Below are 56,934 nucleotides of genomic sequence, written 5' to 3' on the forward strand. Positions count from 1 at the left end.
CTTTCGTGGTGCGCAAGGCCGGCAAGACGCACGGGTTGCAGCGCAGGATCGAGGGGCCGGAGGTGAGTGGTCGCCGGGTGTTGGCGGTGGAGGACACCTCCACCACGGGAAGCAGCGTGCTGACCGCAGTGGAGGCGTTACGGGAGGCCGGAGCCGAGGTCGTGGGCGTGGCGGTTATTGTTGATCGTGGGGCGGGCGAGGCCGTACGAGCCGCCGGATTGCCATACCGGGCAGCCTATACGTTGGCTGACCTCGGCCTAGTGGCCTAAAAGTTTGCCGATTCGGATCTGCTGATATGCAGGCGGGTCGATGCTGCTGGTGGAAGGATGGAATACGTGGGAACTGCGTTGGCCGAAATGACTATGCCTCAGATCTCGCCGCTTGCCGGCGAGCCGATCGAGCGCGCCGATGCTGAGCGGCTGGCGGGGGTCCTCAAGGCCCTTGCCGACCCCGCTCGGCTTCGACTGCTCAGCCTGATCCAGTCGGCACCGGAGGGCGAAGCGTGCGTGTGTGACCTCACCGCGCCGCTTGGTCTCTCCCAGCCGACGGTCAGCCACCACCTCCGTATCCTCACCGAAGCCGGCTTGCTGGAGCGGGAGAAGCGGGGCGTGTGGGCTTACTACCGGCTGGTGCCGACGGCGATCGCCACGATCGCCGACCTGCTGACCCCGCCGCGTAAGCGAGCCACGAAGAAGGCTCGCTGAATCAGCGCCTGGTCCGTCTGGTGTCCGTCCTGTCCAGGACGGCGCCAGGCGGCCCGACCGCTGCTGACGTGGTGGGGCGGGGTGGGCTTCCGGCGTGAACTATCTCCGGGGAGACCTGCGGGATCAGCTCGCGTACGTGGGGCAGGACGTCGTCCGGACCGGCCTGGTGGTCGGTTCCGGCGGCAATCTGTCCGCCCGGTCGCCCGACGGCGATTCCTGCTGGGTGACCGCTGGCGGCACCTGGCTGGACCGGCTTGACCGTTCTTCGTTCGTCCGGGTGCGCATACCGGACGGCTCCGTCCCGACGGACCGTCCCGCCGTGCCCACGGTGGCCGGCGAGGTGCGCCCGGACGTCTCGTCGAGGCGGCGGGCCCTGCCGACCAGCGAGGTCGAACTGCACCTCGCCACCTACCGGGCCCGGCCGGACGTGAACGCGATCGTGCACCTGCACCCGCAGACCGTGCTGCTGCTCGACGCGCTCGGCGAGCGGATCCGGCTCGTCACCACCGACCACGGCTTCTATCTGCGCCGGGTCACCCGGGTGCCGTTTCGGCTGCCCGGCACCGCCGAACTTGCCGAGTTGGCGGCCGACGCGACCCGGGACGGCACCAACTGCCTGGTGTTGAGCCGGCACGGCTGCTCGGTGCTGGCCGACAGCGTGGAGCTGGCGCACAGGCGGGCCGCGAACCTTGAGGAGGCGGCCCGGCTGACCTACCGGGCGCTCGTCGCCGGCCGGCTGTCCGAGCTGCCGGAGCTGCCCGCCGAGTTCCTGGCCCGGATCGACGACGGCGCGACCAACGTGTGAGCCCGGTCGTCTCGGCTCGGGCCGATGGCGGCGAGACCAGCGGGCCAACCACGCCGCGTCCGACGCGACCAGCGGGCCAACCACGCCGCGTCCGACGCGACCAGCGGGCCAACCACGCCGCCTCCGACGCGACCAGCGGGCCAACCACGCCGCGGCGCGGGCCAGCCACGCTCCGGCCGCGCCGATCCGGTGGCCGCGCCGTCGCCGACCTAGTAGCCGCGGCGGTGCCGCTGCACCTCCTGGGCCGCGTGCTCCAGCTCGGCCCGCTCGGCCGGGGTGGTGCCACGACGGGCGGCCATCCGGGCCCGGAGCAGCTCGATGATGATCGGGATCACCGAGACGAAGACGATGGCGATCAGGATGAACTCGATGTTCGCCTTGACGAACGGGATCTGGCCGAGGAAGAAGCCGAGCACGGTGACCCCGGTGCCCCAGAGGACGCCACCGACCACGTTGTAGACCACGAAGGTGCGGTAGCGCATCCCGCTGACCCCGGCGACGATCGGGGTGAAAGTACGGACGATCGGCACGAACCGGGCCAGAACCACCGACCGGGCACCGTACTTCTCGAAGAAGTCGTGCGCCTTGAGCAGGTTCTCCTGCTTGAACAGCCGCGAGTTGGGGCGGCGGAACAGCGCGGGACCGACCTTCTTGCCGAACGCGTACCCGACCTGGTCACCGGCGATCGCCGCGATCGTGATCAGCAGGCAGACCAGCCACAACGGGTAGGTGATGTACTGGCCGTCGGCGGTGAGCAGGCCGGCGGTGAACAGCAGCGAGTCGCCGGGCAGGAAGAAGCCGATCAGCAGCCCGGACTCGGCGAAGACGATGGCCAGGATGCCGAGCAGCCCGAAGGTGGAGATCAACCACTCCGGATCCAGCCAATCCGGACCCAGGGCCAGCGTGGTGATGGGCGTCGGCACGAGGCGACCTCCGGAACTCTCGGCATGGCGCGGTGAAGGGTCCGCCAGCATGGTGGCGGGTACCACAGCAGTCTAGGCGGACCTTCCCGTCAGTCGCCGCGCGATGCCACCGCCGCCGGAACCGACACCGTCCGTCCGGCCGCTTCGCCGCCCGACCACCCCGGTCGACGCCGGAATCGACCGGTCGCCGACCAGGGGGCAAGGCGGCTCAGAGTCGGGATCGACCGGACCTCGACCAGGGCGGGGGGCTCAGAGTCGGGGATCGACCGGTTCCGACTCGCAGGCGAGGATCGCGAAGACCAGCTCGTGCCGCCGCCACAGCGGGGCGCCCTCGGCCAGCCGGTCCAGCGCGGCCAGGCCGAGCCCGTGCTCGCGCAGGGCCAGCCCTCGCTTGCGCCCCAGCGACCGGTGCCGGAGTACGGCCAACTGGTCCGGTTCGGCGTACTCCGGGCCGTAGATGATCCGAAGGTACTCCCGGCCACGGCACTTCACACCCGGCTGGAGCAGCCGGCCGTCGGCGTCCCGGGCAGCGAGCCCGGCGTACGGCTTCACCACCATGCCCTCGCCGCCGGCCCCGGTCAGCTCCAGCCACCAGTCCGTCGCCGCCGACACCGCCGCCTCGTCGGCGAGATCCACCACCTGGCGCCGGGTCGGGGTGAACAGCTCCGGATCGGCCTCGTGTAGCCGGTCGGCCATTGCCAGGTGCCAGCCGTGGTCCCGGCCGGCGTGCGAGGCGCCCTCGGTGGCGAGCACCGCGAACGGCGCCAGGGTCACCCCGACCAGCCCGTCGGTCGGCCGTACGTAGCTGCGGTACGCCTCGGTGTAGTGGTGCAGGTCGGCCGCCCGGCGAGCCATCCGGGCCCGCAGGTCGGCGACCGGCAGGTCCCGCCCGGCCGCCCGGTCCAGTACCTCCCGCACGGCCGGCAGCGCGGCCCGGCCCGCCGCACCGACCGGGGCGTACTGCTCCCGGATCAGCGCGCCGGCCTTGGCCGACCAGGGCAGCAGTTCGCAGTCGAGCAGCAGCCAGTCGGTGTCGAGTTCGGCCCACAGCCCGGCACTGCCGACGGCGGTGCGTACCCGGGCCAGCAGCGCCCGGTCCAGCCCGCCGCCGAAGAACGGCCGGCCGGTCCGGGTGTAGACCACCCCGTCACCCGGGCCGAACCGGCCGGTGGCGGCCGGTGCCGCCGGGTCGGCCTCGTCACGGCAGACGAGTACCACCGCCCGGGAGCCCATGTGCTTCTCCTCGCAGACCACCCGCTCGACCCCGGCCCGCCGGTAGTCCTCGAACGCCTGCGCGGGATGCTCCAGGAAGCCCTCGACGGTCGAGGTGGAGCAGGGCGCCATGGTCGGCGGCAGCCAGGGCAGCCAGCGCGGGTCGACGGCGAACCGGCTCATCACCTCCAGCGCCGCGGCGGCGTTCTCGGCCGGTACGGTCACCGTGCCGTAGCCGTAGTCGAGGTGCCGGCGCCCGGTGACGTCCCGCAGGTCCAGCCCGAGGTCGTCCCGTACACCGGCGGCCGGTCGGCCGGCCGCCCCGGTCGGTGCCGACGCGGCCGGGTCGACGGCCAGCGGCCGGGCCGGCGGGTAGTACTCCTTCGCCGCCGGCACCGAGACGAGTTCCCGGCTCGGGTAGCGCAGCGCGGTCAGCGTGCCGCCGAAGACGCAGCCGGTGTCGATGCAGATGGTGTTGTTGACCCACTCCGGAGCCGGGGTGGGGGTGTGGCCGTAGACGACCATCGCCGCGCCGCGGTAGTCCCGGGCCCACGGGTAGCGCACCGGCAGGCCGTACTCGTCGGTCTCGCCGGTGGTCTCGCCGAAGAGCGCGAACGCCCGGACCCGGCCGGACGCCCGACCGTGGTACTCGGCCTTGAGCCCGGCGTGCGCGACCACCAGCCGGCCGCCGTCCAACACGTAGTGGCTGACCAGGCTGTCGACGAACGCCGAGATCTCGGCGACGAAGCCGGGCTCCTCGGCGTCGAGCTGGGCCAGCGTCTCGGCCAGGCCGTGCGACACCCTGACGTTGCGGCCGCGCAGCTTGCGCAGCAGCTTCTGTTCGTGGTTGCCGGGCACGCAGAGCGCGGTGCCGGCGTCGACCATCCCCATCACCAGCCGGAGTACGCCCGGCGAGTCCGGCCCGCGGTCGACCAGGTCGCCCACGAAGATCGCGGTACGTCCCGCCGGGTGGGTGGCGTTCACCGGCCGCCCGTTTCCGTCGCGGTGCAGCGTCCAGCCGAGCCGGCGCAGCAACTCCTCCAGCTCGGCCCGGCAACCGTGCACGTCGCCGATGATGTCGAACGGCCCGGTCAGGTCCTTCCGGTCGTTGAACAGCTTCTCGTAGCGGATCTCGGCGGCCTCGATCTCCTCGACGCCGCGCAGTACGTGCACCTTGCGGAAGCCCTCCCGCTCCAGCCGCCCGACACTGCGCCGCAGGTCCCGCTGCATCCGGCCGAGTACCTGCCGGCCGAACGTCCGGTCCGGCCGGGCCTGCGTACGCTCCCAGCAGAGCGGTTCGGGCACGTCCAACACGATCGCCACCGGGAGTACGTCGTGTTCCCGGGCGACGGTGACCAGTCCGGCCCGGGCGTGCTGCTGGAGGTTGGTGGCGTCCACCACGGTCAGCCGGCCGGCGCGCAGCCGCTTTCCGGCGACGTGGTGCAGCACCTCGAAGGCGTCGGCGGAGGCGGACTGGTCGTTCTCGTCGTCGGCCACCATCGCCCGGAAGGTGTCCGAGGAGAGCACCTGGGTCGGCGCGAAGTGCCGGCGGGCGAAGGTCGACTTGCCCGAACCGGAGACCCCGACCAGGGCCACCAGGGCCAGCTCGGGAATGTCCAGCGTGCTCATCGGGTACCTCCTTCGTCGCCGTCGGCGCCGCTGCCGTCGGTTGTGTCGTCCCGGCGGGCTGCCGTGTCCGCCCCTGGAAGGGTGTGGCCGGCGCCGGTCGGCTGCTGTGTCGTGCCGGGCGCGGTCCGGGTGAAGAGCGCGAGCTGGGTCGGGCTGCCGACCTCGGGGTCGTCCGCGCCGACGCCGCTGATCGTGACCGCGTAGCCGTAGCTCGCGCCGACCGCACCCGCCCAGTCCGCGAACTCGGCCCGGGTCCACTCGAACCGGTGGTCGGAGTGCCGGAGGGCACCGGCGGCCAGCCCCGGATACCGCACGTTGTACTCGACGTTCGGGGTCGTCACGACCACCGTCTCCGGCCGGGCGTGGCCGAAGACGGCCGCCTCCAGTGCCGGCAGCCGCGGCGGGTCGAGGTGCTCGACCACCTCCATCAGCACGGCGGCGTCGTACCCGCGCAGCCGGTCGTCCCGATAGGTCAGCGCGGACTGCCACAGCTTGATCCGCTCGCGCTGCCGGGGCGGCAGACGGTCCAGCCGCAGCCGGCGTTCCGCGATCGCCAGCGTCCGGGACGAGACGTCGGTGCCGACGATCTCGGTGTACCGGCGGTTGCGGACCAGTTCGGTCAGGAGCGCGCCGCCGCCGCAACCGAGGTCGAGCACCCGGGTGGCGCCGGAGCGGTCCAGCGCCTCCAGTACGGCGGCCCGGCGCAGCGCCGCGAGCGGCTGCCGGTCGACGGTGGCCGGCAGCCCGGCCTCCTCGTCGGCCCCGCCGTCGGGCTTCTCCACGACGGTGTCCAGGTCACCGGGCTCGTCGACGAGCCGCTCCTCGGCGAGCCGGGCCAGCGCGGCGCCGGCCAGGGCCCGCCGGTGGGCCAGGTAGCGGCGGATGATCAGCCCTCGTTCCGGATGCTCCGCCAGCCAGCCGGCGCCGGCCCGGAGCAGCTTGTCGATCTCGTCCGGTGCGACCCAGTAGTGCTTGGCGTCGTCCAGCACCGGCAGCAGCACGTACAGGTGGTTGAGCGCGTCGGCGAGCCGGAGCGTGCCGGTGAGGGTGAGGTCCACGTACCGGCTGTCGCCCCAGTCGGGGTGGGTGGGGTCCAGCGGGATCGGGGTGGCGGTCACCGTCCAGCCCAGCGGAGCGAAGAGCCTACCGGCCAGCTCGGCCCCGCCCCGGCAACGCAGCGCCGGGACCCGCAGCTCCAGCGGGATCGGGGTGGCCGCCAGCTCGGGCCGGTCCTTCGAGCTGCCGCGCAGTGCCGAGCGGAAGACCGTGGACAGCGCCGACGAGAGCAGACTGGAGGCGGCGTACGCGCGGTCGTTGACGTACTGGCCGAGGGTGAAGCCGTCCGGCGTCGGGTTGCCGCCGCGCCCGGATCCGCCCTTCCTGGATCCGCCCCGCCGGCCCCGGCCGCCGGCAAGTGCCAGCGGATCGATGTCGAGCAGCAGGGCGGCGGTGCAGCGGTCGGTGCCGGCCTCCGGATACACCACGTACGCCGTACCGGTGGGCATCTCGAAGCTGTGCACCCGGTCGGGATGCTTCACGAGCAGGTAGCCCAGGTCGGTGGCGGGCCGGTGGGTGGTGGTCACGGTGATCAACACGTCGCTCATGGTGACAGTACAGCGACCGTCCCGTCTCGCCCATTTACCGTCGTCGGGACCGTCCGGACCTTCGCCGACCCTCGATCCCGGCGCCCGGGACGGCGCGAGGGCCGCCGCTGGGGTCGGCGGGCGGATCCGACGCACCCCGCCGACCCGTTGCCGGGCCGACGGGGTGCCGTCGATCGTCGATGCCGTCAGGCGAGGAAACGGGTCCGCCGCCGGCGGGCCAGCACGAAGCCGAAGACGCCGGCCACGAGTAGCAGGACGCCGGCCCCAGCGACGATACCGGTCGACGCGCCGGTGACCGGCAGGCCGCCGCCACCGCCGGCACCGTCGGTCGGGTTCACCAGGATCTGCGCCGCGTCGTTCGAGCCGTCGGGGTCCTCCTGCCGGCCATCGCAGGGACAGTCCACGTTGATCTCGATGCGGCCGGTGGCGTCCTCGACGACCTCGTCGATCCGCAGCTTGAACTCGAACAACTCCCGGTCGCCCACCTTGATGAAGGACGACGTCCAGCAGTGGTACGCCGCTGCCCCGGGCTTGCCGGACTCCCTCCAGTCGCTGCGGTCGCCCTTGCGCGGTGCGCAGTTCTCCGGCACGTCGACCGCGGTCGTCCCGGTCGGGATCGTGACGTACGCGTTCGTGAAGGGTCCGCCGCCGCGGTGCACGTCGATGGTTGCCGGGCCCTCGTTGCGCAGTCCGAGCTTCGCGGTCACGACGTCGCCGGCCTCGCCGGTCAGGGTGGCGCCGATCGCGGACAGGTCGGCGGGGTTCTTGCCGGTGATCTTTATATCGACGCTCGACCAGTTGTTGTTCGGATCCACGTCGGCCTGCCGGCCCTGCGCCCTGGCGCCGCCGGTCTGGACGAGCTTCAGCTCGCCGTCGGTGCCCGGCCTGCCCAGGTCGACACCGCCGCTCCGGGACAGTTCCGCCAGGTAGTCCTCGTACTCGGTGATGGTCATCCACCGGATCTCGCCGTACGCGCCGCCGGGCGCCTCGGCGTCCGCGCCGATCCTGTAGGGCAGGGTGGCGCTGTACGTGTTCCCCGGCGCCAACGTCGTGTCGAACCGGCAGGTGAGCAGGTCCTCGTCGGCGTAGGTGCAGTTCTTGAACCGGGTCGTGGCGTGGAAGTCGTAGTCGTTGTAGAAGAGGGCGACGGCGCCCTGGATGGCGGTCTCGCCGTTGTTGGCCACCGTCAGCGGCGTGGTGAACGCGCTGCCCGGTGCGCCGGTCCTGGTGAGGTCCTCACCCGCGGCCAGGTCGACGCCTTCGCCGACCCGGACCTTCGCGGTGTGGCTGGCGGTGCCCAGGCCGGCCGCGCTGATGGAGACCTTCAGGTCGCCCTCGTCGCCGTTCTTGGCCTTCTCGGTCGGAACGATCTCGACCGTGGCGAAACCAGCCACGCCATGCTCGTCGACACTCCATTCGGACCACACGGTGCAACTGAGCGTGTGGACGCTGGGGGCGGTGCACTCGCCGAGGTCTTCCGACTCGGAAATCGTGACGACGTCGGCGAGGTCGCTGAAGTCGTACCGGATGGTCGCCTCGCGCAGGAGCAGCGTCCCGGAGGTGGAGTAGATCACCGGCGAGTCCGCCTTCCCCGCACTGCCGGCCGCGATGGTCGTGTCAGCGAAGTGAATGCCCGGCCTTCCGGCCGGCGCGCCGGCGGCGGGTCCGGCGGCGGTGGCGACGAGCGCGCACGCTATGCCGATCCCGGCCAGCGAGCGCCGGGCCGTCGTGTTTCGCATCGAGGTTTCCTCCCGTGGAATGGTCAGGTGTAGCCAGCGGAGCCTAATGAGTTTTCACCCGCGGGCGTCGTCCGAAGTGGCAGATCCGGCCGCACGGTTGATTACCAAGCCAGGCAATCTTCCTGCCCCACACTTCCGTCTATAGAGAGGAGAGGCCGGAGGTGTCCGTGACGTACGAGGAGTTCGCCGACTCCAGGCTCACCGCGCTGTTGCGCTACGCGGTGATGCTGACCGGCGATCCCCATCTCGCCCAGGATCTCGTGCAGGAGACGATGGTACGGGTCCAGCTCAACTGGCGGCGGGTGGCCCGGGCCGACGCGCCCGAACGGTACGTACGCCGGATGCTGACCAACCAGTACCTCGACTGGCAACGCGGCTCCTGGGTACGGCGGGTGCTGCTGCGCGCGGAGCCCGACGAGGCGGTGGTCGTACGCCCGGACCACGCCGAGACCACTGTGGACCGGGACCAGGTGTGGACCTGGCTGTCCCGGCTGCCCCGCCGGCAGCGGGCCGCACTGGTGCTCCGGTACTACGAGGACCTGCCGGACGCCGAGATCGCCGAGGTGCTCGGCTGCGCGGTCGGAACCGTCCGGTCGGCCATCTCGCGCGCCCTCGCCACCCTACGAGCCGAATTCGTGGAGGTCTGAGCATGAGCGACGACATTCGGGTGTTCGACGACTCGTCCGGGTCGGACGAGTCGGGTACCGGCCCGGACGCACGGCTGGTCGAGGAGGAGTTGCGGGCGGCGTTCGCCCGGTACGAGCCGCTGGCCCCGGACGCCGGGCCGCTGCGCGCGGCGATCGACCGGCGGGTGGTACGCCGACGCCAACGGCGGCGCGTCGCCCAGGTCGCCGGGGTGGCCCTCGCCATGCTCGGCGTGCTCGCGGTGCCGACGTTCGGCCGTACCGTGGGAGTGCCGCCGGTGCCGGAGCTCGCCGCACCGCCGCCGCTCGCGGCCCGGTCGGCCGGCCCGGCCGCGCCGCTGGACTTCCTCGTCCTCGGCGTCGACGGCGGGGACGGCCGGAGCAACGGCCACCGTGCGGACACGGTGCTGCTGGTGCACGTGCCGGCGGACCGGAGCCGGCTCTATCTCGTCTCGCTCCCCCGGGACCTCGGCGTCGAGGTGCCGGGGCACGGCTTCGGAAAGCTCGCCTCCGCGTTCTACCTCGGCAGTCACCGGCCGGGAAGCCGGCCCGACCTGGCGGGCGGCACGATGCTAACCGAGCGGACCGTCACCGCGCTGACCGGGATCCGGTTCGACGCGACGGCGACGCTGACCTATGCCGGGCTGCGCCAGCTCACCGACGCCCTCGGCGGGGTCCGGGTCTGCCTGCCGCGGCAGGTGCGGTCCCACCACACCGCCCGGGTCTTCCCGGCCGGCTGCCACCGGCTCGACGGCGCCGCCGCGCAGGACCTGCTCCGCCAGCGGTACCACCTGGACCAGGGGGCGCACGACCGGGACCGCAACGGGCAGCGGTTCGTCGAGGCGCTGCTGCACGAGGTCACCGATCCGGCCAACGGGTTCAACCCGGTCCGGGTCGCGGAGATCGTCGGGGCGCTCGGCCGGAACCTCGTCCTCAGCCTCCACGGGACGACCCCGCTGGAGCTGTTCGGCACGCTGCGGACGGTGGCCGCGGCGGACGCGGTGGGGATCGGCTGGACCTACCACCCGGATCGCGGGCCGGGCGGCGGGATCGAGAGCCTGGACCCGGCCCAGAGCCGCAGCCTCTTCGAGGCGTTCGGCCGGGACACCCTGGCCGAATGGGTCGACAGGCACCCGGAACGGGTCACCCCCTGACCCGACCTGACCGGTTCGGTGTTTCCGCGCGCCGCTGGCCGTGGACGCTGACTCAAAAGGTCAAGGTTCGTGGATACCCGACGAGAGCCCCGGTTGCGGTCACGAACTCTCACCCGGGGGCATCGACACCCGGCAGGAAACCAAACGCACGTAGTGCCAGGATTCGCTGACAGCCTCGAACCCGTCGGCATCGACCACGTACCCGCGCAACAGTTGGAAGCCCTCACGTACCGGCTTTGCGCCGACCGGGACAGCGGTAACCCGTAGGCGGAGGTCTCCGAGGAATCGCGCCGTACTGTCGTACGGCTGGAAATGGGCGAACTGCGGGGCATACACAGTGTCGCCTGGTACGACAACCGGCCGGGGACGGTTCGGGCGAAAGATCGACAACCGGCCCCGTTTGGGTGCGCTATCGCTGGACACCCTCACATCATGTCGGTTGACGTAGTCGACCGTCAACGGCTTGAACACACGTCTTGCGACGTTGTCGTACCCGTAGCACATGCCCGCGTCTACCGTCAAGAGCCGTGGACCTTGTAGGCGTGGCAGAGATCCGGGCGATGCTCGGTGGTGTCAGCCGGCAGCGAGCCAACGTGATCACAAACTCCAAGGGCTTCCCTGACCCTGTCGCCAAGCTGATCATGGGCAAGGTGTGGCGACGTCGAGACGTCGCGCGATGGATCGCCGAACATCGGCCGGACCTCAGCGCAGACTGAGCCGGAACGGAAGCGCCCGGTCACCCGTGGTGGGTGTCGGGGCACATTCGTACCGGCTACTCCGCGAGCCAGGCACGAATCGGCACGCAACCCCCGTCGCTCCCGGAAGTCCGGGCGGGTCGGCGCCGGCGGTTCAGCGGTAGTCGTCGTCCTGGGAGCCGACGACCCGGGCCTGCTCCAGGGCGTCCCACTCGTCGACCTCCAGCCCGCGCTGGACGTCCGGCTGGTCCTCGACGTTCGGGTCCGCGACGGTCGCCTGCTCCACGGCGTCCGCGGCCGGCGCCTCCGGGTCGCGCTCCTCGGGGGCGAGGTGGTCGCCGGGAGCGAAGTCCTCGTCGGGCTGGCCCATGTCCTACTCCTGCCGGTCGTGCCGCTGCTTCCACCGTACGGGTTGATCGGGTGCCCCGTACCCGGAGCACCGTGCCCGGTCCCGGAGCGGGCTAAACCGCCGGTCCGGCCCCGGATCACGTGCCACGATGAGTCGGTGGGTTTCCTGGTCAGGCTGGTGATCGGTGCGCTGGCGCTCTGGGTCACCAGCCTGGTGGTGCCCGGCATCGAGCTGACCGGGCGGTCGGCGCTGCACAACGCGCTGACCGTACTCGTCGTGGCGTTCATCTTCGGTGTGGTCAACGCGGTGCTCAAGCCGATCATCCGCGTCGTCGGCTGCGTCTTCTACGTGCTGACCCTGGGGCTGTTCGCGCTGGTCGTGAACGCGCTGCTCTTCCTGCTCACGGACTGGATAGCGCAGGTGTTCGACCTGCCGTTCGACATCGACGGCTTCTGGCCGGCCTTCTACGGTGTGATCGTGATGGCGGTGGTGAGCTGGTTGCTCGGTGTCGTGTGGCCGGGCCGGTCCGAACGCTGAGCCAGGGCCGGGTGGGTGAATTGGCGCGAGCGGACTACGGGATACTTCGGGGCGGGAGGACAGCGCGGTCCGGGCGTACCCACCGAGTCTTTTCCCACCTGAACCGCGCGACGCCCGCGCATCGACCCTCACCCGCGGAGCACGGACCGTGAGGGGAGGTGGGAAGAGGTCATCCAGACAGCGGCCGAGCAGGCCGAGAGCGGTTAGTAAGGAGCGTTTCACATGCCCATCGCTTCCCCCGAGGTCTACGCCGAGATGCTGGACCGCGCCAAGGCGGGCCGGTACGCGTACCCGGCGATCAACGTGACGTCCTCGCAGACCCTGAACGCGGCGCTGCGTGGCTTCGCCGACGCGGAGAGCGACGGCATCATCCAGGTCTCGACCGGCGGCGCGGAGTACCTCTCCGGCCCGACGGTCAAGGACATGGTGACCGGCGCGGTGGCGTTCGCCGCGTACGCCCGCGAGGTCGCCAAGAACTACCCGGTGAACATCGCGCTGCACACCGACCACTGCCCCAAGGACAAGCTCGACAAGTTCGTCCGCCCGCTGATGGCCATCTCGAAGGAGCGGGTGGCCCGGGGCGAGGAGCCGCTGTTCCAGTCGCACATGTGGGACGGCTCCGCCGTGCCGGTCGCGGAGAACCTGGAGATCGCGGCGCAGCTGCTCGACGAGGCGGCGGCCGGGCACATCGTGCTGGAGATCGAGGTCGGCGTGGTCGGCGGCGAGGAGGACGGCGTCGAGAACGCGATCAACGAGAAGCTCTACACCACCGTCGAGGACGGCATCGCCATGGTCGACGCGCTCGGCCTCGGCGAGAAGGGCCGCTACATGGCGGCGCTGACCTTCGGCAACGTGCACGGCGTCTACAAGCCGGGCAACGTCAAGCTCCGCCCGGAGATCCTCAACGAGATCCAGCAGGCGGTCGGCGCGAAGTACAACAAGGGCGACAAGCCGCTCAGCCTGGTCTTCCACGGTGGCTCCGGCTCGCTGCTGTCCGAGATCCGCGAGGCGCTCGACTACGGCGTGGTGAAGATGAACATCGACACCGACACGCAGTACACCTTCACCCGGCCGGTGGCGGACCACATGTTCCGCAACTACGACGGCGTACTCAAGGTCGACGGTGAGGTCGGCAACAAGAAGATGTACGACCCCCGGGTCTGGGGCAAGCAGGCCGAGGCGGGCATGGCGCAGCGGGTCGTCGAGGCGTGCGAGCACCTGCGCTCGACCGGTACGACGCTGGCCAAGTAGCTCCGGCGCTCCACTCCGGCGGGGGGTGGGCCACGGTCCCCGGTCCGGGAGAGCCCGGAACCCGACCCGGCCCACCCGCCCCGGCCCACCCGACCCGGACCGGGGCCTCCGGTCATCCCCTGGTGAGCAGCCGGACGGCCTCGTGCACGTCGTCGGTGACGTGCACCGAGCGGGCCAGGTCACCGGTGGGCGCGAGGGCCAGCAGCGGGCGCAGCAGCGCCTCGATCGGCAGGGTCTGGGTCCAGAACGCGCTGTCCAGGAAGACGTACGGCCCGCTGTCACCGTCGGTGCCGTAGAACGTCTTGGTGGCCGCCTGGAACACCTCCTGCACCGTGCCGGCGCGACCGGCGGCGAAGACGATCCCACCCCGGGCCAGCCGGAGGATGGTGTCCTCCCGGATCGCGTTGGAGAAGTACTTGGCGATCCGGCCGGCGAAGAGGTTCGCCGGCTCGTGCCCGTACAGCCAGGTGGGGATGGCGAGCCCACCGCGCCGGGCCCACTCGTCCGGATCGGCGGTGTCCCGGCGGCCACCGCCGCCATTGCCGTTGCCGCCGCCGTTGTGGTTGCCGTTGCCGTCGCGCGGCTGCGGTACCGCCGGTGCGAACCGGGCCCGGACCCGGAGCGCGGCCGCCGTGTACGGCTCGTGGTCGGTGAAATCCGGCGCGGCGGCCAGCAGGTCGATCGCCGCGCCGAGGTCGGCCGCCGACCGATCGGACAGGTAGGCACCCAGGTTCGCCGCCTCCATCACCCCCGGGCCGCCGCCGGTCACCACCAGCCGGCCGGCCCGGGCGAGTTCCCAGCCCAGCGTCGCGGCCAGCCGGTACGCCGAGGTCCCGCGCGGTACCGCGTGCCCGCCCATCACCCCGACGACGGAACCCGGCCCGTGCCGGCGCAGCCAGGAGCGGGTGGCGTCGGCCAGTGCGTTGTCGATCGCGTGGTCGTGCAGCCGCTGGGCCAGCGCCTCCCGCAGCTCCGGCAGCGCACCACCGTGGACCCGGAAGTGTTCGTAGACCACCGTGTCGTACATCCCGGCGAAGCCGCCGGTGTCGAAGCCGGCAGCCAGCTCGTCGGCGGTGTAGAGCCGGGACGGATGCGTCGGGTAGGGCAGCGCCGCGAAGTCGGGTACCACGGTCGCGCCGCGCCGGACCAGCTCCGCCTCCACCTCCCGGGAGGCGAATCGACACCCGACGAAGAGGGTGCCGGTCAGGTCGACCGTGGTCAGGTCCGGCACCGGATCGAGATCCAGCCGGAGTCCCTGCACGGTCAGCCCGGCGAGGCTGCCGGTCCGGAGGTGGAGATTCAGTTCGGCGCGTGACTCGATCTCGTCGGCGGTGTCGTCATGCGGTTCGAGTACGTCGGCGGGGGGCGGGGTAGGCACCCCGCCATCCTGCCCCGGCCGGGCAAGCGGCCCGCCCAGCCCTGCGGCGGACCGAACGGAGCAGGTGAGCGGGGCTGCCCGGGCCGGACCGGCGAGAGCCCGGCGGCACCAGGCCACCGGGCTCTCAGTTACCGGGTCCTGGGGAGGCTCCGGATCTCTATTTGTAGTCCAGTGCCGCCCCGACCGCACCGGCCGCACGCGTGACAGATCCCTCAGCCTTTCAGTCAGTGAACCTGGCGTACCCCGCTCGCGACAGCCCGTTGCGGCCGGGTTGAATGGTTCGATGCAGAACCTCTTGCCCGAACCACCGGCCACCCTGCTGCCCCGCGACGACGACGCCGAGGCGGCTCTCGCCGCCGCGCGGTCGGCGGACACCGACGAGGCGTACGCCTCGGCAGCCGCGCAGCATCCGACGTTCAGCGCGGCCTGGGCGGCCCTGGCAGCCCGGGCGCTCGGCTCCGGCCAGGTCGTGGCCGCCTACGCGTACGCGCGCACCGGCTACCACCGGGGTCTGGACCAGCTCCGCCGCAGCGGCTGGAAGGGGCACGGGCCGGTGCCGTGGAGCCACGTGCCGAACCGGGGCTTTCTGCGCTGCCTGCACGTGCTGTCCCGGGCGGCCGGCGAGATCGGCGAGTCCGATGAGGCGGCCCGCTGCGCGCAGTTCCTCCGCGACTGTGACCCGGCGGCCGGCGACGCCCTCTCCGGCACCTGACCCGGACGCCGGGTCGGGGCGCGGCGATCAGAGGCCTTCGGCCACCGACGCCGCGATCTTGAGCCAGGCGTCCCGGGTCGCGGAGGAGAGCTGGGCGTACCGGATCGGCTCACCGGTGTCGATCAACCGCTCGTAAGGCGCCAGCAGCACCGCACGGGTGCGGGCGGCGAAGTGCCGCTCGATCGCCGGCAGGTCGATCTCCTTGCGGGACGGCGGCATGGAGACCACCGTCACCGCCTGCCGGACCAGCCGCTGCCGGCCGCTCTGCTCCAGGTGGTCGAGCATCCGGGCGGCCGTCTCGGCGGAGTCGTTCCGGGCCGACATGGTCACCACGAGCTGGTCGGTGGCGTCGATCGCCGCCTGCCAGTTCTGCGCCCGGACGTTGTTGCCGGTGTCCACGAAGATCAACTTGTAGAACCGGCTGACCACCTCGCGGATCTCCGCGAAGGCGGCGGCGGTGAGCATCTCGCCACCGGTCGCCGACTCGTCCGAGGCGAGGACGTCGAACATGCCCTCGCTCTGCGAGCGTACGTACTGGGACAGGTCGCCGACCCGGCCGTGTGCGCCCTTGAACTGGTAGAGGTCGCGCAGCATGTCCCGCACGGTCCGGGAGTGGAAGTCCTGCTGGGCCCGCATCCCCAGGGTGCCCTGGGTCTCGTTGTTGTCCCAGGCCAGCACGTATCCGCCGCGCTTCTGCCCGAAGGTCATCGCCAGCAGCAGGATCGCCACCGTCTTGCCGGCACCGCCCTTGGGGTTGACGACGGTCACCTGCCGGAGCCCGCCGAAGTTCCGGCGGATCATCTCGATGTCCTGCTTGATCTCCTGCTCGTGCCGCCCGGGAGCGAGCTTCACCAGCCCCAGCGTGGTCTTGTTGACCGCTGCGCGTACCCCCATCTGGGCGACCGGGTCGGCGGGGCGTACCGCCCGACGCCGGGCGAAGTCCTCGGCGGTGGGCGTACCGGCGTCCGGCGTCCAGAGCGGGTCGGGATAGGCGTTCCCGGATTGCGGCGGCATCTGCTGCACGCCGGCCGACTCGGCGTACGGCTGCGGCGGCACCTCGGTGACGCCGGGATGCGGCGGGACCGGCGGTGCTGCCCAGCCGGGCTGGCCGGGCACCGGCGGGGGTGGCGGCGGATAGCTCGGATAGCCGGGCTGGCCCGGATAACCCGGGGCGCCGGCCTGGTCCGGCGGCGGGTACGCCGAGACCGGCGGCGGTGGCGGCGGGCCTGGCTGATGGGGCGGTGGCACCGGCGGGTAGCCCGACACCGGGCGCGCCGCCGCTGAGTACGGGCCCGGGGTGATCGTGGGCGGGTACGGGCCGGCCGGCGGGGCAGATCCGCTCGCCGGATCGGCACCTGGACCGGAGACGGGCTCCGGCGGGACCGGTTGTGGGGTGACCGGCGGCGACGGGGGGCCCGGCGGCGGAGTCATCGGCGGTGGCGGCAGCGGCTGCGCCGCCATCGGTGCCGTGGCGACCTGCTGCGGGCCGACCGGCCGCTGCGGCGGCTGTGCCCAGGGTGACTCGGCGGACGGCCGTGCCGGTCCGCCGCCCGGCTGGGGCCGGCTGGTGGCGGGCAGCGTCGCCCGGCCACGGGCCGGTTCGGCGGGTCGGGCGGATTCTCGCTGCTCGGCCGGCTCGGCCTTCGGCTTCGCCGCACCGACCTCGGCCGTCCCGCCCGGCGTGTCCTCGGCGGCAGCCGGCCGGCTCTGCTCGGCACCGGACGAGGACTCTGCCGCTCCGGGCGCGGTCCCGGTCTCGGGCCCCTGCCCGGCGCCCCCGCCCGCCGCCCCGCTGACCGGGCCAGCCCCGCTGACCGGGCCAGCCCCGCTGGTGGGGGCCGCGCCACCGGTAAGCCCTACGCCGGTGGTCGGACCCCCGCCACTCGTGGGGGCTGTGCCGCCCGTGGGGGGCGCCCCGCCGTGCGGAGCGGCGCCGCTGGTCGGCGCGGACGGGGTCACCCCGGCCGCCGGATCCACGGTCGCCTTGCCAGCGCCCGGGCTCACCGTCGCCTTGCCGGCGGCGGGGCTGACGCTCGCCTTGCCGGCGGCCCGGGGTCCGGCCGTACCTGCGCCGCCGGAGCCTTCCTCGCCGGTCGCCGGCCGGTCCGGGGAACCCGGCCGGGCCCGGCCGACCGCGTCCGGTCCACCGGTGCTCTGCGGCCGGCCGGGGGCGTCGGGACGGTGGACGTCACTGGCGCCCACCGAGGCCCGGCCACCCACCGAGGCCCGGCCCTGGTTGCTCGGAGCGACCGTGGGCCAGACCCGGGTCGGCGAGTGCAGCGGGGTCTCCGCCGCACCGGTCTCCGGACCCGGACCGGACGGCGGGGGCGGCGCTGCCTGCGGCGGCTGCGACAGCGGTGCCGCCGGGTGCGTGGGCGGTCCCGGTGGCGGCGTCGGCGGTGCCGCTGCCGGGTGGCTCGGCGGTCCTGGCGGCGGCACCGGCACGGCGGTCATCGGCGGGACCGGCGGCCGCTGCGGAACGGGCGGCTGTGGGGCGGGCGGCTGCGGCCCGGGCTGAACCGGCACCGGGCTGAACGTGGACGGGATGGACGGGACCGGCGGGACCGGGATCGCGGGCGGTGTTGCCGCACCGGGCGGCGGAGTGCCCTGGTAGGGCTGGTGCGCGACGGGCTGCGGAACGCCGGCGATCGGGCCGGGCGGGGTCGCGTCCGGCGGCGGTGGTGGAGTCGGCGCCCAACTGATCGGGTTGGACTCGTCGCGCGGCTCGGCGACGATCTCGTCCGGCGGCCACAGCGGCTCGGCCTCCTGTGGCGCTGTCGGCACCTGGCCCGGCACGTACACCCGGTCTCCATGATTGTTCACCACGGCCTACCTACCTCCCTCCCACACCCGAGGATATGCCCGCCGATCGGCCTCGGGCCGGGCACAGAGGTCCCCACCCACAGCCTTCCACAAGAGATCAATGGTCGTACACCGCCCATGCCCCCGGCTCGATCCACCACGATCGCTTGCGGTTGAGCGTCCCCGTCACCCCGTCGTCCAGGAACGGCACCTCCGGGTCCCGGGGCGTGACCGCGACCGCCCGGCCACGGGCCCGCCGCACCTCGAGGCGTACCGTCCGGCGGCCCCAGCGGGACCGGGCCGCCACCGGTACGGCCACCGCGACCTCGAGCGTGCCGTCGGCCGGGTCGGCTGTGGACAACAGGCGTACCTCGCCGAGTTCGGCGTAGCCGCCCCCGTTGCCGATCGCGCAGGCGACCAGCGGATCGTCACCGGCCGACAGCACGCTGTCGTCGACCTCGACCCGGCCACGCCAGGCCAACGGCGTCCCGGCGTCGTTGGCGGCACCGAGCAGTGCGCCGTCCAGGGTGACCGAACCACCGTCGTTGCGGAGCAGGTCGAGCCGGCGCACCCGACCGTCGAGTACGGCCGAGGCGACCGCCGCCGGCTCGCGGGGCAGGCCGAGCTGCCCGGCGAGGTCCCGGGGCGGCCCGGACGCGGTCGACCGGCTCGGGTCCAGCGGGAGTACGCCGATCGCCGGCAGGTCGGGCACGGTCCGGTTGCCGGCGAGATCGGCCGGACGGCGGCTCGGCGGCGGGGCGTACCGGCGGACCAACCGACGTATGACGGCGCGTAACTGTGCGTCACTCGCCGTAGCGACGACCAGTCGGGTCTTGCCGTCCGGATCGGGCCAGTCGAGCCCGTCCGGCCGGGGCGGACCGTCCAGCCGAGTCAGCGCCGCGTCGATCTCCCGATCCGATCGGGCAGTCACCGTCTCGACCCGGGCGCCCCGTTCGGTGAGCGCGTCCGCGCAGGTCAGCACCGGTACCCGTGGGCTGTCCGCGCAGCCTGCCCGGTCGGGTGCCGAGCCGGACGAGCAGCAGCCGCCGCCCGCGTCACAGCCCGCCGGGTCGACTTCACCCGGGGCGAGGGTGAGCAGTACCACGTCGTACACCGGGAGTCGCCTCCTGCCGCCAGCCCCGGCCTCTGCCGGCCGGGTCGTCACTTTTTGTTAGCCTGACACCCCGGGCTCGCCACGCGGTCGCCACCTGGCACCCGAGCCCCCTGGAGGCGGGTTTAGAGATGCCGGCGATCGTGCTCATCGGGGCGCAGTGGGGCGACGAGGGCAAGGGCAAGGTTACCGACCTGCTGGGTGACCGGGTCGACTACGTCGTCCGTTACTCCGGCGGCAACAACGCCGGGCACACGGTGGTGACCCCGGACGGGCAGAAGTACGCGCTGCACCTGATGCCGTCGGGCGCGCTCTCGCCGAGCGCGGTGATCGTGATCGGCAACGGCGTGGTGGTCGACCCGAAGGTGCTGATCTCGGAAATCGACGGGCTGGCCGAGCGGGGCGTCGACGTCTCCCGGCTGCGGATCTCCGGTGACGCGCACCTGATCATGCCGCACCACCGGGCGCTGGACCGGGTCGTCGAGCGTTACCTGGGTTCGTCCCGGATCGGCACCACCGGACGGGGCATCGGCCCGGCGTACGGCGACAAGGTGGCCCGGATGGGCATCCGGGTGCAGGACCTGCTCGACCCGGGCATCCTGCGCAAGAAGCTGGAACTCGCGCTGCGGGAGAAGAACCAGATCCTGTTCAAGGTCTACAACCGCAAGGCGCTGGACGTCGACGCGGTGACCGAGGAGTACCTCGGTTACGCGGAGCGGCTGCGGCCGTACATCGCGGAGACCCGGGTGATCCTCTGGGACGCGCTGGACCGGGGCGAGACGGTGCTGCTGGAGGGCGCCCAGGCCACCATGCTCGACATGGACCACGGCACGTACCCCTTCGTCACCTCGTCCAACCCGACCGTCGGCGGTGCCTGCGTCGGGTCCGGCATCCCGCCGATGGCGGTGAACCAGGTGATCGGGGTGACGAAGGCGTACACCACCCGGGTCGGGTCGGGGCCGTTCCCGACCGAGCTCTTCGACGACCACGGCGCGCACCTGCGCAAGGTCGGCGCCGAGTACGGCACCACCACCGGTCGGGAGCGCCGGTGCGGCTGGTTCGACGCGGTGATCGGCCGGTACGCCGTCCGGCTCAACGGCATCACCGACCTGGTCGTCACCAAGCTCGACGTCCTCTCCGGGCTGGAGAAGGTGCCGATCTGCGTCGGCTACGAGATCGACGGCAAGCGGTACGACGACATGCCGATGACGCAGACCGCGATCCACCACGCCAAGCCGATCTACGAGGAGCTGGACGGCTGGTGGGAGGACATCTCCAAGGCGCGGTCCGAGGCGGAGCTGCCCGAGAACGCCCGTCGCTACGTGGCCAGGATCGAACAGCTGTGCCGGGCCCGGGTCAGCGTGGTCGGTGTCGGCCCCGGCCGGGACGAGAACATCGTCCGGCACGAACTGATCCCGATGCGGTGAGGAAATGCGGTGAGGAAGGGCCCCCTGTACAACAAAAAACGATAGGCGGGAGTCCTTCCTTACCCGCCTGGCCGTAGGATCGGGCGTCGTGCGCGTACTACTCATCGGTGGCGGCGGGCGGGAGCATGCTCTGGCGCTCGGCCTGGCCGCCGACCCGGCCGTCGACCAGTTGATCGCCGCACCGGGCAACCCGGGCATCGCCTCGGTCGCGCAGCTGCGCCCGGTGGAGGCCACCGATCCGGCGTCGGTCGCGGCGCTCGCCGTCGAGGTCCAGGCCGACCTGGTCGTCGTCGGTCCGGAGGCGCCGCTGGTCGCCGGGGTCGCCGACGCGGTACGCGCCAAGGGCATCCCCTGCTTCGGCCCGTCCGGCGCGGCGGCCCGGATCGAGGGCTCCAAGGCGTTCGCCAAGGAGCTGATGGCGGCGGCCGGGGTGCCGACGGCCCGGTGCCGGACGGTGGACAGGGCCGGTGGCGGGATCGGATCCGCGCTGGTGGCGCAGGCGCTCGACGAGTTCGGCCCGCCGTACGTGGTCAAGAACGACGGACTCGCCGCCGGCAAGGGCGTGGTGGTCACCGAGGACCGGTCGGCCGCGCTGGACCACGCCACCGGGTGTGGCCGGGTCGTCGTCGAGGAGTACCTGGCCGGGCCCGAGGTCTCGATCTTCGTGGTCACCGACGGCGAGACCGCGCTGCCGCTGCTGCCGGCCCAGGACTTCAAACGGGTCGGCGACGGCGACACCGGACCGAACACCGGTGGCATGGGGGCGTACGCGCCGCTGCCGTGGTTGCCCGCGGACACCGTGGACGAGGTGCTGACCACGGTGGTCGAGCCGACCCTGGCCGAGATGCGGCGCCGGGGCACCCCGTTCAGCGGGCTGCTCTACGTGGGGCTGGCGATCACCCGGCACGGCCCCCGGGTGATCGAGTTCAATGCGCGGTTCGGCGATCCGGAGACCCAGGTCGTGCTCCCGCTGCTGGAGACGCCGCTCGCCGGCCTGCTGCACGCGGCGGCGACCGGCACGCTGGCCGCGCATCCACCGCTGCGCTGGCGGCCCGGTGCGGCGGTCACCGTCGTGCTCGCCTCGGCGGGCTATCCGGGTACGCCGAGGACCGGTGACGTGATCACCGGCGCGGAGCGGGCCGGGATAGTGCACGCCGGCACGGCCCGCCGCGCCTCGGACGGCGCGCTGGTCTCCGCCGGTGGCCGGGTCCTCTCCGGCACCGGCCTCGGTGCCGACCTCGACGCGGCCCGGGCCGCCGCCTACGCGCTGGTCGCCGGGATCGGCCTGCCGGGAGCGCACCACCGGACCGACATCGCGGCGCTGGCCGCGGCGGGCCGGCTCGCCGCACCCGACCGGGTGGCGTCGCCGGCCTGCTGAAGCCCCGCCGGCCCGCACGCCCGCACCGCCGGGTCACCGCGATCGCCCGGGCGTTGCCGTCCCGGCTGGCACGAAACCGTGATTCGCCGATCTCACCCGGTCCCTACCGTGAGTTCACCCCCGGCCGTCGGCCTCGGGGAGAACTCAGCGGAGGAGCGACCATGCACAGGTACCTGACTCGGGCGGCCCTGGTCGCCCTCGGCGGCGCGGTCGCGGTCGTGGCGACCGGTTGCGTGACGATCGAGCGCGGCGGGTCCGCGCCGGCCAGCTCGGCGCCGGTCGCCGGTGACGCCGGCCTGGGCAGCGCGCCGTCGGACGAGACGGCCGCCGCGCCGGCGCCGACCGGCAGCCCGGCGGGCCAGGGCGGGCAGCCCGGCGGCGGTCAGAGCGGCAACACCGGCGGCGGCGACCACGGCGGTACGTCGGGGAACGGTACGACCCAGCAGAAGCCGAGCGGACCGACGATCGTCTTCTACCGGATCAAGCAGAAGCCGCAGTGCGCACAGGGCACGAGCGTGAACCCCATCCCCGGGGTTCCGGTGATCCTGGAGTGGAAGGTGACCGGCACCGACCAGGTCACCCTCTCCGTCGACGGCCCCGGAATCTACGACACCTATCCGGCGGTCGGCACCGCGACCATCAACTTCGCGTGCGGCGGCAGTCCGGGTGAGTACGTCAAGCACACCTACCAGCTGCGTACCGTCGGCGGTGGCGAGGTGCGCTCCAAGACGCTGACCGCCTCGGCCCTGGTACACGAGATCCCCCAGGTCTGAAACGAGGGCTGCCAGGCCCGTCCCGTCCTCTTCGGACGTCCCTTGTGCACGGCTGCGGACGCAAGCCGCGACGACCCGTTATCCTCGCCGGCATCGATTCGGTGGTCATCAGGAGGGGCGATGCGGTTTCGACGGGGGCTCGCGACGTTCGCGGCGGCGGTGACGGCCATGGTGCCGGCGGTGGTGCTGCCGGCCGCCGTGCCGGCCTCGGCCGACGAGGTCAACGCCAGGTACAACGTCTGGACCTGGAATGTGGCCGGCTGGAAGATGCACCGGGGTGCCACCGGCAACGGGCTGATCACCGCACTGGCGAACTCGATCCGCAACCGCCACGCAGATTTCGCCGCCCTCAACGAGCTGTGCCGGAGCCAGTACAAGGCGGTGCAGTCCAACCTGCGGGCCTCGGGCTGGCCGACGGATGTGGAGAACTTCTCCCGGTTCCAGGAGCACAACTCGACGGCCTGCAACGGTGAACCGTTCGGTCTGGCCATCTTCAGCAGGCAGCCGATGGGTCCCGCCGCCCGTTTCCCGCTGGCGCCGGATGGCAGTCTCGAGCGACGCCAGCTGCTCTGTGCGCCGCTGGAGGCCCGTCCGCACCTGCGGTTCTGCACCACCCACATAACACCGTCGAACGATGTGATCGGCGGCGTCAAGATCAACGAACGGCAGCTCGGCGAGGTGCTGACGGTGCTGGAGAACTACCACGCCGCCGGGGACACCGTGATCATCGCCGGTGACTTCAACGCCCAGCCCGACTACGGCCGGATGAACCCCTGGTACTCCAGGAACCTGAACGTTCCGCTCAACGGCGGTAACCGAGGGGACTACCGGGAGTTGGACGACACCCACGCAGACAGCCCCGGTTACGGCGAGACGACCGTCGCCGCCGGCGACACCAGCGGTCCGGGCGGCCAGGGCAAGAAGATCGACATGATCTTTGTACGCGAGAACCGGATCGTCGGCACGTACACCGGCGACTCGCTCTCTATCTCCACCGCCTGCGGCGGCGCCTGCTCCGACCACCGGATCCTGATCGGCACGGTCACCGTCCGGGTCACCACCTGAGCCGTCGACATGCCCCGGGGCCTGACCGTCGACCGCGCAGGGGCGGCCCGGGGTCAGGCCGCCCGGTGGTAGCGGCGCAGTTCCCGGGTCAGCACCTTGCCGGTCGCGTTGCGCGGCAGGGCCGGTACGAAGATCACGTCCCGGGGCACCGAGAACCGGGCGCGGTAGCGGCGGACGTACTCGCGTACCGCGTCCGGGTCGAGCGTCTCGCCCGGGTGCAGCACCAGGTACGCGGCCAGCCGCTGCCCGTACGTCCGGTCCGGCACCCCGATCACCGCCACCTCGCGCACCTGGGGCAGCTCGGCGAGGACGTTCTCCACCTCGGACGGATGGACGTTCTCGCCACCGGAGACGATCATGTCGTCGGCGCGGCCGTCGACGAAGAGCAGCCCGTCGGCGTCCAGGTGGCCGAGGTCGCCGGTGTCCAGCAGCCGCCCGCCGACGGGACCGCCCCGAGCGTCCGGCTCCGGACCGCCCCGGCCGTCCGGCTCCCGGCCGCCCGCCGTGTACCCCTCGAAGAGCAGCTCGTTGCCGACGAGGATCCGGCCGACCCGGCCGGCCGGGGTCGGCTCGCCGTGCGGGTCGACGATCGCCAGCCGGGTGCCGTGCGGCGGCCGGCCGGCGGTGGCCGGCGCCCGGCGCAGCTCGGCAGGGGTGGCGATGGCGGCCCAGGAGACCTCGGTGGAGCCGTACAGGTTGTAGAGCACGTCGCCGTAGCGGTCCATGAACCGGGTGGCCAGGCCGCCGGGGAGCGCCGAACCGCTCACCGCGACCACCTCCAGCGGCGGCCGGGGCGTCGCGGTCGGCACCTCCAGCAGCCGCTGCACCATCACCGGTACGGCGAACAGTGCGGTGCAGGAGTGCCGTCGCATCGCCTCCAGCGCGGCCAGCGGCTCGAACCTGCGGTGCAGTACGACGGTGCCGCGCAGGGCGAATGCCATCTGGAGCGCCGCGTACCCCCAGGTATGGAAGAGCGGGGCGGCGACCATCATCCGGACTCCGGCGTGCAGCGGGATCCGGTCGATGATCGCGACCAGCGGGCCGAGGCCGCTCGGGGTGGGCCGGCGGGCACCCTTCGGCGTACCTGTGGTGCCGGAGGTGAGCACGATGGTCCGGCCGTCCCGGGCTGGTGGGCGCAGTTCGCCCGGGGGCGCCCCGGCGACCAGTCCCGGGTACTCCCGCTCGTCGAGCCGCTCCACCTCCGTGGGCAGCCCGACCACCCGGTCGAGGAACTCGGCGTCGTGCACCAGCAGCCGGATCCGCTGCTCTGCGGCGACGGCCGCGAGCTGTGCCCCGGAGAGCCCGGTGTTGACCAGCACGATGTCGGCGCCGAGCAGCCCGCCGGCCAGGACGGTCTCGACCAGCCCGGAGTGGTTGCGGCAGAGCAGCCCGATCCGGTAGCCCTCGGTGACGCCGTACCGGATCCGCAGCGACCGAGCCAGCCGTTCGGCCCGGTCCAGCAGTTCCCGGTAGCTGATGTCGCCGTGCTCCTCGTCGATCAGCGCGACCCGGTCCGGGTCCCGGGCCGCCGCCTGGCGTAGCTCGCCGGCCAGGCTGAACCCCCAGTTCCGCAGCGCGCCGAGCTGCGCGGCGACCCGCCGGGGCGAGCCGGGCCGCAGCAGCCCGCGCCGGGTCAGCGTGGCGACGAGAAACGCGAGGTCGGAAGGCAAGGAGGGGCTCCGGTCAGCGGATCTGGCGTCCGGAGATGGCCCGGGAGATGACCAGCCGCTGGATCTCCGAGGTCCCCTCGAAGATGGTGTAGATCTTCGCGTCCCGGTACCAGCGCTCGACCGGGTGCTCGCGCAGGAAGCCGGCGCCGCCGAGGATCTGCACCGCCTTCTCGGTCACCGAGACCGCCACCTCGCCGGCCTTGAGCTTGGACATCGAACCCTCGCCCGCGCTGAACGGGCGGTTGTTGCGGCCCATCCAGGCAGCCCGCCAGACCAGCAGCCGGGCGGCGTCGATCTCCGTACGCATGTCCGCGAGCGCGAACGCGACCGCCTGGTTCTCGATGATCGGCCGACCGAACTGGACCCGCTCCCCGGCGTACGCCAGGGCGTACTCGTACGCCGCCCGGGCCACCCCGATCGCCTGTGCGCCGACGGTGGGTCGGGAGAGTTCGAAGGTACGCATCGCCGCCTGGCTCTTGCCGCGCTGGCCGGAGCGGGCCCGGTCGAGCCGTTCGCGCAGTGCCTCGTGCCCGCCGAGCAGGCAGCGGCCGGGCACCCGTACCTCGTCCAGGAAGACGTCGGCGGTGTGCGAGGCGCGCAGTCCCAGCTTCTTCAGCTTCTTCGTCGCGGTCAGCCCCTCGGTGCCGGTCGGCACCACGAACGCGGCCTGCCCCCGGGAGCCGAGTTCGGGCTCCACCGAGGCGGTCACCACGTGCACGGCGGCGATTCCGCCGTTGGTGGCGTACGCCTTCTGCCCGGTCAGTACCCACTCGTCGGCCGCGGAGTCGTAGCGGGCCCGGGTACGCATGGCGGCCACGTCGGAGCCGGCCTCCGGCTCGGTGCTGCAGAACGCCGCCACCGCCGGCCGGTCGGTGTCGCCGTAGCACTGCGGCACCCATTCGACCAGTTGCTCGGGGGTGCCGGAGCCGTAGATCGCGGCCACCGCCAGGGTGGTGCCGAAGAGGGCCATGCCGATGCCGGCGTCGCCCCAGAAGAGCTCCTCGTTGGCGAGCGGCAGGGACAGGCCGGTCGGGTCGGCCCAGCAGTTCGCGATGAACTCGAAGCCGTACAGTCCGACCTTCGCCGCCTCCTGGAGCACCGGCCAGGGGGTCTCCTCGCGGGCGTCCCACTCGGCGGCGGCCGGGCGCACGATCTCGGCGGCGAAGCCGTGCACCCAGTCGCGCAGGTCCCGTTGCTCCTCGTTCAGGTCGAGCGAGAACTCGGTCACGCCGCCCCCTCGTCGTCGGTCGTCGGGTCGGGCCCGGGCGCCGGCCGGGCCGGCGCCCGGTGTCGGTTCAGGCCTTCGGGATGTCGAACAGGTTGGCGATGTTGGCCGCCAGCGCGAGGTCGCCCTTTGCCTTGAGCTTGCCGGTCATGAACATCGTCACCGGGTTGGCGCCACCGGAGACGATCTTGAGAAACTCGACCGGCCCCATCGTGAGGGTGAGCTTCGGATCCCGCTGCGGGGTCTCCGAGATCTGGCAGGTCGCGTTCTCGATCACGATCTCGTAGGTGTCGGAGCCGCCGTCCTGCCGGCCGGTGATGGTCCAGTGGATGACCGTGTTGGTGTTGCCGGCCCGGTCGGCCCGGAACAGTGTCGGCATCCGGCCGAACACCGCGTCGAGGACGTTGCCGCGCAGGTCGCCGCTCATCACCTCGGCCAGTTTGTCGTCCGGGGTGGACTTGACGATCTGGGCGAACTGCTTGGGCTCGAGCGAGGCGAAGTTCGCCGGGTCGAAGTCGGTCATGCCAAGGCCCTCCGGGCTGATGTCGGTGGTCGCTGTTCCGGTCAACGTTATTGGTTACTCGTGCGTAACCTTACGCACGAGTAGGTAAGCTCGCAAGGTGTCGACTCCGCGCGCCTTCCGGCGGCTGCCCCGGGCCGTACGGGAGCAGCAGATGCTCGATGCCGCGGTCCGGGTCTTCTCCCGGCGCGGCTTCCACGCGGCGAGCATGGACGAGATCGCCGACGAGGCGGGCATCTCCAAACCCATGGTTTACGCCTATCTCGGGTCAAAGGAGGAGCTTTTCACCGCCTGCCTGCACCGGGAGGGGGTGCGGCTGGTGGAGGCGATCGTCGGTGCGGTCGTACCGGACCTGCCGTTCGAGGAGCGGCTCTGGCGGGGCCTGCGGGCGTTCTTCCGGTTCGTCGGCGCGCACCGGGACGGCTGGGCGGTCCTCTACCGGCAGGCCCGGGGTGAGCGGCCGTTCGCCGGCGAGGTGGCGGCGATGCGGAGCCGGATCATCGAGGTGGTCGCCGGGATGCTCGCCCGGGGCCTGGCCGCCGAGGGCCGCGAGGTCCGCCCGGCCGAACTGGAGGTCATGGCGTACGCCCTGGTCGGTGCCGCGGAGTCGGTCGCCGACTGGCTGGCCGACCACCCCGGGGCCGACCCGGACGCGATGGCCGGCCGGATGATGGATTTCGCCTGGACCGGTGCCGGCGACCTCCTCGCCGGCCGCCTCTGGCGTCCCCCGCCCGGCGCCGACCCGGTCTGACTCCGCCTCCCCAGCCCACCCGGCCTGACGCAGCTGCGACTTGACGCGTGCGGCTCGGGGTGTCAGTCTTTCCTGACAGGGGGTGTCAGATCAGTCTGACACCCGGGAGGGAACCGGACGCATGGACCAGGCCGCACCCGCTGGCGAGCAGTTGCTGCGCACGCTCACCGCGCTGGCCAGCCCGCACCGGCTGCGGATCGTCGCGGCGCTCGCCGAGGGCCGCAGCTACGTCAGCCAACTGGCCCGCCAGCTGGGGATGAACCGGCCGCTGCTCTACATGCACCTCCAGCGGTTGGAGGCGGCCGGCCTGGTCGTCGGCGAGCTGGAGACCGCCCGGGACGGCAGCTCGGTCAAGTACTTCGAGGTGGTGCCGTTCGCACTGGCCCTCACCCCGGAGCTGGTCGCCGAGGCCGTGGCGACGCTGGAGGCGGCGCAGCCGGCCGGGACCGCAACAGGAGAGAACGGCCCGGCAGCGGGCGGATCGGGAGAGGACACGAGCACGTGAGCACACTGTTGGCAGCCGATTTGGACATCGCACACACCGCCACGATCGCGACGGCCGTACTGGCGGTCATGGTCGTCGCCGTCGTCGGATTCGTCGGCCTGGGCTTCTACCGGGCCCGGCGGAGCACGGCCGGCGAGGCGGCATACCGCGACCTGGTCGAACGGGTCGTCGAGGCGGAGAGCCGCACGGCGGAGGCGACCGCCGCGACCGCCGAGGAACTCGGCGGGCTGCGCACCGAACTGCGCGGCACCCGCGACGAGATGGCCGAGGTCAAGCAGCGGCTGGCCGAGTTGGAGCGGTTGCTCAGCCAGATCGGCTGAGTCGACGTCGACGGCACTTCCACGGGGAGGAACGCAATGAGACGCAGTCTGCGGCACGCCGTCCGGACGGTTCTGGCGGCGGTGGTCGCCGTGCCGGTGGCGGTCGCCGCCGGGATCGGCCCGACCGCCGGAGCACCACCGCCGGACGACCTGAGCCGGGTGGAGAGCTACCTGCGGGGGTACATGTCCGAGGTCCGCACTCCCGGGCTGGCGTACGCGGTGGTGCGCGGCGACCGGGTCGTCGGGCAGGGCGCCTGGGGGGTCGACGGGAACGGGAAGCCACTCACCCCGCGCACGCCGTTCGTGCTCGGCTCGGTGACGAAGTCGTTCACCGCGCTGGCGGTGATGCAGCTCGTCGAGGCCGGGCGGGTCGAGCTGGACGCACCGGTCCGCCGGTACGTGCCATGGCTGCGGCTGGCCGACGAGTCGATCGCGGCCCGGATCACCGTACGGCAACTGCTGGTCCAGACCACCGGGTTGCCGCAGGTGGCGGCGATGGGGCTGACCGACCGGTACGACAACAGGCCCGGCGCACTGGCTCGTGCGGTACGGGACCTGTCGGCGGTCGAGCCGACCGCCGAGCCGGGCACCGTGCACCAGTACAGCGACGCCAACTACCTGGTCCTGGGCGCACTGGTGGAGGAGGTGACCGGTGACACCTACGGCGGATACCTGCGCCGGCAGGTGCTCGACCCACTCGGGATGGTCGACTCCGCCGCCACCGAGGCGGAGGCGGAGGCGGTCGGTGTGCCGCCCGGACACCGCTACTACTTCGGCCGGCCGCAGCGCTTCGCCCCGCCCTTCGACACCTCCGGCGTGTCGTACGGCTTCCTGGCGGCGAGCCTGACCGACATGACCCACTACGCCGTCGCCCAGCTGGACGACGGCCGGTACGCCGGTCGCGCCGTACTGTCGGCGCAGGGCATCGCCCAACTGCACGCCGGCCAGGTCTCCACCGGCGGCGGTGGCCGGTACGCGATGGGGTGGCGGGACGGCACCCTGGGCGAGCCGGCCGAGCGGATCGTCTGGCACGCCGGGGCGACCGCGAACTCCTTCGGCCACGTCGTGCTGGCGCCGGGATCGGACCTGGCCGTGGTGGTCCTGGCCAACATCTACAGCCTGGCGATGGACGCTCCACTGGTCTCGGCGGCCTTCAACGTGGCCCGGATCCTGCACGGCGTCGAGGCAGAGGCCGGTGCGGCGGAGGATCCCATCTTCGGCCGGCTGCTCGGCGGGCTGCTGGCGGTCGCCGTACTCCTGCTCGCCCTGCTGGTCTGGTCGGTGGTCCGGGTGGTTCGCCGCCCGGCCGGGCCGGCGCGGTCACGCCGCCGGACCGTCGCCGGGGCCGCCGGCTGGGTCGCCGGCTGCGCGGCCCTGGCCGCCGGGACGACGTGGCTGCTTCCGGCGGCCTGGGACGGTGCCGGCCTGGCCCAGGTGCGGCTCTTCGCGCCCGACATCGGCGACGCGATCGTGGCGGTGGCCGTGCTGGCCGGCCTGCTGGCGCTGACTCGGGTCGGCGTGGCGGTGGTTGCCCTGGCCGGTCGGCGAGGGGTGCCGGATGAACAGCCGCGCTACGAGGTGGTTCGCTGACCGTCCGAGCGCCGTCGGGACGGGGGGCGTCGGGACGGGAGATCGGGACAAGGGGCGTCGGGACGGGAGCGGGATCCTCCCGTGGAGCAGGGGTACGGGTGCTCCGGTCCGGTGGGACCGGAGCACCCGTGACACCGCCGGTGGCGCGCGGGGCCGGGTCGGTCGACGCCGTGCCGGCGGGTCAGATCCGGCCGGTGCCGGCGCCGCCGGTGACGATGGACTTCACGTTGGCGGCCGGGTCGAGGCTGTACCCGTACGGAATGCCGTTGACGCTGCCGCCGGCCTGGCCGGAGCCGGAGTTGACGAAGTGGTTGTTCCGGGCGACCAGGCCGCCGACCGGCGAGCTGCCCTCACCCCGGTGGTACGGGTCGTCGACGTTCTCGAAGTAGTTGCCCTCGACGAGTACGCCCGCGTTGCAGGTGGAGGCGACGCCGTAGCCGCCGTTGCCCCGGTAGAAGTTGTTGTATACGTGCACCGGGTTGCCGAACCGGACCCGGGGGTGTCGCTGGTTCGAGCCGTCGAACCAGTTGTGGTGGTACGACACCCGCAGCCGCCCGACGTCCTCGCCGGCGTTGTTGTCGGAGTGGCCGAGCAGGAACGACTTGTCGTGGCTGAAGACCCGGTTCCAGGAGACGGTGATGTAGTCCGAGCTGCGCTTGATGTCGACGGCGCCGTCGGAGCCGTTGCTGAAGCTGTTGTGGTCGATCCAGACCCGGGTCGAGTACTGCACGTTGATCGCGTCGTCGCCCCAGTTCCGGAAGTTGATGTTCCGGATGATGACGTTGCTGACGCTGGCGACGTTGAGTCCGCCGCCGGTGATGGTGGCGTTGCCGCCGACCCCGATGATGGTCTTGTTGGCGGCGACCTTCTGCATGCCGCTGATCGAGATGGTGCCGGAGACGCGGATGACCCGGGCACCGCTGGCCTGCATGTTGCTGATCAGGCCGGCGGAGTCGGTGACGGTCACCGCCGAGGCGTTGCCGCCGCCGGTGGTGCCGCCGCCCTGGGCGGCCCAGCCCTCCAGGTTGAACGAGGCCGCCGAGGCACTCGGCATGGCGACCAGGGAGCTGGCCACGAGCGTGGCGGCGGTGACCGCGGCGAGCAGCGGGACCCGGCCGAGTCGCCAGGGACGGGTGGTGGTTTCGGTGCTGGACACAGGGAACCTCCGAGCGGAAGTGGTCCACCCCGACGGCCGGGTCGCGGGTGGGACGCGGACGCCGCCAGCGGTGGGTGGACGGTGCGGCCGGCGGGTCCGGACCGCACCAGGGGACGGGATGCTGGAAAGCGCTTTCCAGCTTAGAGCGAAGACTATCGATGCCCTACTGTCGTGTCAACGACAAATCTCGATGTTTGTCGCGACCTGTCGGGCTTGGCCCGAGAGCGTGATCAGTCCGGATCACCCGGATCAGCGCTCGTTCGCGGGCGCCACCTCGCCGAGCAGGTACGGGCGGCCGCGAGACGGGTCGTGCAGCCCGAAACTCCAGGCCCGGGCGGCGGAGAACGCGACCGTGCCGGGCAGCGGCACCGGCAGCTTGAACACGACGTCCGCCGTGTACGCGTCGGGCAGCCGCCCCTCCAGCGCGGCCAGGCACCGGGCCTTGCTCCACATGCCGTGTGCGATCGGCCTGGCGAAGCCGAACAGCCGGGCGGCGATCCGCGACGTGTGGATCGGGTTGTGATCGCCGGAGACCCGGGCGTAGTCCCGGCCCACCCGGGTGTCCACCCGCCACAGCGCGGTCGGTGCCGGGGGAGCCGCCCGATCCCCGGAGCCGCGCCGGTCACGGTCGGCCGCCGTACGCTCCCGTCGCAGGTACGTCGAGACGCCGCGCCACACCACCTCCCCGGCGACCGAGGCGGTGCAGACGATGTCGAACTGTCGGCCCCGGTCGTGCGGGCGCAGGTCGACGGCGCGTACCGCGAGATCCAGCCGCTCCGCCGCGTCCACCGGACGGTAGGTGGTGATCCGGTTCGCCACGTGCACCAGCCCGACCAGCGGGAGCGGGAACTCCGGCGCGCTCATCAGACGCAGGGCCAGCGGAAAGGCGAGCACGTGCGGATAGGTCGGCGGCAGCGTGTCGGTGAGCCGGAACCCGCACACCCGGTCGTACGCCGCCAGGTGGTCCCGGTCCACCGCCACCGACCGGACCAGCAGTTCGGTCTCGGGAAGCCGCTCGGCACGCCGGGCCGCCCCGAACCTCGGGGCCAGCCCGATCACCGCCCGACGGTAGAGCGGCCCGGCGGCCGGCAGCACCGCCAACTCGACCCCGGACGGTCCTTCGGTGTGGTTCGGCAGGTCGGACATCAGGCCCCCAGCAGGCTCTGGCCGCAGACCCGGACCACGTTGCCGGTGACGCCGGCCGAGCCGGGCGAGGCGAACCAGGCGATCGTCTGGGCGACGTCGACCGGCAGGCCGCCCTGCGCCATGCTGTTCATCCGCCGACCGGCCTCGCGCAGCACCAGCGGGATCCTGGCCGTCAACCGGGTCTCGATGAAGCCCGGCGCGACCGCGTTGACGGTGATGCCGCGCTCGGCGAGCAGCGGAGCCATCGAGTGCACCAGGCCGATCACCCCGGCCTTCGAGGTGGCGTAGTTGGTCTGACCACGGTTGCCGGCGATCCCGGCAATCGAGGAGACGCCGACCAGCCGCCCGCCGCGCGGGATCAGCTCGCGGTCCAGCAGTACGTCGTTGATCCGCTCCTGGCTGGTGAGGTTGACCTCCAGCACCGAGTCCCACCGGTCCGGGGTCATCCGGCCGAGCGTCTTGTCCCGGGTGATCCCCGCGTTGTGCACCACCACGTCGACCCGGCCGTACCGGTCGGCCAGATGGTCGGCGAGCCGCAGCGGCGCGTCCGGCGCGGTCAGGTCGAGCTGTACCGCCGTACCGCCGACGGCGTTGGCGACCTCGGCGAGCGCGTCACCGGCGGCCGGCACGTCCAGCGCCACCACCCGGGCGCCGTCGGCCGCCAGCACCTCGGCCACCTTCGCCCCGATTCCCCGGGCGGCCCCGGTGACCAGCGCGATCCGGCCGTCCAGCGGGCGGGCCCAGTCGACCTCCGGCACCTCTGCGGGGCCGATCCGGATCACCTGCCCGGAGACGTACGCCGAGCGGCCGGAGAGCAGGAAGCGCAGGGTCGACTCGACGGCCCGCTCGGCACCCGGCGCGACGTAGACGAGCTGTGCGGTCGTACCCCGGCCGAACTCCTTGCCGATGCTCCGGGTCAGCCCTTCCAGGGCGCGTTGCGCGGTCGCCTCCCGAGGCGTGCCGCAGGACTCCGGCGGGGTGCCGAAGACGACCACCCGGCCGGACGGGTGCAGCGCCCGGGCCAGCGGGTGGAAGAAGTCGAAGAGCGCGCGCAGCCCGGCCGAGTCGGTGATGCCGGTGGCGTCGTAGAGCAGGGCGGCCTGCCGGGGCACTCGCCCGTCCCCGTTCCCGTCGGCCGGCCCGGTGCTCCGGCCGTTCGACGTGTGGTCCCGGCCGTTCGGTGAATGGTCCCGGTCGTTGGCCGAGTCGTCCCGGCCGTTCGGCGAGGCGGTTCGAGCCCCCGACGGATCGGAGATCTCCACGCCGGCCGAGCGGAGCAGCGTGGCCAGCGGCTCGACCAGGCGACCACCGGGGGCGGCGTCCAGGCGTACCGGGCCGTGGACGAGCGGGTCGCCGGGGCGGTGACGGCGCAGCCTGGGCGGATCGGGCAGGCCGAGGCGCTTGACCAGCGCCCGGCCGGGACCGGTGTGGGCGAAGCTCGCGTACCTGTCACTCATGCCCGTAGCCTACTCGCGGGTAAGGTAGGGACAACCCTGCGTTCTGGAGGCGTCACCATGGAAGCCGTACGTCGCGTCGCGGTCCTCGGAGGCAACCGGATCCCCTTCGCCCGCTCCAACGGGCGGTACGCCAAGGCGTCGAACCAGGACATGTTGGCCGCCGCCCTGGACGGGTTGATCGCCCGGTTCGGCCTGTCCGGCGAGCGGCTCGGCGAGGTGGCCGCCGGTGCGGTGCTCAAGCACTCGAAGGACTTCAACCTCACCCGGGAGGTGGTACTCGGCTCCCGGCTCGACCCGCGCACCCCCGCGTACGACATCCAGCAGGCCTGCGGCACCGGCCTGGAGGCGGCGATCCTGGTCGCCAACAAGATCGCGCTCGGCCAGATCGAGGTCGGGATCGCCGGTGGCGTGGACACCACCTCGGACGCGCCGCTGGCGGTCAACGAGGAGCTGCGACGCACCCTGCTGGAGATCAACGCCGCCCGGACGCTCGGCGGGCGGCTGCGTGCCGCCGCCCGGCTGCGCCCGGCCCAGCCGTTCCGGCCGGAGGTTCCGCGCAACGCCGAGCCGCGTACCGGACTGTCGATGGGTGAGCACGCGGCGATCACCGCCCGGCGCTGGAACGTCGACCGGCAGGCCCAGGACGAACTCGCGGTCCGGTCGCACCAGCGGCTCGCCGCCGCGTACGACCGGGGGTTCTTCGACGACCTGGTCACGCCGTACCTCGGGCTGACCCGGGATGCGAACCTCCGCCCCGACACCAGCGTGGAGAAGCTCGGCAAACTCAGGCCGGTCTTCGGCACCCGGGGGCCGGACGCCGAGCACGCCAGCATGACCGCCGGCAACTCGTCACCGCTCACTGATGGGGCGTCGACGGTGCTGCTCGCCTCCGAGGAGTGGGCCAGGGCGCACAACCTGCCGGTACTGGCCTGGCTCGGTGCGTCGGCGACCGCCGCCGTCGACTTCGTGCACGGCGACGAAGGGCTGCTGATGGCCCCCGCGTACGCCGTGCCCCGGCTGCTCGCCCGGACCGGACTGACCCTGGCCGACTTCGACTACTTCGAGATCCACGAGGCGTTCGCCTCGCAGGTGCTGGCCACCCTGGCCGCCTGGGAGTCGCCGGAGTTCTGCCGGGACGGACTGGGCCTGGAGGCCCCGCTGGGGTCGATCGACCCCGGGAAGCTGAATGTCAACGGCTCGTCGCTGGCCGCCGGCCATCCGTTCGCGGCGACCGGCGGCCGGATCGTGGCGACCCTGGCCAAGCTGCTCGCCGAGCGCGGTTCGGGACGCGGGCTGATCTCGATCTGCGCGGCCGGCGGTCAGGGCGTGGTGGCGATCCTGGAACGCTGAATTGGCGGGGTTGTTCGGGCCGGCACGGAAGGTCCCGTCCATCGAGGCGAACCAAACAGCCGATATAGCGGGATCGTGACGGAGATCTACGGTAGGCAGTCCGCGCAGTCGAGGCGCATGCTGACGACACCGCCCGCGGTCAGGTGGTAGACGAAGGGACCTTCGATCTCAGCCCAGATGCGTTCGATCTCGGATAGGTGCCGGGTGAGGCGATCGATCATCTCCACGGCGCTCAGGTCCCCGCGCGGAAAGGTGAAGCAGCGGGCCGAGGAGAGGCACAAGGCGCGGCGTTCGAGACGGTTGTACCTGATTCGTTGATCTGCCCCTACCAGAATTCGCTGGTCGCGACTGGCATCGTGGATCCAGTGCTCGTCGGATACCGTGCTCGCCGCCTCACCGTACCGGTCCTGAATCGTCTCGACGTCCAAGCCCAGCTCGCGAAGGGCTCGGGCGATCTTCTTGGTGCCGATGCTGCGATCCAGGAAGAGACGCAGTTCGCTCATGCCGCGAGCAGGTCCGCTCGATCCGCTACCTCAGCTACCTGGTCGGCGGGAAGGTCGAAGTCGTCTGCCACCTCGGCCAACGACTCACCCGCGCGGATTCGCCCCAGCACGGCCGTGACGGGGGCTCCCGTCACGGCGAAGAAGGGACGGCCAAAGTTGATCTGCGGGTCGGCGGCAATCTGCGCCACCTCGTAGGCTGGCAGTCTGACCCTGTGTGCGTATCCGTCGTCGGCGTACTCGATGCGTTTGAGGTACCGCTCGATAACCTCTCGAAAGACGTACTGACCGTCACGGAGGACGATCAGGGCCCGACGTGCTCCCGACCCGAGTTCCCCTTCCTCGGACACCTCCCACAGCAGCTGTGCGCCTGCGGCGTAGAGGCGTCGTGAGGCCAGGGCGTGCGCGACCCCGAGACGCTCCTGCACGAGGCTCAGCGCAGGTCTGATCTGTTGCAGTGGAACTCCCGCTTTGCGCAGCGCGGACAGGAACATCGCCTCGGCGAGTCCGATGAAGGGAACCGACGGATCCGATGGACGGGGTGGGGGGAGGTAGGTGACGACGGGCCGAGCCCTGACGACCGTACCCGCCTCGGGGGTAGCCACTTCCGCACTGCGCCGACGCTGCCCCGGGCGGCGAGAATAGCCCCGTGTCCACGTGCGCAGCGTGGAGGCAGGCATGTCCACATAGCGCGCGGTCTCGGCCTGGGTGTACAGCGGTACGTCGAAGCGGACATCGTTCACCGCGCAGCACCTCCTCCGGCATCTCGGCAGAGTCATCCTCTCACCCGTGCCCGGTCGGCGGCCGGCCCCGGCAGGGGCCGAACCGCTCGGGCGTGGTGGCGATCCTGGAATGTTGAGCGTTTTAGCGTTTTGGCGAGGCCCCGGTGCCGAGGTCAAGCCGATCCGCCGGGCCAGCCCAGGAAGCGGGTACTCAACTCCTCAGGCGACAGGTCGGGCAGGTCCGTGGCCGCGAGTGCCGCGTACCGGCCGAGGTGGCTGAGCAGTGCCAGCCGGTTGTGCTGGTAGCGGACCAGGAATCGTGCCTGTTGGTGGGGGCACGGCCAGTCCTCGCCGCAGCCGGCGCAGGTCCAGTCGGGACGTCTCGGTAGGTGCGCCCGACGAGGACCGGTCGTCCCGTCGAAGGTCTCTGGGTGTCGCTGGCCGGCCCGTGGTTCGGGTTGGTGTCGGCGCGACAGTGGACCCGGCCGGATCGCCACGGCGTCCAGCCGGACCAGTACGCGCCGCTGGCGCAGTCGCGTCCCGCCGGGATGCTGTAGTTCGATCCCGCGCAGCTGGAGCCAGAGTCCGTCGGTGTGCCGTTCCCGGCGGCCCACCTCGATGACCTCCAGGCGCAGTCTGCCGAGGCCGAAGCAGTAGTAGCCTTCGGCGACCTCCAGGATGTCGCCGACCCGGATGTCGGGCAGCCGGGCATTCACGTCTTCGCAGCGGTAGCCGTCGCACCGAGGCGGCGCCGCCAGCCGGCGGTCAGCAGTGGCGCGGTGCGCGGCAGGGATCGCCGGAGTGTGCCGAGCCAGCCGAGCCAGCCGCCCGATCGGTATTTCGCGGGTTCGGGGGTGAGGACCTGCCGGCCCAACTCCACGAGGCGGTTTGCCGCCGCATTGGCGGGTCGGCACGGTCCGGACGTCAGACAGACCAGGCAGAGCCCGGTCTCCCGGTCGAGTACGTGCGCGTCGAGCATGTCGTACGCGGCCTGCGCATCGGCCGCGTCCCGCTCGGCAAGGCTGCTGGACAGGTAGGTGGTCATCGGCTTCGCCTCTCGTCGCCGACCGGAGGCGGGCGTACGGGCAGTGGACCGGGTGACGGGCGCGTGACCGTATTGCCGTACGACCAACGTTGTCCCACTGTCCTGTGTGGATCCTGCGTACGCCCGTCCCGGCCGAGCGGTGCTGCGCTGTCGGGTCAACGCGGCACCAGCGAATGTGCATCATGCACAATGGCTATCGACATGTAAGCATGGAATCTAGAGTGATACAACCCTTGCTGTATGTGTTTCTCCTATTGATCTGTCCCCGTCCATGCATGAGGCTGTGTGGATGCCAGAGAAGCGGGAACGGCGGACGCCGACGGTGCGAGGTCGGCAACTGGGCATCGAGCTGAAGCGGCTGCGGCTGGCGGCGAAGCTCAGCGCCGACCAGGTGGGTGAGGCGCTCGGCTGCTCGCAGGGCAAGATCTCCCGGATCGAGTTGGCACAGACCGGAGTGAGCAAGGGCGACCTGTTCCTGATGCTCGACTGCTACGGCATCACCGAACTGGCGGTGAAGGAGCAGTACTGGCGGCTGGCCCGGGAATCCCGCAAGCGCGGCTGGTGGGAGGACTACCGCGAGGTCATCACCGGTGGGCTGAGTACCTACATCGCCTTCGAGGCCGAGGCGTCCGAGCTGCGTGCCTGGTCCTGGGGCACCGTCAACGGGCTGTTGCAGACCGAGGAGTATGCGCGGGCCACCTTCCGGGGCGAGCCGGCCGGTCGGGGACGGACGACCGAGGAGGTCGACCGGCTGGTCGAGGCCCGGCTCGCCCGGCAGCGTCGCCTCGCCGACGATGCACTGACCCTCTGGGCGATCCTGGACGAGTCGCTGCTGCACCGCCGGATCGGTGGACCCGAGGTGCTCAAAGCGCAGCTCGACCACCTGCTCGCTCCGCGCGGGAACGTCGCCATCCAGGTGCTGCGGCAGCAGGCGGTCTGGCACGCCGGGTTGAACGGGGCGTTCACGATCATGTCGTTCCCGCTGCACCCGCCGACCGCCTTCGTCGAGACCCCGGCCGGCGACGTCAACGTCGAGGGCGCCGAGGAGGTGAAGAGGTTTACCCTTGCCTTTGACTACCTGCGGGCGACGGCGGTCAGTGTCGAGGAGTCGCGGGAGTTGATCGCCAAGGCGAGGGACGCGCTCTGAGAAAGGCCGGCAAACATGGACGTACGGGCTCTGACCTGGCGCAAGAGCAGCCGATCCAGCGGTGGTGGAAACGGTGACTGCGTGGAGGTCGCGGCGGCCACCGGTCTGGTCGCGGTCCGCGACTCCAAGCGTCCCGACGAGGCGGTCCTCTGCTTCTCACCCGGCACCTGGCAGGCGTTCGTCACCGCCTCGAAGTCCGGCACCTTCGACCGACCCTGACGCCCGGGATCGCTACCCGACCGGCGCAGTCGTGGCCGGACTGGTAGCTGACACCTCAACTCGACCGCCCGCGAGCGGAAGGAGCCGGTGTGGAAGGCACGAACGAAAGGCAGGCGGGCTCCGGGCGGTCTGAGTCGATCGTGATCGAAGCCGCCGCCTATCTCGCACCATCGCCCGGCGGCTACGGATACCGGCTGCTCGACGTGGCCGAGGTCGAGCCGCCCGTCGAGGTGGCCAGGTCACTGGAGCTCGCGGACGGCGAGACCGCCGTGCTGCGGCACCGGCTGCTGTTGCAAGGCAACGAGCCGGTGGAGCTTTCTTGGTCGTACTACCCGACTGCGATCGCCAGGGGCACGGAGCTGGCCGGGCGTCGGAAGATCGCTGGTGGCGCCGCTCGGGTGCTGGCGGACAACGGGCACCGGCAGCGGGATCTGCACGACCGCATCTCGGCGAGGATGCCCACCACCGAAGAGGTCGAGGCGCTGGCACTGCCGCCGTACGTGCCGGTCCTCCGTCAGTTCCGCGTTATCCGTGACGGGTCCGGCCGTCCGGTCGAGGTGTCGATCCTGATCAAGGGCAGTCACCTGCACGAACTCCGGTACCGCCAGGACATCCCGCCCGAAGACTGACCGCCTGGATCGGTGACCTGGACGCCAGAGGCGTTACCGAGGTGCCGTAACGCCTCTGGCGTCCAGGTCGCGAGGTTGCCGACCTCACGGCCCGATTGCTGGCGGGGATGCTGAAGGAGCACGGCGGTCCGCGGCGCTCACCCAGGCGCACCACGGGGACCATGGTGAGGTGCGGGCGCCCGGGACGGTGGCATGAGCCCCAAGCGGGGGGATCGGGCGGCACCGCCGCCGCGCGAGGACGAGTTCGACGTACGTTTCGCCAACAGCGATGCCGCCAAGGGCTGGGACGAACTGTGTCGCCAGGCGCCGGGCAACGTCCGTACCGCCTTCGAGGCGATTCGTCGCGCCCCTCGGCCGCATCCGTCGACATCCGGCAGCACCGGCTCAAGCACGCCCTAGCCTGGGGCAGCCACAACGGGCAACGCCTCGAACAGTGGCAGTACGAGGTGACCAGCGCCGGACGGATCTGGTACCTGGTCGACGACCCAGCTCGGACGGTGTGGCTGGTCCGTCCCGGGACGGCGCATCCGAAGATCACTGACGGCTGACCCGCTCGGCGAACTGCCCCGCGCCCGGCGATCTCCGCAGGCGGGGTACCCGGTTCGGTTCGGTGACTACCAAACAAACGTTTGATAGTCGCGGCGGCGTCTCGTAAACTCCCAAACATGTCTTTGGGAGTTGATGGCCCGGACGGACCTCCGGGCGACAGCGCAGCCAGCGGCGAGGGCGCACCGGATCCGACCGCCCGGCTCCGGGCGCTGGCCCATCCGGTACGGCTGCGTATCCTCTCCCTGCTCACCGCAGCGGCGTTGACCGCCGCCGAGATAGCCCGCGAGCTGGACCTCACCCACGCCAACGCCAGCTACCACCTCCGGCACCTGCTCGCCGCCGAGATGATCGAGGTGGCTGGCGAGGAGCGGATCCGGGGCGGCACCGCCAAGCGCTACCGCTACGACGCGGCCCGCGACTTCGACTGGAGGCCGGGCCGGGAAGCCGGCCTGGCCGACCGCGGCGGCGAAGGTGGCCGCAGCGCCGAAACCGTCGACGCCGAGTCCACGCCCGACCACCAGCTCGTCTACGCGGCGCTCGCCGCCGAACTGCGCCGCCGCGCCACCCAGCTCCGGCGCGGCCCGGGCAACTTCCTCACCGACGCGGAGTTCTGGGTCGACGGTGAGACCTGGAACGAGATCCGGACCACCATCGCCGAGGCATCGGCCCGACTACACGCCGCCGCCAAGCCTCCGCGCACCCCCGGCACCCACCGGGTGAGCACCACCGTCGCGCTGTTCCGGATGGAGGACTGATCGTGGTGGATACCCGGGACAGGGTCCTCGCGCCGCTGCGGCACCGGCCGTTCCGCTATCTGGCCCTCGGCCGCGCCGCCACCATGCTCGGCAACGCGGTCGCGCCGATCGCGCTGGCGTTCGCCGTACTCGATCTCACCGGCAGCGTGCGCGACCTCGGCCTGGTGGTCGGCGCGCGGTCGCTGACCCACGTGTTGTTCCTGCTCTTCGGCGGCGTGCTGGCCGACCGGCTGCCCCGGCAAGCGGTGATGGTGGTCTCCTGCGCGCTCGCCGCGCTCACCCAGGGCGCGGTCGCGGCGCTGGTGCTGACCGATACCGCGACGATCCCGGGCCTGGTCGCGCTCGCCGCCGTGAACGGCGTGGTGGCCGCCTTCGCCTGGCCGGCCGCCGCCGCGCTGGTCCCGCAGACCGTGCCGGCCGAACTCCTCCAGCCGGCCAACGCGCTCAACCGGCTCGGCATCAACGCGGCCATGATCGGCGGTGCGTCGCTCGGCGGCGTGCTGGTGGCCGTCGTCGGACCGGGCTGGGGCCTGCTGGTGGACGCCGCGACCTTCGCGCTGGCCGGGCTGGCCTTCTCCCGGGTACGCGTCCACACGGTCGCCGCCGCCCGCACCGAGCGGGTCAACCCGCTCCGCGACCTGCGGGAGGGCTGGACCGAGTTCGTCGCCCGCTCCTGGGTCTGGGTGGTGGTACTCGGCTTTCTGCTGATCAACTTCGCCTACGCCAGCTCCGTCAACGTCCTCGGCCCCGCCGTGGCGGACGAGACGATCGGCCGACCCGCCTGGGGCGTGGTGCTCGCCGCCCAGACCACCGGGATGGTGGCCGGGGCGATGATCGCGCTGCGCATCCGGGTACGCCGGCTACTCCTGCTCGGCGTGCTCTGCATGTTCGCCGGGGTACTGCTGCTGCTCGGGCTGGCCTGGATGCCCTCCGTCGCCGTGCTGGTCGCCGCCGCGTTCGTGGCCGGGCTGGCGATCGAGCAGTTCTCGGTCGCCTGGGAGACCTCGATGCAGCAGAACATCCCCGCCGACAGGCTCGCCCGGGTCTACTCGTACGACGCGCTCGGCTCGTTCCTGGCGATCCCGCTCGGCCAGATGGCCATCGGGCCGGTGGCGGAGGCGATCGGCAGCAAGCCGACGCTGCTGGTCGCCGCCGGAATCGTGCTGGTCGCGGTGCTCGGCATGCTGGCCGATCCCGGCGTACGCCGGCTCTCCGCCCAGTTCCCGGCCGCCCCCGAGCCGTCGTCCGCCGGATCGTCGTCGTTCGATGGGTCCTCGGTGCCGGTGGGGTCGGAAGTGCCCGCTGGCTGATCCGGGATTGCCGGAATCGGCAACCGCTGAGCGTTCGCGCGGGCCTCCTCGCGCGTCGGACCGGGGATCGATACGGTCACCGGAACCGGAACCGGAACCGGCGAGGCGAGGCGAGGGGGCGCACGGGGGTGGGTTATCCAGAGCAGCCGACCGGAACAGGGCATTTTCCATCCACCGGCGGGCATCCGCACCAGCAGTACCCACCCCGGCAACCTCCACCGGGCCAGGCCAGAGCCGGCTCGGCGGGTCCGGCGCTGCTCGGCGTGGCGCTGCTGCTGCCGGCCCTGATCGCGCTGATCTGGTCGTACGTCGTACCGACCTTCTCCACGGTGTTGACCAGTTTCCGCGAGGAGGATCTGTTCCGGGCGCCGCGACCGGCCGGGGTCGAGAACTACCGGACGCTTTTCGAGGACGGCTTTCTCAGCCAATTCGGCCTGGTCCTGCTCCTCGCCCTGCTGCCTCTCGCCCTCGCGTTGGTGCTCGCGCCGCTGTTGTCCTTCGTCGCCGACCGGGCCGGCCGGCTGGCCCGGCTGCTGGCCCGGGCCGTACTCGCCCTGCCTGTCGCCGCCTACGCCCCGGTCGCGGTGTACCTCGGCTGGCGGCTGCACCGCCGCGATCCCGAGTTCTCCACCGACGGCGCACGGTTGGAGCTGGCCTGGGCGGTCGCGGCGACCTCGTTCGGGTTGGTGGTCGCGGTCGCCGCGACGGCGTACCTGAGCGCACTGCGTCGGCGGGAGCCAGGGCGTTGGCCGTACCAGGCCATGCTCACGGTCGGCGGGGTTGTCGGCCTGGCCGTCCTCGCCGGAGCGCTGCAGATCTACACCGCCCCGGCGCTGCTCACCGGCGGTGGACCGACCCGCTCCACCACGACGCCGGTGTTGGGCTTGGTACAGGTCAGCTTCGTCACCTTCCGGCTGGGAGTCGGGGCCGCCAGTGCCACGCTGCTACTGGTCATACTCGGCGTACTCGGGCTCGTCGCGACCGGATTACTGCTGGCCAGCCGCGCCCGGATCGATTTCGACGGCTGGCGGGACCGGCCCGCCGCATCACCCGGTGCGGCCGGTGGCCCGTCCGGCCTGCTCGTCGGGATCGTCGTCGCGGCGCTGGTCGTCCTGCTCGCCGTCTTCGCCTGGGCCTCCGCGCCCTGGCTGCGGCACGCCTTCAGCAGCCCGGACACGCCCAGCGGTCCCAACCTGCCCGAGGTCCTCGTCGATACCTGGCTGCCGCCGCTCGTGTCGGCAGTGGTGTCGGTCGGCCTGGCCGCGGTGGCCGGCTTCGGCATCGGCGCGCTGCGCCCGCTGGGCCGGTGGAGCGAACTACTGCTGCTGCCGTTCGCGCCGTGGCTCTTCGTCGGCATCGGTCCGCTGGCCATCGTGGGCTTCAAGAGGGCCAGCGAGAACGACCAGATCGACACGTTCCTCGGCCTGATCCCGCCGGTCTGGCTCAGCGTGCCAGCGCTCTTCGTCTTCACCCTGCTGTTCCGGGGGTTAGCGCCGAAGTGGCGCTCTGGTGGTGATCCCGCTCGTACCCTGCTGTTGCCGGCACTGCCGATGCTGGCCGCCGCCGTGCTGCTGACCTGGTTGGTCCACGCCCAGCAACTGCTCTGGCCCCTGCTGGTCGTGCACCGTGTGGAGAACGCGCCGGCCCCGCTGCTCGCGAACATGTGGACGCAGCAGTTCAGATCCTCCGGCGGGGAGATCCTCAGTCTGGTACTCCCGCTTCCGCTACTCGTCGTGTTCCTGCTGGCCTTCGTCGCGCTCCAGATCGGCTACCTGGATCGGCTGGCCATCCGGACCGGTCGCCCACCCGGGGAGCCGGACCGGGGCGAGTAGCCCTCCGGCCGCCGGGGACGGCTCGACCGGCACCGAGCCGACATCGCCACTCGCCCCGGATCCATCGCCGGATCCCACCTCGCCCCGGACCCGTCGCCGGATCCGTGATCGTCATTCCTCGGCGACGAGCACACCCATCGAGCGGGCGGTGCCGGCGACCTGCCGCATCGCCGCCGCCACGTCGTCGGTGTTGAGGTCCGGCAACTTACGCTCGGCGATCTCCCGGAGCTGCTGGCGGGAGATCTTGGCCACCGTCTGGCTGCCGGGCCGTGCCGACCCGCCACTCAGGCCGAGCACCTTCCGGATCAGGTACGCCGTCGGCGGCGTCTTGTAGCGCAGCGCGTACGAGCGATCCTCGAAGACCGTGACCACCACGGGCACGATCTCGCCGCGCTGGCCGGCGGTGGCGGCGTCGTAGTCGAGCTTCAGCTGCCGGGTGTTGACACCGGTCGGGCCGAGCATCTTGCCGATGTCGACCATCGCCGCGTTGCCGGCGTCGAGTTCCAGGGTGAGCTGGCGGGATACCTTCTTCTGCGCTGCCATGCCGGCGAAGCTAGAGATTCCAGCAGCTGGAGGGTCAACGCGATTATCCCGGTCCGGCCCGGTAAGGGCTCCGGCCCGGGGCGGGCCGGCGGGGCGGGATGGTCGAGAATGGCGGGGTGACCAGCATCCCCAACGTCCTCGCCAACCGCTACGCCTCGGCCGAGCTGGCCGCCCTCTGGTCCCCGGAGGAGAAGATCCGGATGGAGCGCCGGCTCTGGCTGGCCGTACTCCGGGCGCAGCGTGATCTCGGCGTGCCGGTGCCGGACGGGGTGGTCGAGGCGTACGAGCGGGTGCTGGACCGGGTCGACCTGGCCTCGATCGCGGCCCGGGAGCGGGTGACCCGGCACGACGTGAAGGCGCGGATCGAGGAGTTCAGCGCGCTGGCCGGGCACGAGCAGGTGCACAAGGGGATGACCTCCCGGGACCTGACCGAGAACGTCGAGCAGCTCCAGGTCCGCGCCTCGCTGGAGCTTGTCCGGGACCGGGTGGTCGCCGCCCTGGCCCGGCTGGCCCGGCTCGCCGTCGAGCATGCCGACCTGGTGATGACCGGCCGCTCGCACAACGTCGCCGCCCAGGCGACCACCCTGGGCAAGCGGTTCGCCAGCGCCGCCGAGGAGCTGCTGATCGGGTACGAGCGGCTGACCGACCTGATCGAGCGCTATCCGTTGCGGGGCGTGAAGGGGCCGGTCGGTACCGCCGCCGACCAGCTCGACCTCTTCGACGGGGACGCGGCGAAGGTGGCCGAGCTGGAACGCCGGGTCGCCGAGCACCTCGGGTTCCGCCGCGTACTGGACAGCGTCGGCCAGGTCTATCCGCGCTCACTGGACTTCGACGTGATCTCCGCGCTGGCCCAGACCGCCGCCGCCCCGAGCAGCCTGGCCACCACGACCCGGCTGATGGTCGGCCAGGAGTTGGCCACCGAGGGCTTCCGCCCCGGCCAGGTCGGCTCCAGCGCGATGCCGCACAAGATGAACACCCGGTCCAGCGAGCGGGTCAACGGCTTCGCGGTGATCATCCGGGGTTACCTGTCGATGGTCGGCGAGTTGGCCGGTGACCAGTGGAACGAGGGTGACGTCTCCTGCTCGGTGGTGCGCCGGGTCGCGCTGCCGGACGCCTTCTTCGCCGCCGACGGGCTGTTCCAGACCTTCCTGACCGTGCTGGACGAGTTCGGCGCGTACCCGGCGGTGATCGCCCGGGAACTCGACCGCTACCTGCCGTTCCTGGCCACCACCAGGATCCTCGTGGCGGCGGTGCGGCGCGGGGTCGGCCGGGAGACCGCGCACGAGGTGATCAAGGAACACGCGGTGGCGGTGGCCCTGGCGATGCGGGAGAAGGGCGCCGCCGAGAACGACCTCTTCGACCGGCTCGCCGCCGACGACCGGCTCGGGCTGACCCGCACCGAGATAGCCGAGCTGGTCGCCGACCGCGCCGGCTTCACCGGAGCGGCGTCCGCGCAGGTCCGTGCCGTGGCCGACCGGATCGCCGCGGTGGTGGCGGCACACCCCGAGGCCGCCGCGTACGACCCGGCGCCGATCCTCTGACCGGCACCCGCTCCGCCACTGCTTCGACTCGCCCGACCCGTGCAGTCGGGCGTTGGGAAGGGGCCCTTTATCTACCGGAAACGATAAGCAGGGGCCCTTCCCCGCGGGTCAGCTGCGGGGGGTCGGGGTGCCGGCGGCGCTGCCGAGATCCGGGGCGCTGGGCGCCTCGGCGATCGCCCCGGAGTCCAGCGGCTCCGCCAGGTGTGCCGTCTCGGCCGCCACCGTCGGCTGGTCGGCGGGGGGATTCTCCGGTGGCTGGCGGACCGCGACCACCGCCGTGCCGTACGCGCACAGCTCCATCCACATCTCGCCGACCTCACGGTGGTCGAACCGCATCCCGATCACGGCGTTCGCGCCGAGCCGGGTCGCCTCCTCACCCAACTTCTGCACGGCGTCGGTACGCCAGCGGGTCAGGTTCTCGGGCGCCTTGGGGTCGTAGGCGCCGCCACGGAGGTTCTTCACGCCTTCCCGGTACGGGTTCCGGGTTCGGGCCTGGGAAGATACGACCTCGCCGAGTACTGCGCGGATCTCGTACCCCGGTAGGTGATCCGTCGTCACGACCAGCACAACCTGATGCTGGCAGAGCTGGGGCCGGCCGCTTTGCGAAGGCTGTTCACATCGCTTCAGTTTGCGAAACGGCGCGGCTGCCGCGAAAGGGCAGCGGGACCCCGACACCGGCCCCGCCGCGCCAAACCGCGCGCGAGCCCGGAAACGGCGCGGCGCGGACGTCCCAACGCAGTTGGAACGTCCGCGCCCTACCCCTGAGGAGGGTATGGGTGGTGCCTAGACGCCGGAGACGGAGGTGATCCAGGAACGGTTGTAGGCGACACTGCCGTAGTTCTGGATGCTCCGCCCGTCGGCGGTGGAGGCGACGCCCACCTGGGCGCCGTTGTAGACCTGCGGGCCGCCCGAGTCACCCCGCCAGGCGTTGCCGTTGATCCGGCTGCTGCGGATCGCCCGCCCGCCGTACGCGTCGGTGACGTTGGTGCTGGTCACCTGCACCGTGGCGGTCTTCAGCGTGCTGGACGCCGAGCAGCCGCTGTAGCAGGTCATCCCCCACCCGTAGATCGAGTTGGTGGAGTTGACCGGCGGGTAGGCGCTGGACAGGGGCATGTAGCTGGTGTTGATCGAGGTGGACAGGTTGAGCAGCGCGAGGTCGTACCGGCCGTAGGCGGCGGTCACGCCGCTGGTGACGCCGCCGGAGGACCGGTTGACGCTGCCGACCCGCACCGACATCGTGCCGCTGACGCAGTGCCGGGCGGTGAGCACCCAGCGGGCCGCGATGATGGTGCCGGAGCAGGTGAACGAGCCGTTGCTGAACACGGCCGCGGCCCACGGGGCCGAGGAGACGGTGCCGCCACCGATGATGAACGGGGTGACCGGGGCGGCAGAGGCGACGGACGGCGCGACGAGCGCACCGGCGAGGGTGGTGGCGAGCATCACCATGGTTCGGCGAAGACGCACGGGGGGCTCCTTCCGGGGGGTTTACCCGGGGTCACCGGGTCGGGTGAGCCGCCGTAGACGGGAGGATGTCCGCCATACGGATCTGGACAGTCAACGTTCGGTGGAGACAACCGGACGTTTGACGCCACAGGCTAGGCTGTTCGTCACCTATTCACAAGAGTGAACCTCTGCGGTCGGTTTCCGACCGTCTCCGGCGGGTGACCGGTCCGCCGGAGGTGGTCGGCGGGTGACCGGGTCCATCGAGGCATCGACGCGCCGGCCCGTGCGTCAACACGCTGGTCGGCCGGGTACGCTGGCTCCGCTCGCCCCTTTCGTGGGCCGGCACCCAACTGCGTACACAGTCAGGAGTGCCCAGTGCCTCGCGTCGTCGTCGACGTCATGCTCAAGCCGGAGATTCTCGATCCCCAGGGCCAGGCCGTCGCGAATGCGCTGCCGAGGCTCGGAGTCACGGACGTGTCCTCCGTGCGCATCGGTCGGCGCATCGAGATCGAGTTCACCGGCCAGCCGGACCTGGACCGGGCTCGGGAGATCGCGGACAAGCTGCTGGCCAACCCGGTGATCGAGGACTTCTCGGTCCGGGTGGCCGATGCCGGTCACGCCGAGGAGAGCAATCCATGACCGCCCGGATCGGCGTGGTGACCTTCCCCGGCTCGCTGGACGACCGCGACGCGGCCCGGGCCGCCCGGATCGCCGGCGCCGAGGCGGTGTCGCTCTGGCACGACGACCCCAACCTGCACGGCGTCGACGCCGTGGTGCTGCCCGGCGGCTTCTCCTACGGCGACTACCTGCGCTGCGGGGCCATCGCCCGGTTCGCCCCGGTGATGGAGACCATCGCGGCCGGGGCCCGGGACGGCCTGCCGGTGCTCGGCATCTGCAACGGGTTCCAGATCCTCTGCGAGGCACACCTGCTTCCGGGCGCGCTGACCCGCAACCAGCACCTGCACTTCCGCAACCGCGACCAGGTGCTGCGGATCGAGTCGACCGGTACCGCCTGGACCAACGCGTTCCAGCCCGGCCAGGAGATCCTGATCCCGGTGAAGAACGGCGAGGGCTGCTACGTCGCCGACGAGCGCACCCTCGACGAGTTGGAGGCGAACGGCCGGGTCGTCGCCCGCTACCTGGGCGGCAACCCGAACGGCTCGCTGCGGGACATCGCCGGCATCACCAACGAGGCCGGCAACGTGGTCGGGCTGATGCCGCATCCCGAGCACGCCGTGGAAGCGCTGACCGGCCCATCCCTCGACGGGCTCGGCTTCTTCACGTCGATCCTCAAGCACCTCGCGGGAGTACCCGCATGATCGAACGGAGTGAGGTCATGGGCCAGCCAGAGCCCGCCCTCGCCGACCACCCCTCGGCATCCGACTCCTCCCCGGTACCCGTCTCGGCCGTCGACGCGTTGGGCAGGGCGGGTGCGGCGGAGTCACCCGTACCCGGCCAGCCGGTGCCGGCGCACGTCGCCGCGGAACTGCCGGTGAACGGCTACCCGGGCGGCCTGGACACCGTGGCGAACGCCGCGGCCACCCCCGACGACCTCCAGCCCTACGCCGAGCTGGGCCTGCGCGACGACGAGTACGACCGGATCCGGCAGATCCTCGGCCGTCGCCCCACCCAGTCCGAGCTGGCGATGTACTCGATCATGTGGAGCGAGCACTGCTCCTACAAGTCGAGCAAGGTGCACCTGCGGCAGTTCGCCGAGAAGGCCCCGCCGAGCGACCGGCTGCTCGCCGGCATCGGTGAGAACGCCGGTGTGATCCAGATCTCCGACCAGCTCGCGGTCACCTTCAAGGTCGAGTCGCACAACCACCCGAGCTTCGTCGAGCCGCACCAGGGCGCCGCGACCGGCGTCGGCGGCATCGTCCGGGACATTCTGGCGATGGGCGCCCGGCCGGTCGCGGTGATGGACCCGCTGCGGTTCGGCGCCGCCGACCACCCGGACACCGCCCGGGTACTGCCCGGCGTGGTCGCCGGAATCGGCACCTACGGCAACTCCCTCGGCCTGCCCAACATCGGCGGCGAGGTCGTCTTCGACGCCTGCTACCAGGGCAATCCGCTGGTCAACGCCCTCTGCCTCGGGGTGCTTCCGGTGCACCGGCTGCAGAACAAGGCCGCCGCCGGCCCCGGCAACGTCGTGGTGCTGCTCGGCGCCAAGACCGGGCGGGACGGCATCGGCGGGGTCTCCGTGCTGGCCAGCGCCACCTTCGACGAGGGCAGCGCGCAGCGCCGCCCGTCGGTGCAGGTCGGCGACCCGTTCATGGAGAAGCTGCTGATCGAGGCGTGCCTGGAGCTGTACGACGCCGGGCTCGTCGTCGGCATCCAGGACCTCGGCGGCGCCGGGCTGACCTGCGCGCTCACCGAGACCGCCGCCGCGGCCGGCACCGGCATGCGGGTCTGGCTGGAGCGGGTACCGCTGCGCGAGGCGTCCATGCAGCCGCACGAGATCCTGGCCAGCGAGTCACAGGAGCGGATGCTGCTGATCGTCGCCCCGGAGAAGCTGAACGCGGTGCTCCAGATCGCCGAGAAGTGGGGCGTACCGGCCAGCGCGATCGGTGAGGTGACCGGCGCCCAGGCGGGTTCCGGGCCGGGCCGGCTACTGGTTACCTGGCAGGGGCAGACCGTCGTCGACGTACCGCCGGGTTCGCTGGTGGACGACGGGCCGGTCTACGCCCGCCCGATGCGCGAGCCGGCCGACCTGATCCTGCTCCAGGCGGACCGGGCCGAGACGCTGCCCAGGCCGGCCACCGCCGACGCGCTCCGGGAGACCCTGCTCCGGATGATCGCCTCGCCGAACCTCTGCGACAAGACCTGGGTCACCGAGCAGTACGACCGGTACGTGCTCGGCAACACCGTGCTGGCGCAGCCGGAGGACGCCGGGGTCATCCGGATCGACGAGCGGTCCGGGCTGGGCGTGGCGATCTCGGTCGACGGCAACGGCCGGTACGCCCGGCTCGACCCCTACCACGGGGCGAAGCTGGCGCTCGCCGAGGCGTACCGGAACGTGGCGGTGACCGGTGCCAAGCCGGTCGCGGTGACCGACTGCCTGAACTTCGGCTCGCCGGAGGACCCGGGCGTGATGTGGCAGTTCGCCGAGGCCGTACGCGGGCTCGCCGACGGCTGTGCGGAGCTGGGCATTCCGGTCACCGGTGGCAACGTCAGCTTCTACAACCAGACGGGTGCGGCGGCGATCCACCCCACCCCGGTCGTCGGGGTGCTCGGCGTGCTGGACGACGTCGCGCAGCGGGTGCCGATGGGCTTCGCCCGGACCACCGGGGCGGACCACGACCTGATCTTCGTGCTCGGCGAGACCCGGGTGGAGCTCTCCGGCTCCGAGTGGGCCTGGGTCACCCACGAGCATCTCGGCGGGGTACCGCCGAAGGTCGACCTGGCGGCCGAGCGCGCCCTCGCCGAGCTGATCGCCGAGGCGGCGCGGGTCGGTCATCTGCGCTCCGCCCACGACCTCTCCGACGGCGGTCTCGGCCAGGCGCTTGTCGAGTCATGCCTCCGGCACGACGTCGGCGCCCGGGTCGCCCTGCCGGAGGGCTTCACCACCGGCTCGATGCCGTTCGTCTTCCTGTTCAGCGAGTCGGCCGGCCGGGCGATGGTGGCGGTGCCGCGCGGGCACGAGAAGGCGTTCACCGCCCTCTGCGTCGAGCGGGGCGTGCCGTGGACGCTGATCGGGGTCACCGACACCGCCGGGCACGAGCTGGAGATCAGGGACCAGTTCACGATCGGCCTGCCGGAACTGCGTGCGGCGTACAGCGCCACCCTGCCGAGCCTGTTCGGCGAGGGCGCGGCGACGCTGGCCGAATCCATCGCGACCGGGACCGGCACGCCGGAGGTCGAGCCGGCCGGCCCGGATCGGGATGCGGCCGGTCCCGGTGGCACCGCGCAGGTCATCGACACCGACCGGGCCGAGCCCAGCACCCTGCCCGAGCCCACGGTGTCCGAGCCGAGCCTGCCCGAGCCCACGGTGTCCGAGCCCACGGTGCCCGAGCCCACGGTGGCCGAGGCGACTCCGGCCGACGATTCCGCTGCGACCGGCGATGCGGTTTCTGGTGATGCTGTAGCTGCGACGGGCGATGTCGCTCCTGGCGACGCCGGTGCGACGGGCGATGCCGTACCTGGCGACGCCGGCGCGACGGACGATGCCGTGCCTGGCGACGCCGCCGCGAACGGCACCGTGGCCGGCGACGCCGTCGCCGGGCCCGCCGCTGGGGCCGATCCTGCCGCACAGGCGGAGGGCGCGGCCCCGAGTGATGCCGGAGAGCGCCCGACGGACTGACCCGGCCGCATGGCGGTCGGGCTCTCCCGTGGCGAAGGAACCGCAGTGTGACGGAACTGACCCGACCATCGGACGGCTCGACGGAATCGGTCCACGCCCAACCCGGCACCGGCGCCAGACTGGACTGGGGGTCGGCCGGCGCGACCGAGCTGAGCCGGGTCTGCGCGGTGCTGGTGGTCGTGGACGTGCTCTCCTTCACCACGTCGGTCGAGGTGGCGGTCGCGCGGGGGATGCGGGTGCACCCGTTTCCGTGGGGCGCCCAGGCGGCGGAGTACGCCACCCGGGTCGGCGCGGTGGCCGCGGTCGGCCGCCGTGCGGTGACGCCGGACCATCCCTGGTCGCTCTCCCCGGCGGCCCTGCACGCCGCTCCGGTCGTGCCGGACCTGGTGCTCCCGTCCCCGAACGGCTCGGCGATCAGCGCCGCCGCCAGCGCCACCGGACTGCCTGTGGTCGCAGCCTGCCTGCGTAACGCCAGCGCCGTCGGGCGCTGGCTCCTCGCCGATGGGTACGGCTCGACCACGGCACCGATCGGTGTCGTGGCGGCCGGGGAACGCTGGCCGGACGACAGTCTCCGGCCCGCGGTCGAGGACCAGCTCGGTGCGGCGGCCGTGCTGGACGCCCTCTCCACGGTTTCCGGTGGGCTCTCCGTCGAGGCGGCGCTGGCCCTGGCCGCGCTGAACAGCCTCCCCGACGTACCTGCGGCGGTCCGGGGCAGCGTCTCGGGGCGGGAACTCGTCACCCGGGGGCTCGATCGGGACGTCGAGATCGCGGCCCAGATCGGTGTCTCGGATGTGGTGCCGGTACTCCGCAACGGGGTCTACTCGCCGGCCTGATCCAACGGGGTCTACTCGCCGGCCTGAACGGGTCCTCGCGGGCCGTCCCGCGGTTGAGGAACGGGGCCCCCGGTCCCGGAAACGGGAAAGCAGTGCGTGGTGCCGGGGCGGGCCGTGGTGCGGGAAACCAGATCGTGTGCGGGAAACGGCCGGGGCCCGGCTCGCCGTCGCGAACCGGGCCCCGGCGTTACGTCTTGCAGGCCGCCGTCAGTCGTCCAACCAGTCGAGCGACCGGCGCTCGGAGCGGCTCGGCTGTGGCGGCGCACCGGACCGGCTGTGCCCGGCCCGCGGCGCGTCGTCGTAGTAGCCGCCGCCCTGCTGGCCGTAGCCAGCACCGCGGTCGTCGTAGCCGCTCTGGTCGTCGTAGCCGCTACGGGGATGGTCGTAGCCGCCGCCGGTGGTCGGCTGGTCGTAGCCGCTCCGGTCGGCGTCGTAACCCTGCGGGTCGTAGCCGGCCCGGTTGTCGTAACCCGGCTGGTCGTACCCGTCGTCGACGCGGTCGTATCCGGCACCGGTACGCGGCTCGTCACCGTAGCCGCCCCGGGCCGCGCCGTAACCCGCGGCGTCGTAGTCGTCGCCCCGACCGTACTGCTGGGTGGGCTCGTAGCCACCCTGGCCGGCGCCGGAGGACGGGCGGTAGGCGTTGGTGTCGTACGGGTCGGCCGCCGGGCCGTACTCGTCGGCAGCGTCCCGGGCGCCGGTGTAGCGCCCCGTCGGCTCGTCGTATCCCTCGTCGTAACCGCCAGCCCCGTTCACGGGGTATCCGCCGCCGGAGACGGGCGCACCGTAGCCCGCGCCCGAGCCGGGCGCGTTGCCGTAGCCGGCGCCGGAGGCGGGTGCGCCATAGCCGGCGCCCGAGCCAGGTGCGTTGCCGTACGCACCGGCACCCGAGCCGGGGCGGTCACCGTAGCCGTTGGCGTTGCCGCCCCAGCCCGGCTGCCCGCTGCCGTAACCCGGCGTCTGTGGCCCGGGCAGCGGCGCACCGTACGGGTCGGGGAACTCGTCGTCGACCAGTGGCGCACTGTGCATCATGGTCGGTGCGTCGGCCAGGTTGCCGCCCCGGTTGACCATCGTCGGGTCGGCTCCGACGCCGGGCCGGGTGGTGACCCGGGTGGCGTCGTCGTCCGGGTAGCGACCCCGACCGGCGCCCATGCCGGAGCGCGGCCCCGGTCCACCCGGTCCACCGGGACCGTCCTCGTCGTCCTCGTCGTCTTCCTTACGACGCATCAGCAGCAGCACGATGGCGCCGACACCGAGTGCGACCAGCAGACCGCCGGCCAGGATCAGCACCCACGAGCCGAGCCCGCCGCCGGATTCGTTGGCGCTCTGGTCCTGCGCGCCCGCCTCCTGGCTCTCCTCGACACCGGCCTCCTCGGTGGGTTCCCCCTCGACGGCCTCCTCGGTCGGCTCCACCGTGGCCTCCGCGGTCGCGGTCGGCGGGGCGGCGAGGGCGAGTTGGATGCCCTGGTTGTTCAGACGGGCACCGGCCGAACCGTTCACGTTCCTGGTGTCGGTGATGCCGTCCTTGGTGGCCCGGATCTGTAGCCGCCCCGGCGCGATCGGCCGCTCCTGCGAACCGGTGAACCGGTAGCTGCCGCTGTTGTTCGTGCGGGCGCTGTGGGTACGCCCCTGCCCGTCGGTGAGCCGCATGCTGACGCCGGGTATCCCGTCGCCGGTGTTCTCGTCGGTGACCCGTCCCGACACCTCGGCGACCGTCTGCACCTCCGGCGGCGCCTCTGGCCCGCGCACGGTGATGTTCCGCTGGGTAGAAGCGCTGTCGTTGCCGACCTCGGCAGTGATCTGGACATTGCCGGACCGGCTCTGCCCGGCCGGGACGTTCCCTGCGCGCAGCGTGACGCTGTACGACTTCGTAGCGCCCACCGCGATCGTGTCCGTGACATCGCAGTTGCCCTGGCACCGCAGCTCGTTGAAGCTGGTGGTCACCTGGATGTTGAAGGAGTCGGCGAGTACGCCACCGTTGTTGTTCTTGATGCTGAAGGTGAGCTGGGTCGTCTGCCCGGCGTTGAGGCTGGCGTTCACCCCGGTGATGGTGACGGTTGGGTCGTCAGCCAAGGCTGGTGTGGTGGGGAGAGCGAATACAGCGCTGGCTGCCAGCGCCACGACCACACCGGCCCGGTAGATCCAGGCTCGTCGGTGTGCTGTCACGTCCACCGCCTTCCGGGGCTCCACCGCCGACCCCTCGTCGGCCGGGGATCAACCCATACGACTACACCGTCGGCAACTATGCCTTGTCTGACCGGATGAGCGCGACCCAGGGGCGGCGAAAAATGCCACGAAGCCAGGTCGTATCGTCCCGACGTGTCCTCTCCGCACAATAAGTCCGCACCGGTCGCTGCAGCGCTGGCCGATCTCGACGCCGGCCGTACGCCTGACCGGGCGACCCTACGGGACGCCGTTCGGGCCCTGCTGGGTGACCTGGCTCGTGCTGCCCCCGGCCGGGCGGTGGAGGTCCGGGTACCACCTTATGGTGCGGTGCAGTGTTGTGCCGGCCCGCGACACACCCGTGGTACACCGCCGAACGTGGTGGAGATGGCGCCGGCGACCTGGGTCCGGCTGGCGACCGGGCGGATGTCCTGGTCGGAGGCGGTTGCCGAAGGGCTGGTGCACACCAGCGGCAATCGTTCTGATATCTCCCTTTATCTCCCGATTTAGCTGAACTTTTCCATCACCATCCGTCACTTATGGGGGCCATAACGTGGCTCTCTGTATCGGCTCCGGTTCGCGTACACTGTCTGAGTCGACGGAACCCGAAATCACCCGGGCGACAGGCGAGTCCGAGCAGATCAGCAAGAGGGAGCGGCAGGTGCCCCGAGGCGACGGCCGGTTGAGCCATGACCTCGACCCCCAACGACCCGGTCCGCAGGACGCGTGCGGCGTTTTCGGAGTCTGGGCCCCGGGCGAAGAGGTGGCAAAGCTCACCTACTTCGGTCTCTACGCACTGCAGCACCGTGGTCAGGAGGCTGCCGGCATCGCGGTGAGCGACGGGTCGGGCGTGGTGGTCTACAAGGATCTCGGCCTGGTCGCCCAGGTCTTCGACGAGCCGACGTTGGCGAGCCTGCGCGGCCACCTGGCGATCGGACACACCCGATATTCCACAACCGGCGGCTCGACCTGGGAGAACGCCCAACCGACCATCCGGGCCAACACCGCGGGCACCACGATCGCGCTGGCACACAACGGCAACCTGGTGAACACCGCCGAGCTGGCCCGGGACGCCGTCGAGCGCGGCATGGACTCCGACGGGTCGACCTCCGACACCGCCCTGGTGACGACGCTGCTGGCCAGCCGCCCCGACCTGTCCGTCGAGGCGGCCGCGCTGGAGGTGCTGCCGACACTGCGCGGCGCGTTCAGCCTCGTCTTCATGGACGAGACCACCCTCTACGCCGCCCGCGACGCCTACGGGGTCCGTCCGCTGGTGCTCGGCCGGCTGGAGCGTGGCTGGGTGGTGGCGAGCGAGACCGCCGCACTGGACATCGTCGGGGCGAGCGTGGTCCGCGAGATCGAGCCCGGCGAGCTGATCGCCATCGACGAGCACGGCCTGCGGTCCGCCCGGTTCGCGGCGCCGGAGCCGAAGGGCTGCCTCTTCGAGTACGTCTACATCGCCCGGCCGGACACCACGATCGCCGGGCGCAACATCCACGCGGCCCGGGTCGGCATCGGCCGGAGGCTCGCCCGGGAGCACCCGGTCGAGGCCGACCTGGTGATCCCGGTTCCGGAATCCGGCACCCCGGCCGCGATCGGCTACGCCGAGGAGTCCGGCATCACCTACGGCGCCGGCCTGATGAAGAACCCGTACGTCGGGCGCACCTTCATCCAGCCGTCGCAGACGCTCCGCCAGCTCGGCATCCGACTCAAGCTCAACCCGCTGCGGGAGAACGTCCGGGGCAAGCGGGTGATCGTGGTGGACGACTCGATCGTGCGCGGCAACACCCAGCGGGCGATCGTCCGGATGCTGCGCGAGGC

51 protein-coding genes and 3 pseudogenes (2 of these 54 cut by a window edge) are annotated in these 56,934 nt (G+C 72.0%); 32 read left to right on the forward strand and 22 right to left on the reverse strand.

What is annotated here, in order from left to right; translation table 11 throughout:
* From pyrE to ABNF97_RS04975, 3 genes are all read left to right on the forward strand, one after another.
* Positions 1–269, forward strand: partial view of an orotate phosphoribosyltransferase gene (gene pyrE / locus ABNF97_RS04965; protein ID WP_130461399.1) — the 3' portion only. 271 nt of this gene lie to the left of the window's left edge; the window shows 269 of its 540 coding nt (coding positions 272–540); its start codon lies beyond the left edge, outside the window; the stop codon is at positions 267–269.
* Positions 270–326: 57 nt separating this feature from the next.
* Positions 327–704, forward strand: coding sequence for an ArsR/SmtB family transcription factor (locus ABNF97_RS04970; protein ID WP_007073957.1), 378 nt, complete (start codon positions 327–329; stop codon positions 702–704).
* A 94-nt stretch (positions 705–798) separates the two neighbouring features.
* Positions 799–1,509: a class II aldolase/adducin family protein gene (locus ABNF97_RS04975; protein WP_130461400.1), complete on the forward strand. Its 711-nt coding sequence runs from the start codon at positions 799–801 to the stop codon at positions 1,507–1,509.
* Between the two features lie 209 nt (positions 1,510–1,718).
* Here the strand turns inward: ABNF97_RS04975 and ABNF97_RS04980 are convergent, their stop codons facing one another.
* The 4 genes from ABNF97_RS04980 to ABNF97_RS04995 form a co-directional block, all read right to left on the reverse strand.
* Positions 1,719–2,432: a DedA family protein gene (locus ABNF97_RS04980; protein ID WP_349337777.1), complete on the reverse strand. Its 714-nt coding sequence runs from the start codon at positions 2,430–2,432 to the stop codon at positions 1,719–1,721.
* A 249-nt stretch (positions 2,433–2,681) separates the two neighbouring features.
* Positions 2,682–5,273, reverse strand: coding sequence for a polynucleotide kinase-phosphatase (locus tag ABNF97_RS04985; protein WP_349337778.1), 2,592 nt, complete (start codon positions 5,271–5,273; stop codon positions 2,682–2,684).
* Positions 5,270–6,868: a 3' terminal RNA ribose 2'-O-methyltransferase Hen1 gene (locus tag ABNF97_RS04990; RefSeq protein ID WP_349337851.1), complete on the reverse strand. Its 1,599-nt coding sequence runs from the start codon at positions 6,866–6,868 to the stop codon at positions 5,270–5,272. The genes ABNF97_RS04985 and ABNF97_RS04990 overlap by 4 nt, the downstream gene beginning before the upstream one ends.
* A gap of 194 nt (positions 6,869–7,062) precedes the next feature.
* On the reverse strand, positions 7,063–8,616 hold the full coding sequence (locus ABNF97_RS04995) for an LPXTG cell wall anchor domain-containing protein (protein WP_349337779.1): 1,554 nt from the start codon (positions 8,614–8,616) through the stop codon (positions 7,063–7,065).
* A 167-nt stretch (positions 8,617–8,783) separates the two neighbouring features.
* On the opposite strand from ABNF97_RS04995, the gene ABNF97_RS05000 reads away from it, so the two are divergent.
* The 3 genes from ABNF97_RS05000 to ABNF97_RS05010 all read left to right on the forward strand — a co-directional run bounded on the left by ABNF97_RS05000 (position 8,784) and on the right by ABNF97_RS05010 (position 11,130).
* Positions 8,784–9,263, forward strand: a complete 480-nt coding sequence (locus ABNF97_RS05000; RefSeq protein WP_349337852.1) for a SigE family RNA polymerase sigma factor — start codon at positions 8,784–8,786, stop codon at positions 9,261–9,263.
* A gap of 2 nt (positions 9,264–9,265) precedes the next feature.
* A complete protein-coding gene (locus ABNF97_RS05005) occupies positions 9,266–10,414 on the forward strand; it encodes an LCP family protein (RefSeq protein WP_349337780.1) in 1,149 nt (382 codons plus the stop codon).
* 527 nt (positions 10,415–10,941) lie between these two features.
* The gene (locus ABNF97_RS05010; protein WP_349337781.1) at positions 10,942–11,130 is read left to right on the forward strand and encodes a hypothetical protein; all 189 of its coding nucleotides are present in this window, start codon (positions 10,942–10,944) and stop codon (positions 11,128–11,130) included.
* Between the two features lie 133 nt (positions 11,131–11,263).
* Here the strand turns inward: ABNF97_RS05010 and ABNF97_RS05015 are convergent, their stop codons facing one another.
* Positions 11,264–11,479: a hypothetical protein gene (locus ABNF97_RS05015; protein ID WP_130461405.1), complete on the reverse strand. Its 216-nt coding sequence runs from the start codon at positions 11,477–11,479 to the stop codon at positions 11,264–11,266.
* A gap of 135 nt (positions 11,480–11,614) precedes the next feature.
* On the opposite strand from ABNF97_RS05015, the gene ABNF97_RS05020 reads away from it, so the two are divergent.
* Both ABNF97_RS05020 and fbaA read left to right on the forward strand, forming a co-directional pair.
* Positions 11,615–11,995, forward strand: coding sequence for a phage holin family protein (locus ABNF97_RS05020; protein WP_349337782.1), 381 nt, complete (start codon positions 11,615–11,617; stop codon positions 11,993–11,995).
* A gap of 222 nt (positions 11,996–12,217) precedes the next feature.
* The gene (gene fbaA, locus ABNF97_RS05025; RefSeq protein WP_130461407.1) at positions 12,218–13,246 is read left to right on the forward strand and encodes a class II fructose-bisphosphate aldolase; all 1,029 of its coding nucleotides are present in this window, start codon (positions 12,218–12,220) and stop codon (positions 13,244–13,246) included.
* 112 nt (positions 13,247–13,358) lie between these two features.
* Here fbaA and ABNF97_RS05030 read toward each other — a convergent pair whose 3' ends face one another.
* Entirely contained in the window at positions 13,359–14,624 is a 1,266-nt protein-coding gene (locus tag ABNF97_RS05030; protein ID WP_165436627.1) for an SLOG cluster 4 domain-containing protein, read from the reverse strand.
* A 283-nt stretch (positions 14,625–14,907) separates the two neighbouring features.
* Here ABNF97_RS05030 and ABNF97_RS05035 point away from each other — a divergent pair, with 283 nt between their 5' ends.
* Positions 14,908–15,336: a DUF3151 family protein gene (locus ABNF97_RS05035; RefSeq protein ID WP_130461408.1), complete on the forward strand. Its 429-nt coding sequence runs from the start codon at positions 14,908–14,910 to the stop codon at positions 15,334–15,336.
* Between the two features lie 27 nt (positions 15,337–15,363).
* Here ABNF97_RS05035 and ABNF97_RS05040 read toward each other — a convergent pair.
* Positions 15,364–17,082 (reverse strand): annotated as a pseudogene (locus ABNF97_RS05040) (MinD/ParA family ATP-binding protein); the annotation flags it as partial.
* Between the two features lie 1,174 nt (positions 17,083–18,256).
* On the reverse strand, positions 18,257–19,252 hold the full coding sequence (locus tag ABNF97_RS05045) for a diacylglycerol kinase family protein (protein WP_130461410.1): 996 nt from the start codon (positions 19,250–19,252) through the stop codon (positions 18,257–18,259).
* Positions 19,253–19,380: 128 nt separating this feature from the next.
* On the opposite strand from ABNF97_RS05045, the gene ABNF97_RS05050 reads away from it, so the two are divergent.
* The 4 genes from ABNF97_RS05050 (at position 19,381) to ABNF97_RS05065 (ending at position 23,892) form a co-directional block, all read left to right on the forward strand.
* Positions 19,381–20,676, forward strand: a complete 1,296-nt coding sequence (locus tag ABNF97_RS05050) for an adenylosuccinate synthase (protein WP_130461411.1) — start codon at positions 19,381–19,383, stop codon at positions 20,674–20,676.
* A gap of 88 nt (positions 20,677–20,764) precedes the next feature.
* Complete coding sequence (purD, locus tag ABNF97_RS05055) at positions 20,765–22,054, forward strand: phosphoribosylamine--glycine ligase (RefSeq protein WP_349337783.1); 1,290 nt, start codon at positions 20,765–20,767, stop codon at positions 22,052–22,054.
* Positions 22,055–22,215: 161 nt separating this feature from the next.
* Positions 22,216–22,827 carry a hypothetical protein gene (locus tag ABNF97_RS05060; protein WP_130461413.1) on the forward strand — a complete coding sequence of 204 codons (612 nt, stop codon included), beginning with the start codon at positions 22,216–22,218 and terminating at the stop codon, positions 22,825–22,827.
* A 120-nt stretch (positions 22,828–22,947) separates the two neighbouring features.
* Complete coding sequence (locus ABNF97_RS05065) at positions 22,948–23,892, forward strand: endonuclease/exonuclease/phosphatase family protein (protein ID WP_349337784.1); 945 nt, start codon at positions 22,948–22,950, stop codon at positions 23,890–23,892.
* Between the two features lie 53 nt (positions 23,893–23,945).
* Here the strand turns inward: ABNF97_RS05065 and ABNF97_RS05070 are convergent, their stop codons facing one another.
* From ABNF97_RS05070 to ABNF97_RS05080, 3 genes are all read right to left on the reverse strand, one after another.
* Positions 23,946–25,562, reverse strand: a complete 1,617-nt coding sequence (locus ABNF97_RS05070; RefSeq protein ID WP_349337785.1) for an AMP-binding protein — start codon at positions 25,560–25,562, stop codon at positions 23,946–23,948.
* A gap of 13 nt (positions 25,563–25,575) precedes the next feature.
* Positions 25,576–26,790, reverse strand: coding sequence for an acyl-CoA dehydrogenase family protein (locus ABNF97_RS05075; RefSeq protein ID WP_130461416.1), 1,215 nt, complete (start codon positions 26,788–26,790; stop codon positions 25,576–25,578).
* Positions 26,791–26,857: 67 nt separating this feature from the next.
* Complete coding sequence (locus tag ABNF97_RS05080) at positions 26,858–27,310, reverse strand: SCP2 sterol-binding domain-containing protein (RefSeq protein ID WP_130465729.1); 453 nt, start codon at positions 27,308–27,310, stop codon at positions 26,858–26,860.
* Between the two features lie 151 nt (positions 27,311–27,461).
* On the opposite strand from ABNF97_RS05080, the gene ABNF97_RS05085 reads away from it, so the two are divergent.
* The 4 genes from ABNF97_RS05085 (at position 27,462) to ABNF97_RS05100 (ending at position 30,473) form a co-directional block, all read left to right on the forward strand.
* Positions 27,462–28,058, forward strand: coding sequence for a TetR/AcrR family transcriptional regulator (locus ABNF97_RS05085; protein WP_130465730.1), 597 nt, complete (start codon positions 27,462–27,464; stop codon positions 28,056–28,058).
* Between the two features lie 121 nt (positions 28,059–28,179).
* Complete coding sequence (locus ABNF97_RS05090; RefSeq protein WP_130461417.1) at positions 28,180–28,563, forward strand: ArsR family transcriptional regulator; 384 nt, start codon at positions 28,180–28,182, stop codon at positions 28,561–28,563.
* The gene (locus ABNF97_RS05095; RefSeq protein WP_130461418.1) at positions 28,560–28,883 is read left to right on the forward strand and encodes a hypothetical protein; all 324 of its coding nucleotides are present in this window, start codon (positions 28,560–28,562) and stop codon (positions 28,881–28,883) included. Before ABNF97_RS05090 ends, ABNF97_RS05095 begins: the two co-directional genes overlap by 4 nt.
* Before the next feature lie 36 nt (positions 28,884–28,919).
* Positions 28,920–30,473 (forward strand): serine hydrolase domain-containing protein, encoded by a 1,554-nt coding sequence (locus ABNF97_RS05100; protein WP_349337786.1) that lies wholly within the window; start codon positions 28,920–28,922, stop codon positions 30,471–30,473.
* 181 nt (positions 30,474–30,654) lie between these two features.
* On the opposite strand, the gene ABNF97_RS05105 is transcribed toward ABNF97_RS05100, so the two are convergent.
* The 3 genes from ABNF97_RS05105 to ABNF97_RS05115 form a co-directional block, all read right to left on the reverse strand.
* Positions 30,655–31,527 (reverse strand): pectate lyase family protein, encoded by an 873-nt coding sequence (locus tag ABNF97_RS05105; protein ID WP_502930452.1) that lies wholly within the window; start codon positions 31,525–31,527, stop codon positions 30,655–30,657.
* Between the two features lie 351 nt (positions 31,528–31,878).
* A complete protein-coding gene (locus tag ABNF97_RS05110; RefSeq protein ID WP_349337788.1) occupies positions 31,879–32,775 on the reverse strand; it encodes a MaoC/PaaZ C-terminal domain-containing protein in 897 nt (298 codons plus the stop codon).
* Positions 32,775–34,232 (reverse strand): 3-oxoacyl-ACP reductase, encoded by a 1,458-nt coding sequence (locus tag ABNF97_RS05115; protein ID WP_349337789.1) that lies wholly within the window; start codon positions 34,230–34,232, stop codon positions 32,775–32,777. Before ABNF97_RS05115 ends, ABNF97_RS05110 begins: the two co-directional genes overlap by 1 nt.
* A gap of 57 nt (positions 34,233–34,289) precedes the next feature.
* Between ABNF97_RS05115 and ABNF97_RS05120 the strand changes: the two genes are divergently transcribed.
* Complete coding sequence (locus tag ABNF97_RS05120; protein WP_349337790.1) at positions 34,290–35,582, forward strand: acetyl-CoA C-acetyltransferase; 1,293 nt, start codon at positions 34,290–34,292, stop codon at positions 35,580–35,582.
* 86 nt (positions 35,583–35,668) lie between these two features.
* Here the strand turns inward: ABNF97_RS05120 and ABNF97_RS05125 are convergent, their stop codons facing one another.
* From ABNF97_RS05125 to ABNF97_RS05140, 4 genes are all read right to left on the reverse strand, one after another.
* Positions 35,669–36,085 carry a PIN-like domain-containing protein gene (locus ABNF97_RS05125; protein ID WP_349337791.1) on the reverse strand — a complete coding sequence of 139 codons (417 nt, stop codon included), beginning with the start codon at positions 36,083–36,085 and terminating at the stop codon, positions 35,669–35,671.
* A complete protein-coding gene (locus ABNF97_RS05130; protein WP_165436628.1) occupies positions 36,082–36,825 on the reverse strand; it encodes a DUF433 domain-containing protein in 744 nt (247 codons plus the stop codon). Before ABNF97_RS05130 ends, ABNF97_RS05125 begins: the two co-directional genes overlap by 4 nt.
* A gap of 152 nt (positions 36,826–36,977) precedes the next feature.
* A complete protein-coding gene (locus ABNF97_RS05135) occupies positions 36,978–37,520 on the reverse strand; it encodes a hypothetical protein (protein ID WP_349337792.1) in 543 nt (180 codons plus the stop codon).
* A complete protein-coding gene (locus ABNF97_RS05140) occupies positions 37,517–37,849 on the reverse strand; it encodes a hypothetical protein (RefSeq protein WP_130461425.1) in 333 nt (110 codons plus the stop codon). The genes ABNF97_RS05135 and ABNF97_RS05140 overlap by 4 nt, the downstream gene beginning before the upstream one ends.
* Before the next feature lie 289 nt (positions 37,850–38,138).
* On the opposite strand from ABNF97_RS05140, the gene ABNF97_RS05145 reads away from it, so the two are divergent.
* The 7 genes and pseudogenes from ABNF97_RS05145 to ABNF97_RS05175 all read left to right on the forward strand — a co-directional run bounded on the left by ABNF97_RS05145 (position 38,139) and on the right by ABNF97_RS05175 (position 44,290).
* Positions 38,139–38,996 (forward strand): helix-turn-helix domain-containing protein, encoded by an 858-nt coding sequence (locus tag ABNF97_RS05145; RefSeq protein ID WP_349337793.1) that lies wholly within the window; start codon positions 38,139–38,141, stop codon positions 38,994–38,996.
* 15 nt (positions 38,997–39,011) lie between these two features.
* Entirely contained in the window at positions 39,012–39,215 is a 204-nt protein-coding gene (locus ABNF97_RS05150; protein ID WP_349337794.1) for a DUF397 domain-containing protein, read from the forward strand.
* A 71-nt stretch (positions 39,216–39,286) separates the two neighbouring features.
* A pseudogene (locus ABNF97_RS05155) lies at positions 39,287–39,844 on the forward strand (UTRA domain-containing protein); the annotation flags it as partial.
* A gap of 192 nt (positions 39,845–40,036) precedes the next feature.
* A complete protein-coding gene (locus ABNF97_RS05160; RefSeq protein WP_349337795.1) occupies positions 40,037–40,243 on the forward strand; it encodes a hypothetical protein in 207 nt (68 codons plus the stop codon).
* 266 nt (positions 40,244–40,509) lie between these two features.
* Positions 40,510–41,148 carry a winged helix-turn-helix domain-containing protein gene (locus ABNF97_RS05165; protein ID WP_349337796.1) on the forward strand — a complete coding sequence of 213 codons (639 nt, stop codon included), beginning with the start codon at positions 40,510–40,512 and terminating at the stop codon, positions 41,146–41,148.
* A gap of 2 nt (positions 41,149–41,150) precedes the next feature.
* Positions 41,151–42,458: an MFS transporter gene (locus tag ABNF97_RS05170; protein WP_349337797.1), complete on the forward strand. Its 1,308-nt coding sequence runs from the start codon at positions 41,151–41,153 to the stop codon at positions 42,456–42,458.
* A gap of 128 nt (positions 42,459–42,586) precedes the next feature.
* Complete coding sequence (locus ABNF97_RS05175; protein ID WP_349337798.1) at positions 42,587–44,290, forward strand: ABC transporter permease family protein; 1,704 nt, start codon at positions 42,587–42,589, stop codon at positions 44,288–44,290.
* A gap of 111 nt (positions 44,291–44,401) precedes the next feature.
* Here ABNF97_RS05175 and ABNF97_RS05180 read toward each other — a convergent pair whose 3' ends face one another.
* A complete protein-coding gene (locus ABNF97_RS05180; RefSeq protein WP_130461432.1) occupies positions 44,402–44,833 on the reverse strand; it encodes a 50S ribosomal protein L11 in 432 nt (143 codons plus the stop codon).
* Positions 44,834–44,949: 116 nt separating this feature from the next.
* Here ABNF97_RS05180 and purB point away from each other — a divergent pair, with 116 nt between their 5' ends.
* On the forward strand, positions 44,950–46,374 hold the full coding sequence (gene purB / locus ABNF97_RS05185) for an adenylosuccinate lyase (protein WP_349337799.1): 1,425 nt from the start codon (positions 44,950–44,952) through the stop codon (positions 46,372–46,374).
* Positions 46,375–46,482: 108 nt separating this feature from the next.
* On the opposite strand, the gene ABNF97_RS05190 is transcribed toward purB, so the two are convergent.
* On the reverse strand, positions 46,483–46,941 hold the full coding sequence (locus ABNF97_RS05190; protein ID WP_130461434.1) for a heavy metal-binding domain-containing protein: 459 nt from the start codon (positions 46,939–46,941) through the stop codon (positions 46,483–46,485).
* A gap of 216 nt (positions 46,942–47,157) precedes the next feature.
* A complete protein-coding gene (locus ABNF97_RS05195; protein ID WP_486484919.1) occupies positions 47,158–47,814 on the reverse strand; it encodes a S1 family peptidase in 657 nt (218 codons plus the stop codon).
* Between the two features lie 378 nt (positions 47,815–48,192).
* Between ABNF97_RS05195 and purS the strand changes: the two genes are divergently transcribed.
* The 4 genes and pseudogenes from purS (at position 48,193) to ABNF97_RS05215 (ending at position 52,950) form a co-directional block, all read left to right on the forward strand.
* A complete protein-coding gene (gene purS / locus ABNF97_RS05200) occupies positions 48,193–48,456 on the forward strand; it encodes a phosphoribosylformylglycinamidine synthase subunit PurS (RefSeq protein WP_130461436.1) in 264 nt (87 codons plus the stop codon).
* Positions 48,453–49,136, forward strand: coding sequence for a phosphoribosylformylglycinamidine synthase subunit PurQ (gene purQ / locus ABNF97_RS05205; protein WP_130461437.1), 684 nt, complete (start codon positions 48,453–48,455; stop codon positions 49,134–49,136). Before purS ends, purQ begins: the two co-directional genes overlap by 4 nt.
* 111 nt (positions 49,137–49,247) lie before the next feature.
* Positions 49,248–51,691, forward strand: a pseudogene (gene purL, locus ABNF97_RS05210) (phosphoribosylformylglycinamidine synthase subunit PurL); the annotation flags it as partial.
* A 482-nt stretch (positions 51,692–52,173) separates the two neighbouring features.
* Positions 52,174–52,950 carry a 2-phosphosulfolactate phosphatase gene (locus ABNF97_RS05215; protein WP_349337853.1) on the forward strand — a complete coding sequence of 259 codons (777 nt, stop codon included), beginning with the start codon at positions 52,174–52,176 and terminating at the stop codon, positions 52,948–52,950.
* Positions 52,951–53,157: 207 nt separating this feature from the next.
* On the opposite strand, the gene ABNF97_RS05220 is transcribed toward ABNF97_RS05215, so the two are convergent.
* Entirely contained in the window at positions 53,158–55,023 is a 1,866-nt protein-coding gene (locus tag ABNF97_RS05220; RefSeq protein WP_349337800.1) for a carboxypeptidase-like regulatory domain-containing protein, read from the reverse strand.
* Positions 55,024–55,269: 246 nt separating this feature from the next.
* On the opposite strand from ABNF97_RS05220, the gene ABNF97_RS05225 reads away from it, so the two are divergent.
* Both ABNF97_RS05225 and purF read left to right on the forward strand, forming a co-directional pair.
* Positions 55,270–55,623 (forward strand): sterol carrier family protein, encoded by a 354-nt coding sequence (locus ABNF97_RS05225; RefSeq protein ID WP_130461439.1) that lies wholly within the window; start codon positions 55,270–55,272, stop codon positions 55,621–55,623.
* A 151-nt stretch (positions 55,624–55,774) separates the two neighbouring features.
* A protein-coding gene (purF, locus tag ABNF97_RS05230; protein ID WP_130461440.1) for an amidophosphoribosyltransferase crosses the window boundary here: on the forward strand, positions 55,775–56,934 show its 5' portion. The gene runs 406 nt beyond the window's last position; only the first 1,160 of its 1,566 coding nucleotides appear in the window; the start codon lies at positions 55,775–55,777; its stop codon lies off the right edge, out of view.

Source organism: Plantactinospora sp. B6F1 (assembly GCF_040120695.1).
Classification (GTDB): domain Bacteria; phylum Actinomycetota; class Actinomycetes; order Mycobacteriales; family Micromonosporaceae; genus Plantactinospora.

Bases quoted from the DNA above. Each gene is read 5' to 3' on its own strand.
- ABNF97_RS05110 (WP_349337788.1), bottom strand. From the start codon at position 32,775: ATGTCCGACCTGCCGAACCACACCGAAGGACCGTCCGGGGTCGAGTTG.
- ABNF97_RS04995 (WP_349337779.1), bottom strand. From the start codon at position 8,616: ATGCGAAACACGACGGCCCGGCGCTCGCTGGCCGGGATCGGCATAGCG.
- ABNF97_RS05005 (WP_349337780.1), top strand. From the start codon at position 9,266: ATGAGCGACGACATTCGGGTGTTCGACGACTCGTCCGGGTCGGACGAG.
- ABNF97_RS05080 (WP_130465729.1), bottom strand. From the start codon at position 27,310: ATGACCGACTTCGACCCGGCGAACTTCGCCTCGCTCGAGCCCAAGCAG.
- ABNF97_RS05120 (WP_349337790.1), top strand. From the start codon at position 34,290: ATGGAAGCCGTACGTCGCGTCGCGGTCCTCGGAGGCAACCGGATCCCC.
- ABNF97_RS05160 (WP_349337795.1), top strand. From the start codon at position 40,037: ATGAGCCCCAAGCGGGGGGATCGGGCGGCACCGCCGCCGCGCGAGGAC.
- ABNF97_RS05060 (WP_130461413.1), top strand. From the start codon at position 22,216: ATGCACAGGTACCTGACTCGGGCGGCCCTGGTCGCCCTCGGCGGCGCG.
- ABNF97_RS05085 (WP_130465730.1), top strand. From the start codon at position 27,462: ATGCTCGATGCCGCGGTCCGGGTCTTCTCCCGGCGCGGCTTCCACGCG.
- ABNF97_RS05065 (WP_349337784.1), top strand. From the start codon at position 22,948: ATGCGGTTTCGACGGGGGCTCGCGACGTTCGCGGCGGCGGTGACGGCC.
- ABNF97_RS05125 (WP_349337791.1), bottom strand. From the start codon at position 36,085: ATGAGCGAACTGCGTCTCTTCCTGGATCGCAGCATCGGCACCAAGAAG.
- ABNF97_RS05100 (WP_349337786.1), top strand. From the start codon at position 28,920: ATGAGACGCAGTCTGCGGCACGCCGTCCGGACGGTTCTGGCGGCGGTG.
- ABNF97_RS05115 (WP_349337789.1), bottom strand. From the start codon at position 34,232: ATGAGTGACAGGTACGCGAGCTTCGCCCACACCGGTCCCGGCCGGGCG.
- ABNF97_RS05180 (WP_130461432.1), bottom strand. From the start codon at position 44,833: ATGGCAGCGCAGAAGAAGGTATCCCGCCAGCTCACCCTGGAACTCGAC.
- purQ (WP_130461437.1), top strand. From the start codon at position 48,453: ATGACCGCCCGGATCGGCGTGGTGACCTTCCCCGGCTCGCTGGACGAC.
- ABNF97_RS05090 (WP_130461417.1), top strand. From the start codon at position 28,180: ATGGACCAGGCCGCACCCGCTGGCGAGCAGTTGCTGCGCACGCTCACC.
- ABNF97_RS05150 (WP_349337794.1), top strand. From the start codon at position 39,012: ATGGACGTACGGGCTCTGACCTGGCGCAAGAGCAGCCGATCCAGCGGT.
- ABNF97_RS05140 (WP_130461425.1), bottom strand. From the start codon at position 37,849: ATGACCACCTACCTGTCCAGCAGCCTTGCCGAGCGGGACGCGGCCGAT.
- ABNF97_RS05105 (WP_502930452.1), bottom strand. From the start codon at position 31,527: ATGCCGAGTGCCTCGGCGGCCTCGTTCAACCTGGAGGGCTGGGCCGCC.
- ABNF97_RS05195 (WP_486484919.1), bottom strand. From the start codon at position 47,814: ATGCTCGCCACCACCCTCGCCGGTGCGCTCGTCGCGCCGTCCGTCGCC.
- ABNF97_RS04970 (WP_007073957.1), top strand. From the start codon at position 327: ATGGAATACGTGGGAACTGCGTTGGCCGAAATGACTATGCCTCAGATC.
- ABNF97_RS05035 (WP_130461408.1), top strand. From the start codon at position 14,908: ATGCAGAACCTCTTGCCCGAACCACCGGCCACCCTGCTGCCCCGCGAC.
- ABNF97_RS04985 (WP_349337778.1), bottom strand. From the start codon at position 5,273: ATGAGCACGCTGGACATTCCCGAGCTGGCCCTGGTGGCCCTGGTCGGG.
- ABNF97_RS05145 (WP_349337793.1), top strand. From the start codon at position 38,139: ATGCCAGAGAAGCGGGAACGGCGGACGCCGACGGTGCGAGGTCGGCAA.
- ABNF97_RS05050 (WP_130461411.1), top strand. From the start codon at position 19,381: ATGCCGGCGATCGTGCTCATCGGGGCGCAGTGGGGCGACGAGGGCAAG.
- fbaA (WP_130461407.1), top strand. From the start codon at position 12,218: ATGCCCATCGCTTCCCCCGAGGTCTACGCCGAGATGCTGGACCGCGCC.
- ABNF97_RS05165 (WP_349337796.1), top strand. From the start codon at position 40,510: ATGTCTTTGGGAGTTGATGGCCCGGACGGACCTCCGGGCGACAGCGCA.
- ABNF97_RS05015 (WP_130461405.1), bottom strand. From the start codon at position 11,479: ATGGGCCAGCCCGACGAGGACTTCGCTCCCGGCGACCACCTCGCCCCC.